Raw genomic sequence first — 57671 nt, 5'->3', positions numbered from 1 at the left:
TGAGCCCGGTGACGACCTCGGCGACGACGCCGGGTCGCTCATCGCCGAGGTTCGTACGCGCGCAACCCGCGCCGAGAACGCCCTCGACCGCGCCAGGGGTGCCGTCGCGATGAACTCCGAGGATTACGCGACGGCCCGCGTGATCGCCGAAAAGCGCTGTGCTCGTGATCCTCTGGATGAGACCGCAGCACTGGAACTCATGCGTGCGCTTGCGGGTGAGGGCCGGGTCGCCGACGCGCTCGCCGTGTACGCCGCACTGCGGCGTCGGCTCTCGACTGAGCTCGGCGTCGACCCCGGCGCGACGATCAGCGAGGTGCACGCCGCTCTGCTCGCCGAGGGGGACCTAGATGTTCGACGGACCGCCCCGAACGCGCGACGGTCGACCATCCAGGTGGGCCTGTCGGTGGAGACGAGCGACCTCATCGGACGCGACGGTGACGTCGCGTCCATCATCGATCAACTGCGGACACATCGACTCGTCACCATCCAGGGACCCGGCGGCGTCGGCAAGACGCGGGTGGCCAACCGCGTAGGACACCGCCTGGTCGACGAGGGGGCGTCGGTCTACTACGTCCCGCTCGCGCCGATCCGCAACGACGACGACGTGGTGCCGGCCATCGCCGCAACTCTCGGCGTCGGCGAGTCTGATCTCGGCACCAACGCACGCCCACGCATCGCGGCGACCGGCGACCTGCAGGATCGGCTCGTCGATGCGCTGCGCGGCCGGGATGCGCTGTTGATCCTGGACAACTGCGAGCAGGTCATCGAGCGATGTGCGCGGCTCGTTGCAGACCTGCTGGCTGCGGACTCGTCGTTGAAGATCCTCGTCACCAGCCGTGCACCGCTGATGCTGCCCGCCGAGCAGATCTTTCTGCTGCCGACACTCGACGTGACAGACGACGGTGCGGCTGTGGAGTTGTTCACCACCCGAGCCAGCGCAGTGCGGCCCGACGCTGATCTGGCGCGCGACTCCGTCGCGCAGCTGTGCAGACATCTCGACGGCCTGCCGTTGGCGATCGAGCTCGCCGCGGCGCGAATTCGTACGATGACGGTCGAGGAGATCGCCGACAGGTTGGCGGAACGATTCGCGCTGCTGCGCGGATCGGACCGCAGTGCACCCGACCGGCACCGCACGCTGCGGGCGGTGATCGACTGGAGTTGGGACCTCCTCGACGACGACGCACGAGACGCGTTGCGGCGGCTGTGCAGGTTCCCGGCGGGGTTCACGGCCGAGGCCGCGAGAATCCTGTTGGGTCATGGAGGTTTTCGCCTCGACGACACGCTGGCATCGCTGGTCAACCAGTCGTTGCTGACCGTGATCGAGGCCGACGGTCGGGTGCGCTACCGGATGTTGGAGATGGTGCGTGAGTTCGGCGAGGAGAAACTCGCCGCAGAACCCGGGCTGTCGTCGGCGGTCAACTCGGCGATGCGTGAGTGGGGTAAGACCGTTGCGGGCGAGATGGTTGCGAGCTACGACAGCGGTGTCGACGCCTCATTGATGAGCCGCGTGGCCGCGGATGTCGACAATCTCGTCTGGGTGCTCCGCCATTGCTCGGAGGTGATAGTGCACGGTGAGGACGGCTCGCCCGAGGTGGCGGACGCCGTTGACTGCGCGGTGCGCATCTTCCCGGTTCTGGCTGGATTCTGGATGGCCCGAGGTCTGCACGCGGAGGTCATGAACTGGGGTTCGCGGTTGCTCGAGGTGTTGCCGTCACCGCCATTCGAACTCTCCGATGAGCGCCGACGTGATTGGGAGGCAACCGTTCTCGCGTCGATGACACATCAAATGCTGCGGCAGGACCTCCGCGCACTCGCTCGTGCCCGATACTATCTGCGACGGCTGCACGATCCGGATCGGATCTACGTCGAGCCGACCGAGCTGATGACTGCCTGCGTGCTGAGTCGGAGTACGACCGAAGCGATCCGCTACGTGGTGCGTGGCACGATGAGTTCCGATGAGCGCGTGGCGACCACAGCACTCGGTGGACGCATGAATCTCGCCGAGAATCTGGGACGTCTCGACAAGGCCGAACGCGACGGCGAGACGTTGCGTCGGCGATCACGGCTGGGACGCGATCACTGGATGTCGGCGATGGCGAAGATCAGTCTCGGTGGCATACACAGCCAGCAGGCGAACTGGGCGCGGGCTGTCGGCTTCTATCGTGGTGGAATCGACGACCTCGTCCGGCTCGGCTCCTTCGAGGACGAAATGCAGGCGCGGGGCTACCTCGCGGTCACGCTGATCAATCTCGGGCAACTCGACGCCGCCGAGGACGAGCTCGCGCGGGTCGCCGACGGGTGGACCCCGGACGATCCCGATCCGCGCGGGTTTCCCGAGGTCTTCGCCGGAATGATGTTGGCGCTCGGTGAATTGCATTTCGCGCGCGGATATCACGCCGACGCCGCGGCGATGTTCGCCAGGGCAGCCGACCTACTGATGCGTGAGCATCCGATGGCCGCGCGAGACCCGGGCGCGTCGATGCTGATCGGCGTCGCCGCCATCGGTTTGATGCGTACCGGGCAGGCCGTCCGTGCCCGCGACCTGCTGCCGATTCTCGCGAGCAGCCTGACCGAGACCCTGTCGCCGAGTGGCTGGAACGATATTCCACAGGCCGCCAACATGGCGGTGGCGACCGGTTATGTGTTGTGCGACAACAGCGTTACCCGACGCGAAGGTGCCCGGCTGATGATGCTCGGGAAGCGACTGAACGCTCGCGTCGACTATCCGGGCTACTACGCCGTCCTGAGCGACCCGGTGTCCGCGTCGAGGCTGACCGGACGCGAGTGGGACGAAGCCACCGGCGACATCCCCGCCATGCCTCGGCGCCGGGCGATCGACGAGCTCGTCAGCACGCTGGCGTCGAGGACGTCGAGCTGACGCCCGAACTGCTCACACAGACGCGGCGCGGGGGATCCCGGTCGCAGGGGTCCCGCCGCGCCGCGTCGAATCGTCAGGCGTTGCGCATGTACGCCCGCACGGCGAGCGGTGCGAAGACGGCGGTGATCACGGCGGCTCCGACAAGTGCCCACACCACGTGCATTCCGGCGTGGCCGTTCACGGTCAGTTCGCGTACCGCCGATACGAGGTGGCTGACCGGATTGACCTTGACGAATGCCTGTAACCAGCCCGGCATGGTGTCGACAGGGACGAACGCGTTGGACATGAACGTGAGCGGGAAGACGATCAGCATCGAAACACCCTGCACCGCAGATGCTTTGCTCATCAGGCAGCCCATGAGCGCGAAGACCCACGACACCGCGAAGCTGCAGACCATCACCAGCAGGACCGATGCGATGACGCCCCAGGCGTTCGGGCGCCATCCCATGATGAGCCCCATCCCGACGGTGATGACGCTGGCGACCAGATAGCGGATCACATCGGCGAGCAGTGCCCCCGCCAACGGACTGATCCGCGCGATCGGCAGCGACCGGAATCGGTCGAAGACGCCCTTGTCCATGTCCTCACGCAACTGCGTTCCGGTCACGATGGAGCTCATCACGACCGTCTGCACGAGGATGCCCGGGATGATGACCGGCAGATAGGATTTGACGTCGCCACTGATCGCGCCGCCGAAGATGTAGGTGAACATCACGGTGAAGATGATCGGCATGACAGTGACGTCGAAGAGCTGCTCAGGGTTGTGCCGTAGCTTGAGCACCCCGCGGTAGGCCATGGTGATCGATTGCCGCACCGTTTCCGCGAGCGACACCGACTGCTTCGCGCGAGCGCGGATGGCTCCTGTCGTGATGGATCGCGCCGCGGGCACCTGGGAAAGTGTCGTGGTCATCAGTTGTTCTCCTCGCGGGTGCTGTCTGCGTCGGTGTTCGGGCCGCCGGCCTCGGCGGCACCATCGTCGGTCTCTGCCGGTTTGCCGGTCAGGGTGAGGAACACCTCGTCGAGACTCGGCTTCTGGACGTTGATCTCGTCGACCGTGATGCCCTCGGCCCGCATGGCGATCAATACGTCGGGCACCAGATCGGGACGGTGGAGGGGAGCCGAGATCCGCCCGGCCTCGGCCGAGAGGGTCGCGGGTTCGTCGAGGACACGCTCCACGATCTCGGCGACTCTTGGGGCGTCGGCCCGTTCGAGCGGGGCGAGCTGGAGCGTCGCCGCCCCCACCGAGCTCTTCAGGGCGTCGGCGGTGTCGTCGGCGATGACACGTCCACGGTCGATCACCGCGATGCGATCGGCGAGTTGATCGGCTTCGTCGAGGTACTGGGTCGTCAACAGGACAGTGGCGCCGTCGGCGACGAGTCGGCGAATGGTCTCCCACATCTGGGCGCGTGTCCGGGGATCGAGACCGGTGGTCGGCTCGTCGAGAAAGAGCAGCGGCGGCGTGTCGATGAGGCTCGCGGCGAGGTCGAGGCGCCGACGCATGCCTCCGGAGAAGTCCTTGAGTGGCCGGTCGGCCGCCTCGGTCAGAGAGAACTCGTCGAGCAACTCGTCGGCGCGGGTCTTCGCCGCCTTGCGGGAGAACCCGAGCAGGAGTGCGAAGACGACGAGATTCTGCCTCGCCGTGAGGTCTTCGTCGACCGACGCGTACTGGCCGGTGACGCCGACCAGTGAGCGCACCGCGGTCGAGTCGTGGACGACGTCGTAGCCGAAGACCTTCGCCGAACCCGAGTCCGGTCGCAGCAGCGTGGCCAGCATGCTGACGGTGGTGGTCTTGCCCGCACCGTTGGGTCCGAGGACGCCGTACACCGAGCCGGTCGGTACTGCCAGATCCACGCCGTCGACGGCGCGATTCGAGCCGAATTGCTTGACCAGTCCGCGCGCGTCGATGGCGAGGTCGGACCCCAGAGGGCTCGCCACGCCTGACATCGAACTGGTGGTGGTTGTCGTAGTCATGTCGTTGAGCCTGCACGAGGTCGCTGTCGTGCGGCTTACGTCATCTGTCGTGCGGTCACGTCACCGTTCGTCGCGTCACGCGGCCGCTGTCAGCGGGATACGCGACAGGTCGGCGGTCATTGATGCGCGCGATGTATGCCAGGCCGAACAGCAGCAGGATCGGCGGGAGTATGTATCCGAACCGTCCGACGGGGGCGAGCAGGAAGAAGCAGGTGAATCCGCAGCCTGCGATCGTCGCGGCGGCCGCGAATGTGGCTGGGCGATCTGGTGTGGACTGATGATCGTGCTCTACGCGCGCAACGTCTGGGTTCGCACACTGGGGGCGATCTATCCCTCGATGATCGCGTTCGTCGTGATCGGCACCGCCAACCACTACGTGCTCGACGTTGTCGCGATCGCCGCGGTCATCGCGGTGGCGATGTTGATCGTGCACCTTCCGTGGTCGCGGGTATGGCATCGCGCCGCTGACAGATCGCCGAGCACGGTGGCCCGGTGCGTGGACGACCAGGTTGGTACCGGTGTCACGCCGCAGTTGCGGGGTGACTCGACTCTTTTCGATGAGGAGCGGTCGCCAGATCGCTTTCATACCGGATGACCGATCCGACGTGGCCGAGTCGACGTTCGACGACAGTGATCGCCTCCGCCAGCTGGGTGATGTCGTCGACGTCGGCGACCAGCGCGACGGTGTGCCCGTTGTTGCGCAACATGAAAGGCACCACGTCGTAGTAGTTGCTGCCGACGATCGCCACCGGGGTGCCCTCGTCGAACAGCGTCTGCGCGTATTGCGCGACGCGCGCTTCGTCGTCGAGGACGACGAGCGGGATGTCGGGGCTGGGCTTGTGCATTCTCATGGGTCCGTCCTCCTTCGGATCGTTGTAGCTCTGACTACACGATGAACGCGCAGGTTAGCGACGGTCTGGGGCCAAGCTGTGGATAACCTGTGGCCCCGTGTACTCGATGCCGAGGCCTGTGGATGGACTCGGTGACTCGCCACCGGGATGCGTTTAGCGTGCAGCGCATGGGGAGACGAAATCACAAGTCGCCGAAGCCAACTGTCGGCCGACACACGCGCAACAACACAACGGGAAGCGGGCGGCAGTATCACGCCGCAACGCGCCGACGACTCAATCGGATTCCATGGGCGCCGACCGGCGTACCCGACCTTCAGGCCGCACTCATCGACGCCTTCCGCGGACTCGCGGAGGAGTGGGCGGGTTACATTCTGCCCGTCGGCGCGCGGATGCTGGATGCGATCGAAAGGGCTGACCGCCACAGACACGGACTCCTCGACCTCACCGATGAGGAGTACGTCGACCTCGCCGAGGAGTACTGCGACGTCGTCGACCTCTACACAATGCTGCGCGGCATGCTCGGCCGCGCCGATACGTCCGCAGAGGTTCTCGCGCGGGTGTCGCCGATCTGGGTGCCGGCGACGGTGACGGGTTCGACGATCGCCGCGGTCGAGTCGGCCGGTGGGGAAGTCGGCAGGGTAGATGTTCGCGTACTCCCCACGCTTGGTGCCGCGGGTCTGCTGATCTTCGAGAAGCCGCTGACACGAATGACCGAAGGGCCTCTACCCAACGGGATCGTCACACCGACCGTCGACGTCGACGCCGTGCTGTGGTGGTCGCACGCAGAGTTCGCCGACATCGGAGTAGGTGGTGCGTGCAAGCAGGACGACACAACGGAATGCACGTCGATCGAGGTTCAACCGCTGACCCGAAGTCGGGACCTACAACCGCTGCGCGGCGAGGCGTGGCGGCTGTCGGTGCTGACCGAGGTGACCAACTACAGCGTCGACCCCACAGACGACATGTCGATGGCTGGATCGGGCAGGTCGCTCTTCGAGATGCTCGGCGCGTTGGGGGTTGCGTTGGAGCGCAGCGACCTTCGCGTCACCGAGGAGTCGGGCACGCTCACGATGGGAGTCGACGACGCGGCATGAGCGACCCCTCGGTCGCCAGCAGGCGGACCCACATCTTGTCGAGTGGTCGCGGCTCTCAGTGTGCGAGAGCGAGCGTCCGGCTGACGATGCCCGCCATCTCGCGTTCGCCAAGAGTGTTGGGGTGCACCGGGACCGGCTGAACGGTGCCGAAGATCGGCTCCACCCAGCGGACACCGACCGGTTGGCAACCGTCATGGCCGATCGACGGCGTGGTCGCGTCGACGTAGGTCACGCCGGTCGCATCGGCTGCGCGCTTGACGGCGTCGTTGAGCGTGGTCTGGATACCGTGAGCGTAGGGCAGGTCGCCCGCGGCGACAGGCAGGTTGGTGCAGGTCTGCGCCTTCGCGGGCATGATCAGCGGATAGCTCACGATCGCCACCCTCGCCCGCGGAGCCTTCGTGCGAATTGCCTTGAGCGCGTTCACGACCTTGGGGTAGGTCGCGGTGCGGACCTCCTTCTCGATCGATGCGCCGTACTGGTCCTTGCACGGAGTCCCGCGGAATCCCGCAGCGACTCCGGCAGCGATGCACTTCGCGACCGTGCCGGCGAACACATTGCCGTCGTTACCGCCGATCATGAGTGTGACCAACTGAGTGTCGGCACTCAGAGCGTGCAATTGCGGTGCTACGTCTGGATATTGGCGGGTGAAGAAGTCTTTTGTCTGTGCCCCACCGCAACTGACGTCCCGCAGTGAGAAGCCGTTGCGTCTCGCGATGACGTGCGCGAAGTTGTTGCTGGACTGCGAGCAACTGCCAGGCTTGTCGGGTGCGGTGGGGGATACGCCCGAGCCGGCAGCGTAGCTGTCTCCGAGATTGACGTACCTCAGGGTGCCGGATGCCGGTGCGGCGTCGGCGAGGGCAGGTGTCAAGACCGAGGCCAGAAGTCCAAGTGCCGCAACAGCGGTGATGACCCCGACCCGGCGCGGTGAGAAGCGCGGTTTCATACCATGGTCTTAGCACTGCGAAGCATCGCTGGGAGACGTTTTGGACAAAGTCGTCTCAGATGGTGAACGCTCCACGTGACTCACGGGACGCCGTGGATGTGATTATTCGGCGGTGAAGGTCCGCCTCGACTGGTGACCCTGCACTGGGGAGTGTCCCTACACCACGAGGTGCGACGCCGGCCCGGACGCACAACCCTGGAATCTGTAGCGCAAAAGGTTGCTGTGGAGTGCGGAAACCGCACCCCACAGCAACCTTTCGATGCGCTGTGGTCCGGAGAGGGATCAGCCGTGGTACGGCTCGGCCTTGACGAGCGTCACCTTGACCACCGAACCGTTGGGAACGGTGTACTCGCGGGTGTCGCCGACCTTCGCGTCGATGAGTGCGGAACCGAGCGGCGAGCTCGGTGAGTAGGTTTCGAGCTTTCCGGCCTGTGCCTCTTCGCGCGTGGCGATGAGGAAGGTCTCTTCATCGCTCTTGTCGCCGTCGTAGTAGACGGTGACGACGGAACCGGGAAGGGCGACGCCGGACTGGGTCGGCGCCTCGCCGACCTTCGCGTTGTTGAGCAGCTCCTGAAGCTGCCGGATGCGTGCTTCCTGCTGACCCTGTTCCTCGCGTGCGGCGTGGTAGCCGCCGTTCTCCTTGAGATCGCCTTCCTCGCGACGCTCATTGATCTCGGCAGCAATGACCGGACGATTGGCGATGAGGGAGTCGAGTTCGCTCTTGAGGCGGTCGTGCGACTCCTGGGTCAGCCAGGTCACCTGGGTGTCGGTCATCGGTCACTCCTTTGTGTTGTCCGCTCCCCGGCAGTGTCTGAACCGGGGCACTGTCCCAGAGCGGGACATTGTTCCGATCCGGGGCAGTACCCATACCTGGACATCGCCTCGAACCGGAACCTGTGGACTGCTCTAAATGCAGCAACACGACCCCTCACGGAGCCGTGTATTAGGTCAGGATACCAAATCCGGACCGATGTGGCACATCACACGTCAGCCGTGTTGACCTCGGTCAGCGCCTGCTGATAGCTCGGTTCGGCCTTTTTCAGCCATGCGACCACCGCGTAGGTGATCGGCATGACGAGGATTTCGACAAGTGTCTTCCAGATGAATCCGACGGCGGTGTAATTGACGAAGTCGCCCCAGGTCGAAATCCCGAGTGCGGACGCGGCAATCGAACAGAAGACGAGTGTGTCGGCGAATTCTCCGACGACCGTCGATCCGAGTAGTCGCGCCCAGAGCCGCTTTTCGCCTGCGCGTTGTTTCATTTTCACGAGCACGAACGAGTTCAGGAACTCACCCGCGAGGTAGCCGGCCAGCCCGGCGAGCAGGAACTGCGGTACCACACCGGCGACGCGTTCGAAGGCGTCCTGACCGTCGTAGAAGTCGGCGGCGGGCAGATGGATCGTCGCCCAGAAGCAGAGCGACGCCAGCAGCAGAACGGCGAAGCCCGCGAGGATGGTGCGACGCATCGCCTTGAAGCCGTAGACCTCGCTGATCACGTCACCGAGCACATAGGCGAGGGGAAACAGGTAGAAGGCTCCGTCGGTGACGAGTCCGTTGAGGTGGATCGGACCGACGTCGAGGTGCAGCCAGCTGTCGAACAGCACGACACCCTTGGTGCCGGTGATGTTGCTGATCAGCATGACGCCGATGAACAACGCCACGAGTGCGGGGAAATACGGGCTGCTCAGCGACGCGAAGACAGCCTTGCCACGTTTGTCCGTCGTTGTCACGAGAAGTGGTCCGTCACGAGGTCGTCGTCAGATATTCGGGGACGTCGGTACTGCAGCCGAACACCTCGCCGATCACCGGTGGTCCGGACGTCCTCACGACGGTGCGCAGACCCTCCTGCTGGGTGCCGGGGGGTACGAGGACCTCGCGACGACCTGCCTCTGAACCGTCCTTCACACGGGCGCGGACGACGCAGGACACGGGTTGGGTCGGATCTTTCCTGGTCACCGTGTACAGGACCGCTACAGACGAGTTGTCGATGATCTCGTAGCCGGTGGCTTGTCCGCTGACGTCGGGATCGGCGAACTTGTTGTATCCGATAGCGGCGAGGATCACACCGATGACCACAACGGCAACGGCCGATGCGATGAACCACAGACGCCGGCTGCGGGCCGACTGCGCGACGGGATAGGTGGCACGGGGTCCGCTTTGCGGCTGTTTGTGCAGGTCGGGTTCCTGCGGCGTGCCCCCGTCTGAACTGTTCACGGGTCAATACCTACCATGAGAGGAGTACGTATCCGAAGGCGAGGAACCGTGACCGAATCGCGCACGCAGGGCGGCTACCGTCTCATGGCAGTGCATGCCCATCCCGACGACGAGTCGAGCAAGGGTGCGGCCACATCGGCCAAGTACGCTGCCGAGGGCAACGAGGTCCTCATCGTGACCCTCACCGGTGGCGAGCGCGGTGACATTCTCAATCCTGCGATGGATCGTCCAGGGATCAAAGAGCGGATGAGCGAGGTCCGTAAAGAGGAGATGGCGAAGGCGGCAGCAGCGCTCGGCGTCGAGCAGACGTGGCTCGGGTACGTCGACTCGGGCCTGCCCGAGGGCGATCCGCTACCCCCGCTGCCAGAGGGATCCTTCGCGACGCTGCCGGTCGAGGTCCCCACCGAGAAACTCGTCGCGTTGGTCCGTGAGTTCCGACCACACGTGATGATCACCTACGACGAGCACGGCGGCTATCCGCATCCCGACCACATCATGTGTCACAAGGTCTCGGTCGCCGCCTTCGAGGCAGCGGGTGACCCGGCAGCGTTCCCCGACGCGGGTGAACCGTGGACGGTGTCGAAGCTCTATTACACGCACGGTTTCATCCGCGACCGCATGGTGCTGTTCTCCGAGGAGTTCGAGAAGAACGGTCAGGAGAGTCCCTTCGCCGAATGGCTGTCGAAGTGGGACCCGAGCCGTGGCGACCTGATGGGACGCGTGACCACGCAGGTCGAATGCGCTGAGTATTTCCCGCAACGCGACGATGCGCTGCGTGCCCATGCCACGCAGATCGATCCCAACGGCATGTTCTTCGCGGTTCCGCTCGAGTGGCAGCAGCGACTCTGGCCGACCGAGGAGTACGAGCTGGCGCAGACGCGGGTGACCACCGCGATTCCGGAAACCGACCTGTTCACAGGTGTATTGCTCGACGACGACGAGTCGGTCGAGGTGGGGGAGCAGGCGACAAGATGACGTTCTCGACGATCGCGGTACTCGCCGCGCAGCAACCACAGGGCCCCGAGTTCGGCAAGGCCTCGCCGATCGGTCTCCTGGTGATCGTGGTGTTGCTCATCGGCACCGCGCTGCTCATCCGATCGATGAACAAACAGCTCCGCAGGCTGCCGAAGTCGTTCGACGCCAATCATCCCGAGGCCGATCAGGCCTTCGACGAAGGCACCGACGCCGCAGGTGCAGGCGTCACGGAGAGCTCGACACCCGAGGACGGAGTGTCGGTCACGGCGGATACGAACGCCGACCGCGACAGCCGACGGGACTCCGACCACCCCTGACCCGCTCGGCAGCACCACCCAACGACTCGCGCGACGGAGTGAACCGCAGATGCCGAATCAACTGAGCGAATCGTCGAGTCCCTATCTGCGGCAGCACGCCGACAATCCCGTCGATTGGCGCGAGTGGAGCGACGCAGCCCTCGAGGAAGCGGTCCGTCGTGACGTGCCGATCCTGCTCTCGGTTGGCTACGCGGCCTGTCACTGGTGCCACGTGATGGCTCACGAGTCGTTCGAGGACGTCGACACCGCGACTCAGATGAACCGCGACTTCGTGTGCATCAAGGTCGACCGCGAGGAACGACCCGACATCGACGCGATCTACATGAATGCGACGGTCGCGATGACGCGGCAGGGAGGCTGGCCGATGACCTGCTTCCTGACCCCGGCCGGCGACCCCTTCTACTGCGGCACCTACTTTCCCGACACCCCCCGCGGCGGTATGCCCTCGTTTCGACAGATCCTGGCCGCAGTCACCGAGGCATGGACCACTCGGCGAAGTGAGATCGTATCGATGGGTTCACGTGTCCGCGAGGCGTTGTCCGACGCCGCGTCGGCGCTTCCGAGCGGCGGAGTTGTCGTCGACGAACGTCTGCTCGACTACGCCGTCGCCAGCGCGCTCGGCGAGGAAGACCAGGCCGCGGGTGGATTCGGAGGTGCGCCGAAGTTCCCACCGTCCGCACTGCTCGAAGGGCTGCTACGCCACTACGAACGCACGAGCGACTCCGCGCCGTTGCAGTCGGTCATGCGCACCGCCGACGCGATGGCGCGGGGTGGCATCTATGACCAGCTCGGCGGCGGCTTCGCGCGATACGCGGTCGACAACGACTGGGTGGTCCCGCATTTCGAGAAGATGCTCTACGACAACGCGCAATTACTCCGCGCTTATGGACACCTGGCGCGGATCGTCCACGATCCGCTGGCAGGTCGCGTCGCCGAGGAGATCGTAGAGTTCCTGCGCCGGGATCTGCGCGTCGTCGGCGGCTTCGCTTCGTCGCTCGATGCCGACGCGGCGGGCGTCGAGGGCTCCACGTATGTGTGGACTCCAGAACAATTGCGTGACGTACTCGGCGACGACGACGGGAACTGGGCCGCAGCGGTTTTCGGTGTGATAGATGCCGGCACCTTCGAGCACGGCACGTCGACGCTGCAGTTGCGCCAGGACCCGGACGATTCGGCACGGTACGCGGATATCCGACGTCGACTCCTCGACGCACGCTCCGCACGTCCGCAGCCGGCGCGTGACGACAAGGTCGTCACCGCCTGGAATGCCATGGCGGTGACCGCACTCGCCGAGGCGGGCGCGGCGTCGGGACATCCCGACTGGGTCGAACTGGCCGTCGAGGTGCTCACCGAGCTGCTCGACAACCACCTCGTCGACGGCGTGCTCCGCAGGTCGTCCCTCGGTGGCGTGGTCGGAACACCGGTCGCCGCGCTCGACGATCACGCCGCGCTGATCACCGCGATGCTGACCGTGTACCAGATCACCGGGGAGCAGCGGTGGTGCGAGCAGGGTCTGGCGCTGCTCGACACCACGATCGACACTTTCGCCGACCCCGACGAGCAGGGCGCCTGGTTCGACGCCGCGTCGGACTCGCTGATCGCTCGTCCCCGGGACCCTGCCGACGGTGCGACGCCGGCAGGGGCGTCGTTGATCGCCGAGGCCGCACTGATCGCGTCGGCGATCGCACGGATGGGGCCGGCGACGCGCTACGCGAGCATCGTCGATGCGACGTTGGCGCGCGGCGCCGTGTTGTTGGCGAAGGTTCCGCGCTCGGCGGGCCACTGGTTGGCGGTTGCCGAGGCGCGGCAAGGCGGCCCGCTCCAGATCGTGGTGGCCGAGGACTCGCGCACCGATGGGGAGTTGGCAAGGGCTGCACGACGACTCGCACCCGGCGGGGCGATCATCGTATCCGGGGGTCGTGATGAGCAACCACTGCTCGACGGTAGGGGACCGGTAGGCGGGCGCGATGCCGTCTACGTCTGCCGCGGAACCGTGTGCGACCTACCCACCACCTCAGCCGCCGAGCTGGCGTCGAAGCTGGGGTGAGGGGGCTACCCGTTCAGCAAGGAGGCCGGGACAGGTCGACGTAGGTGCCGACGGCAGCGTCGATCACGGACATACACAGCTGATGGTTCTCGGCGCGCGTGATCCGGCCATCGACGATGCTGCCGACCGAACTCGCGCGGACGAACGCGGTCCAACCGGAGAAAGCGACGATCCCCAGCTCTCGCGCATGTCCGTGTGCCCCCGCAGCGTCGAGAAAGGCGTTGCACAGGCTGTGCATGTCGCGCTCGATCGGGCCGCGAACCGCCGGATCGGCAGAAATCGAACTGCGATTGGCGATCATGACGAGCGCCAGATGCTCGTCGTAGAAGTCGAGGTAGGCGTCCAGTGCCGCACTGATACGGTCACGCACGGTCGGCGCCGTGAGCGTCGATACCTTGTGGCGTAGATCCGAGTGTGCCGCCTCCCAGATCGCGCCGAAAAACTCTGCCTTGGTGGGGAAGTAGTGATACATCAGCCGACGGGTGACGCCTGCCTGTGCTGCGATCTCGGCCATCGAGAGAGCCTCGAAGTCGGAGGTCGAGCTGAACGCGCGCATCCCGACGTCGAGTAGATCAGCTCGCCGAGCTTCGGGGGTCATGCGTTGTCGCGACGACATGGGTTGATCGTAGATGGTTGACCGGATCACATCCGAGGCTTAGCCTTTGGTTATTACACATGAGTGAAATAGGGGTCACCGTGGTGAAGGCATTCCAGGTCTGGTTGGTCATCTTCGGGCTCGTCGTGGCAGCGATCGCGGTAGCTCACCTTCTCGGTGGGCAGGCCACCTACATCGGCGGGGGGTCGGTCAATGCGACGATGGATTCTGACCTTCGCTTCTACAACGTCTTGTTCTTGGCGTACGGATGCGTGTTCATCTGGACGGCACGCGATCCTCGGACGTATGCCACAATGATCAATCTGCTGGGGCTGCTGTTCTTTCTCGGCGGTGTAGCGCGGCTTCTCGCCTGGATGGCGAGTGGAGCTCCCAGCGTCTTCTACCAGGTGATGATTCCCGTCGAATTGGTGATTCCCGTTGTCCACTGGGCAATCTTGCGAAGTTTTCGACAGACGGATCAGTCGAACGCCGACGTGGCCGCAACTCCGTCGTCGTAGCCGAGAGTCGCTGCGAGACAGCGGATATCGGGGTCGAAAGGGGTGTCACCCGAGAGCGGCAACCACACTCCCGGACTCCTCCAGAGCGGCGAGGACGCCCGTCATCCAGCCGATTCCGAGCAATCCGCCGCCCCCGAGCACCAGCGTGCTCGAGGCGGTCACAACGACGTGCGGCGTGGCCGGGCACCCTCGGGGCCGCGCAGTTCGACCAGACGTCGATCGCCCGCGTGGTCGCTGAGCAGTGCGCTGCCGGCGGGACGCAGGTCGATGTTGGCGCCCTGACTGATGGGCCACCCGAGGAACCTGCAGATGAACGACCGCGAAAAATGGCCATGCGAGACGACGATGACGTCGGACTTCGCGAAGCGCTCTTCGACATGGTCGACGGCGGAGTCGACACGCGTGGTCATCTGCGACACCGATTCGCCGTTGCGACCGCCGCCGGTCCAGATTGTCCAGTCCGGGTCGTACTGCTCGTGAATCTGTGCCCGCGTGAGCCCCTCGTAGTCGCCGTAGTCCCACTCGGCGAACAGTTCGCTCGTCTCGTCGACATGCAGCCCGGCCAGTTCTGCCGTCCGCTGGGCACGTTTGCGCGGAGACGCCATGACCCAGGGATTGGTCAGGCCCGCACGTTTCTCTATGCCCTTCAACGCTCGCGCATCCTCCTCGCCCTTGGGTGTCAGATCGATGTCGGTGCGACCGGTGTGCCGGTCGGTCAGCGACCACTCGGTCTGACCGTGGCGGATCAGGAGCACGTGGTGGGTGGCGTCGTCGCGCGGAGAGTCGCTCATCGCTCCGATGCTAGTGGCGTCTGCGGTGTCGCCGCACGGATTCTGTGCGGTCTCGCCCGCATCGCGGCAGCGTGCGGGACGGCGGGACGGACTCAATCACGCAGTGCAAGTGCGAATCTGTCGATCAGCCAATCGATCTCGTCGTGTGTCACGACGAGGGGTGGAGCGAGGCGGATCGTCGAACCGTGGGTGTCTTTGGCGAGTACGCCACGCGCTGCGAGGCGGAGGCAGAACTGCTTGCCGGTTCCCAGGTCGGGGTCGATGTCGATACCCGCCCACAGCCCCTTACCGCGGACCGCGACGACGCCGTGTCCGACGAACTCACGGAGACGCGTGTGTAGGTGTGCGCCGAGTTCGGCAGCACGTGCCTGCCAGGTGCCCTCGGCGAGCATCCGTACCACCGTGTGTCCGACTGCCGCCGCAAGCGGGTTCCCGCCGAACGTCGAACCGTGTTGTCCGGGATGCAGCACGCCGAGGACATCGTGGTCGGCCACCACGGCCGACACCGGAAGTACACCGCCGCCGAGCGCCTTTCCGAGTGTGTACACGTCGGGCACCACGTTCCAGTGCTCGCACGCGAATGTCGTACCGGTGCGGCCCAACCCGGACTGGATCTCGTCAGCGATCATCAGCACGTTGCTGTCGGTGCATAGGCGCCGAACCGCGGGCAGATAGTCGTCGGGTGGGACGATGATCCCGGCCTCGCCCTGGATGGGTTCGATGAGGACGGCCACGGTGTTGTCGTCGATCGCCTCGGCGAGTGCGGCGGCGTCTCCGAAGGGGACGCGCGTGAACCCCGGTGTGAACGGACCGAAGCCGCCTCGGGCGTCCTCGTCGTCGCTGAAGCTCACGATGCTGATCGTGCGCCCGTGGAAGTTGCCTCCCGCGACGATGATGTTCGCTTTGCCCGGCGCCACGCCCTTGACGTCGTAGCCCCATTTGCGCGCGACCTTGAGCGCGGATTCGACCGCCTCGGCACCGGTGTTCATCGGTAGCACCATGTCTTTGCCGCACAGCGCCGCAAGTGCCGCGCAGAAGGGCTCGAGCGTATCCGAACCGAACGCGCGGCTCGTGAGCGTGACCCGATCGAGCTGCGCCTTCGCCGCGGCGACGATCTCCGGATTGCGGTGGCCGAAGTTCACCGCGGAGTAGGCGCCGAGTGCGTCGAGATACCGTCGACCGTCGACGTCGGTGATCCATGCGCCGTCGGCGGTGGCTGCGGTGACCGGCAGTGGTGAGTAGTTGTGCGCCACATGGGGTTCGGAGAGTGGATGCGTGGTCTTGCGGTCAATGCCGGTCGTCGTGCCCTCGCCTGCTGTGGGCATTCGCAATTCGAGGGTGCAGCATTTGATGCCGCCGCCGCCCTTGAGGAGCTCGGAGAGGTCGACGGTGATCGGGACGTAGCCGGCCTCGTGCAGTCGTGCTGCCAAGTCCGGAGCAGCGTCGGTCATCACCACGTGACGACCGTCGGAGACGAGGTTGAGCCCGAGGACCTCCGCGTCGCGTTCGGTCGCGATGATCGCGTCGGGATAGAGGTCGGCGAGTAGAGCACGCGATGCCGCGGAGAAGGCCATCGGGTAGTACGCGATCGTGTCGTCGTCGAGCACGCCGAGCGCGGTGTCGAGGTGGTAGAAGCGCGGGTCCACCAATTCGAGGGTGATGACCGGCAGTCCGGTGATGGAGGCGACCTCGACGTGCGTGTCCGGATGCGTTCGGAACCCGGTGCCGGCGAGGATTCGACGACCGACCAGCAGGAAGTCGCCCTCGCCCTCCTGCACGCCGACGGTCTCATGCACAGCGTCGACGCCGCAGGTGTGGAACCATGCCGTGTAGTGCTCGCCTTCCGGTGCGCGCTCGGGGTGCAGGAAGCGCGCAGCCACGGCTTTTCCGTCGACGACGAATCCGCCGTTGGCCGCGTAGACCATGTCGGGAAGATCCGGCTGAGCGTCGACGAGTGTCACGGAGTGGCCGAGGGATTCGTAGATCGCCCGCAGCGACTCCCACTGGGCCATGGCCCGCGCGGTGTCCACGGGGATCGATGGATCCATCCAGGGGTTGATGGTGTAGCTGACGGTGTAGTGGGAAGGAGGGGTCATCGCATAGGTGCGGGTGCGGGGGGTGCGCTCGGTGCGCGCGGCAAACCGTGGACTCGTCAACGTCATATTTCGACGGTATCGTCGGCGTGTGGCGCAAGCAATCGCCGTAAATTGCGCATTTGCTTAAGTAATCCCTAAACAAGGGTGGCAGAGGGTGGAAAAGTTGCGTCAGATCGACGAACTCGACGAGAAGGTGCTCGAATGCCTGGCACGTGACGCACGGGCCACGTATGCACAGATCGGCGACGAAGTCGGTCTGTCGGCTCCCGCGGTCAAGCGTCGAGTCGATCGACTCGTCGACGAGGGTGTGATCAAGGGTTTCACGACGGTCATCGATTCGACTGCGATGCAGTGGACCACCGAGGCATACGTGCAGGTCTTCTGTCGGGGCAACATCTCGCCGGAGGAACTCGCCGCCGCGTGGGAGCCGATTCACGAGGTGGTCAGCGCTGCCACGATCACGGGCCAGGCCGACGCCATCCTGCGCGTGATGGCCCGCGACGTCCACCACCTCGAGCATGCGCTCGAACGCATCAGACAAGCGGGACCGGTCGATCGCAGTGAGTCGATCATCGTACTGAGCCAATTGATCGACAGGGGGCACCCATGACCTCGACGGGCCGTCGACTTGTCGGGCATCCGTGAAGCCGTGCTAACCTGTCCGATGTGACCAGCAACGTGCGCGCCTATTGGCGTTTCTTTATCGAGGCTCCGGGTGAGCCTGCGATGAAGCGCTGAATCTGCGTCGCACAGAAAACCCGGAGCCCGAGCAGTGACCAAGAGGTCGCTGCTTTTCTCATGTCAGGGGCCTCCGGCGTCAATAACAGCGGGTGTCCCCAGTCGCAGAGACCAGGCCACCACCCGCGAAAGGCAACACGACGTGACCACCCTGCCCGACCTGACCGCCACATCGCTGCATGGAACCGACTCCGCCTCGGAGTCGACATCGGATCGTCGCATCAGGTCATTCCGGTCCATCCCCTCGCCGGACACCATCCGCACCGAGCTCCCGCTGACCGCGCGCCGCGCGCTCCGGGTGCAGGCCGACCGCGACGAGATCGCCGCGATTCTCGCCGGTCGTGACGACCGTCTGCTCGTGGTGGTCGGCCCCTGCTCGGTGCACGACCCCATCGCTGCACTCGACTACGCACGCCGCCTGGCCCCGCTGGCCGACGACTACGCCGACCGGCTCAAGATCGTGATGCGCGTGTACTTCGAGAAGCCGCGCACCACGGTCGGCTGGAAGGGCCTCATCAACGACCCGGGCATGGACGGGACCTTCGACGTCGAGCGCGGACTTCGGACGGCGCGATCGCTTCTGCTCGACATCATCGATCTCGGGCTCCCCGTCGGATGTGAGTTCCTCGAACCGACCAGCCCGCAGTACATCGCCGACGCCGTCGCGTGGGGCGCCATCGGTGCACGAACCACGGAGTCGCAGGTCCACCGTCAGCTCGCCTCCGGGCTGTCGATGCCGATCGGATTCAAGAACGGCACCGACGGCAACGTCCAGGTCGCCATCGACGGAGTGAATGCTGCTGCAGCGCAACACGTGTTCTTCGGTGTCGACGATTTCGGCCACGGCGCACTCGTCGAGTCCGCGGGCAACGAGGACTGCCACATCATCCTGCGTGGCGGGACGCACGGCCCCAACTTCGACGACGAGTCGGTCGCGTCGGCGATCGCGGCACTCGACAAGGCGGACCTGCCGCCACGCGTGATGATCGACTGCAGCCACGCCAACTCCGGCAAGGACCACGTCCGGCAGGCGCAGGTCGCCGCCGAGATCGCGGCGACGATTCGGACACGCCGCGCCGCGGGTCACCCACCGCTCATCAGCGGCGTGATGCTCGAGAGTTTCCTCGAAGCCGGCGCCCAGTCGCTTGATACCGAGTCGCCCGACCCCCAGCCGCTCGTGTACGGCAAGTCGGTGACCGACAAGTGCATGGACTGGGAAACCAGCGCACGAGTCCTCGCCGACCTCGCGCGCAGCTGAGGCGCCTGTCTGCTCACAGCAGAAGGGCCGACGGCTGACGGTATCGGTGACCTACGCTCGAACGCATGGCACCGACGAACGATCCTCACACGCCCGACGCGCCTGAACCGCTCTGGCGTGAGATCACAGGTCGCGTGCTGCGCCGACACCGCCACGAGCGCGGCGAGCGACTCATCGAGACCGCGCAGCGCGCGGGGGTGTCGAGTCAGTACCTCTCCGAGATCGAACGTGGCCGTAAAGACGCCTCGTCCGAGTTGCTCGCGGCGGTCGCCGGTGCCGTGGATCTGAGCCTGCTCGATCTCACCCGCGAGGTCGCCGACGAACTCGCCCGCCTCGAGAGCGTGGGAGTCAGGCGCGGATCTGCAGTCAGTGGACCGGTTGCGTTGCATTCGCTCTCGCCCGGCGTGCAACCGATTCGGCCGCGCGCTGCGTTTCGCGCCGGACTGCGTGGACCGGTCGCGCTGGCGGCGTGACCGACCTGATCTGATCGCTCGCGACCCCGACGCTCAGCGCATCGGCCGTCCCCTGGTGTCGATGACCTGATCGGCGAGACCGTACTCGACGATCTCTGCTGCCCGCAGCACTCGATCGCGGTCGGTGTCGTGCCGCAACGTCTCGATGTCACGACCGGTGTGTCGGCTCAGTGCCTCCTCGATTTCTGCGCGAATGCGCAGGATCTCCTCGGCGGCAAGGATCAGATCGGGAATCGTGCCACGTCCCTGGCCCGACGGTTGATGGAGCAGGACACGCGCATGGGGGAGGACCGAACGCCTGCCCGGTGTACCCGCGGCCAATAACAGCGCCGTCGATGAGAGTGCCTGTCCCACACAGGTGGTGGCGATCGGTGCGTGGCAGTACTGCATGGTGTCGTAGAGCGCGAAGGTCGCTGTCACCGAGGCTCCGGGTGAGTTGATGTAGATCTCGATGGGTGCGTCGGGGTTGTCGGAGTCCAGATGCAGGATCTGCGCGATGAGCGCGTTCGCGACGCCGTCGTCGAGTTCGGTGCCCAGGTAGAGGATCCGGTCGTCGAGAAGTCTGCTGTAGACGTCCATCACGCGTTCGCCCTGCGGTGTGCGGGTGATGACGTTGGGAATCGTGTAGGTGCTCATGCGTTACTCACCTCGAAACCCGCTGCGGCGGCGCTCCTCGGGCGGATCTGTGCGATGTCGGTGACGATGTGGTCGACGAATCCGTACTCGACGGATTCGGTTGCGGTGAACACGTGGTCGCGGAGTGAGTCGTCGAAGATTCTCTCGCACGTCTGTCCGGTCTGCTCGGCGATGATGGTCAGGACGGTGTCGCGGACGTGGCGGAGATCGTCGGCTTGCAGTTCGATGTCGGGCGCGTATCCGCCGATGCCTGCCGAACCCTGATGCAGCAGTACCTTCGCGTGCGGTGCGATGAAGCGTTTACCCCTAGTCCCGTTGCACAGGATGAATTGACCTGCGCTGTATGCCATACCGAGGTTCACGGTGATCACGTCGTTCGGGATCAGCGCCATGACGTCGGTGATCGCGAGCATCGCGGGCACCGAACCACCCGGCGAGTTGATCCAGAGCGCGATGTCGGCGGCGGGATCGTCGTCGGAGAGCATGACGAGCTGCGAGCACAATTGTGTGCCGATGTCGTCGTCGAGTGCCGAGTCCAGTGTCAGGATGCGTTGTCCGAAAAGGGTTTCTGCGGTGCGCTTCCGTAGCGGTAGGTGGTGCTGTTCTTCTGTCATGAGTCGATCGTCGGTGGCGAAGGGGGCAGACGTCATGCCGATTCCGCCTCGGGCGGCGCGGATCTGCCCTGGGCAGCAGTACGCAGCTCGTAGCGGAACGTCTGCCACTCAGCTGACGTCGATCACCGGGCGTCCGGTCGGGATGGTGATCCGGGCCCTACGGTGCAGCGGGATATCCGGCGCCGCAATCGAATCGCTCACACGGTAGTCGGCCTCCCAGTTGTCTGCGGTCAGTCTGTTGAGGACGTAGCCACGCTGGGCGTTACCGAAGTGGATGTGGGGTGAGGCGGCCTTGAGTTGCCGGTCGCTGGCGTCACTGTCTTCGCCGTCCGCGCCGGACGCGATGGACGTGCCGGCGAGTTCGACGCCGACGGTCAGGGAGGGCCGCGAATACGTCGAGCGCAGTTCGGACACCACGTTGCGGTGGATGTCACCGACGATCGACACCAGGTTGCCGACGCCGCGCTCGCGCGCGCCGTCGAGAATCCTTGCGCGCGAGGCCTCATAGCCACTCCAACCGTCCATGCTGACCGCCCGTGTACCGTTCTTGCGGCGGGCGAGATCGGCGATGGTCGTCTGATGCGCGAGAACGTTCCACCGTGACCGGCTCGCGGCGAGTCCGTCGAGCAGCCACTTCTCCTGGGCGGTGCCGGTGATGGTACGTCGGGGGTCGGCGGTGGCTGCGTTCTGGGCGGTGTCGTTGTCGCCGTTGGCCTGATCGCTGCGGAATGTCCGGGTGTCGAGGACGCTGAACTCGACGAGGTCGCCGTAACCGAACCGGCGGTAGGCGCGCAGGTCGTAGAGATCAGTTGTCGTGGTCGGCCGTGGACGTTGGGCGACACGGACCGGAGTGTTCTCCCACCATGCGCGCATAGCCTGGGCTCTGCGGGCGAGGAAGTCGGGGATGGGCTGATCATCCTCGGGAATGCGTGCAGCCCAGTTGTTGTCGACCTCGTGGTCGTCGAAGATCGTGATGAACGGGCTGGCCAGGTGTGCGGCCTGTAGGTTCGGGTCGAGCTTGTACAGGGCGTATCGATCGCGGTAATCGTCGAGTGTTGCGCACTCGCGGTGTGCTGAGGCAGGCGTAGCCCGTGTCCGTCGTCGGCCGCCATCTGTGGGAATGGGCTTTTCGTAGATGTAGTCGCCGAGATGGAACACGACGTCGGGTGCGTGTGCAGCCATATCGGCGTACGCGGGGTAGTGTCCGTCGGCCCAGGACTGGCAGGATGCGATCGCGAAAGTCAGCGCACCGAGGCGACTTCCGTGAGGTGCAGCGGTACGGGTACGGCCCGTCGGCGAGATCGAGGTACCCGCGCGGAACCGGTAGAAGTAGTCGGCCGATGGACGCAGACCACGGACGTCAGCGTGCACGCTGTGTCCGTTCTCGGGTGTGGCCAGTTCGACGCCGCGTGCCACGACCTGCCGCATCGCGTGGTCGGTGGCGATCTCCCATTCGACGGGTACCGGCACCCGGCCCATCCCTCCGCCGCGTGCGAGCGGGTCGGCCGCCAGGCGCGTCCAGAGGACAATGCCGTCGGGCAGCGGATCTCCCGACGCCACACCGAGAGTGAACAGTTCGCTTCCGCGACGGGGCGGCGGCGCCGACGCGGCGTCGGTGGTGAACATCCACGGAACGGTCGCGATGCCCGCGGCGACCCCTGCCCAGGTGAGGAAACGACGACGGGTGGTGCCGAGGTGGATGGTCTTGTCGCGGTCCAGACGAAGCTCGCCGAGAACGGGTGGGCGGCATGACATGTTCGGCATGCCGCCACCCGATCATCGGCGGTTATCGAGTGTTCGACGGTGGCCGGACGGTCCGGTGAGCACGGGATGAAGACCAAGTGGCTCGGCGTCGATCGCAACCGGAACTCAGCTGAGCACGACGAGCCACACCGCGATGTAGTGCAGCAGTGCCGCGACGGCTGTGCAGGCGTGAAAGACCTCGTGGTGGCCGAACACCCCGGGCCACGGATTCGGCCATCGGGCAGCGTAGAGCACGCCGCCCACGCTGTAGAAGACCCCACCGACGGCGAGCAGTATCAGCACGAGCCACCCGACATGCGCGACGAGCGCCGGAGCGACAGCCACGATCACCCAGCCGAGCACCAGATACAACACGACGCCCAGCCAGCGCGGCGCCGCCGGCCACGCGATCTTCAGCACGACACCAGCCAGTGCGCCCACCCAGACGATGCCGAGCACCCACCAGCTCGTCGGGGCGGACAGGCCCATGGCGCAGAACGGTGTGTAGGTGCCCGCGATGAACAGGAAGATCATCGAGTGGTCTGCCCGCTTCATGTGGATCTGGGCGCGCAACGACTTCCACGCGACGCGGTGATACGACGCCGAGACCGCGAACAAGCCGACGACGGTGACCGCGTACACGGCACAGGCGACCGCGGCGCCGGGGCCGCGTACACATGCTGCACCGATGACCAGGGCGAGGCCTGCGGCGAGCGCGATGAACGCCGACCACTGATGAATGACACCTCGGAGTCGAGGTCTGTCGGCGACAGCAGTCACCAGGAGGGGGTTCACCAAAGCTACGGTACCGTAACTTCATGTGCGCAGGCTGTTAAGCGAGTGCGTCGATCACGGCTGCGAGCTGCTCGGCGTCGATGGGTGTCGGCTGATAGACACACACCTCGTCGACCCTGACGTCGAGGTCGCGCACGGCGTCGAACGCGTCGATGCGCGTCAGGATGCCGCGAGCCACGTCCTCGGCGCTGCCGCAGGCGGCGATGGTGTGCAACAGGTCATCGTCGATCAGCTCGGGCATCTCGCTCCAGCGCCCCTGCTTGGAGAGCGCATTCAGTTCGGGCTGCAGATGCGCTGCACCGTGCGCGGCCAGAACCGGGCGATAGGCCGGTGTGGATCCGTAGAACGCGAGTAGACGTCGTGCTGCGGTGTGGTCGTTTCCCACGGACACGATCACCTCAGGTATCACGGTGAAGCCGCGAGGGGAGAGGTGTGCTCGGCGGGCGAGGCCGCGTCGGATGCTGGGGATCGTCGTCGAGGTGAGGAAGTCCGGGGTACTGAACGGCATCACGAGTACACCGTCGGCGTAGGTCGCCGCGGCGCGTGTCATCAGCGGTCCCAGTGCGCCGACGAACACCGGTGGCCTCCCGAAGGGATTGGGGCCGGGGTTGAACGTCGGTGTCATCAGGGTGTGGCGGTGATAGGTGCCCTCGTAGCGCAGTGGGGCACCGGTCTCCCAGGCGTCGAAGATCGCGTTGATTGCGCCGACCTTGTCGGCCATTCGCCCGACGGGATCGTCGAACTCGGCGCCGAACCGCTTCTCGATCTGTGGACGGATCTGGGTACCGAGGCCGAGGCGGAAGCGTCCACCGGACAGGAGTTGGAGGTCGTTGGCGGCATGCGCGAGATGAATCGGGTTGCGTGGGAACGCGATGGCGACATTGGTCAGCAGGCTCAGGTCGGGTACCGACGCGGCTACGACCAGCGGTGTGAACACGTCGTGCGGTCCCTCGAAGGTGAAGACGCCCGACGCTCCTGCGTCAGCCAGCGTCGCGGCGCGCTGCGCTGCACCGACGGGGCCGAACAGTGCCGTCGTCACCGCGACCCGACCCATCAGGCCATCCCTGTCATTCGGAATCGGCGTTGTTGTAGCGATGCAGCAGAGTGGCGAACAGATCGAGGTCCTCGGGGGTCCACGACTCGAGCCTGGCCGCGATGGCCTCTCCACTGCGCTGCCGGATCTCCCCGAGGATGTCGAGCGCCTCCGGTGTCGGCTCGAGGGACTGCGACCTCGACGACGTCGACTCGGGCGAACGGCGCAGCAGTCCGCGGCGTCGGAGTTCTGCGAGTTGGCGGCTCGCCGTCGACTTGTCGATGCTCGCTGCTTTCGCGAGCGCGGCGGCATTGATCCCGGGACTGTCGGAGATGAGTGCCAGCAGTGAGTACTCCACGAAGGTCAGCCCTCCCTCCGCGTAGATCTCGCGGGCGCCGTTGCGCAACCTGCGCGACAGCGTGACAAGTTCTTGACCGACCACTTCTGCAGCGTCGGGTTGCCCGGGTGACACCATAGTTGTATATTACAACCTATCCGTGTTGCATTTTGCAACCAAGTAAGTTGCTCTCCCCTCAGCCCCAGAAGGTAATCGATGTCCGCTGCTCCCAACCACGCGTTGTCGATCAAGACGATCGCGTCGCATGTCGCCGTTCCCCTCGTCATCGGTGCCGTCATGGCACTGGCCTACCTCGGCGGGTTCCACAAGCCCGATCCTCACGACCTGCGCGTGGATGTCGTCGGTACCGGCGCGTCGACGCAGGTGATCGCGCAGACGCTGCAACAGGATCTCGGTGACCACGTGTCGATTCGCACCATCGCGACCGCCGACCAGGCCAGGGATGCGATCGAACACCGGGAGATTGCGGCGGCCTTCGAGCCGAAGGCCGACACCCCGGTGCTGTACGTCTCCACAGCGGCGTCGGATCCCAGCGCGGTGACGATCGAACGCATCTTCAACGGCATCACGATCGCGGAGAACCAGCCCCTGAAGATCGTCGACGTCGTGCAGGCCGATCCGCAGCGCGATCCGTCGGGCCAGAGCATCTTCTTCTTCCTGGTGGCGCTCACCGTCGGCTCGTACGGATGCGGGATCGCGATCGCCGTCGCCGCAGGTGGACGCAGGATTCGGGTGCGTCTGGGCTTCGCCGCGGTCTGCTCGGTCATCTCGGCAGCGGTGACCACGGCAATCGCCGTATGGGTATTCGACGCCCTGCCGGGCGCGCAATGGCAGATCTTCGGCCTCTCGATCCTGTATGCCCTCGCGACCATGCTGTTCGCGATCGGACTGCATCCGTTCATCGGCCGGTTCACCACGCTGGCCATGGTCACGATCTTCGTCGGATTGAACTTCACCACCAGCGGCGGTGTCTTCGCGCCGGCCCTGCAGCCGAAGTTCTTCGCGGTGCTGCACGATTTCTGGATCGGTGCGGGCCTGAACGAGGCGTCACGCAACCTCGCGTACTTCCCGGACGTGTCCAACGGGGGTGAGATCGCGAAGATCGTCGGTTGGCTCATCGTCGGAGCAGCGCTTGTCGGGGTCGTCGCCCTGCGTGAGCGTAGGAACGCCGTCGAGCAGACACCTGCTCCCACTTCCGGACGTCACGAGCGCGACCAGCTCACCGATGAGGAGTCCGAGGAACTCGCCGAGGACGTTGTGGCCTGACTCAGAGCGCCCTCACCCGTGAGGTCTAATCTGGTTCGCGATGAAACTCCTACCCGATCGTCTGCGTCGGCCGATGCTCTCCGTGTACGAGCGTCGGTTGATCCAGTTGACGGACGAGACACGGCTTCCTCGGCATGTGGCGATCATCTGCGACGGCAATCGACGGTGGGCGCGCGAGGCGGGCTTCGAGGACGTCAGCCACGGACACCGGGTCGGTGCGCAGCGCATCGCGGAGATGCTCGAGTGGTGTGCCGAACTCGGCATCGAGACCGTCACCATCTATCTACTGTCGACGGAGAACCTGCAGCGGGCATCCGACGAACTCGACGCCCTGATGGAGATCGTGCCCGACATCGTCGACGAGATCGCCACTCCCGACGGGCACTGGCGGGTGCGGATAGTCGGCACGCTTGATCAGCTTCCCGAGGCCGCCGCTGCCCGCCTTCGACGCGCAGCTGAACGGACACTCACCAGGTCGGGCATGAACGTCAATGTGGCCGTCGGTTACGGCGGCAGGCAGGAGATCGCTGACGCGGTGCGTGCGCTACTGGTCGAGAAGGCCGACGAGGGTGCGACCGTTCAGGAGTTGGTCGACGCGGTCACCGTGGAGGCGATCGACGAGAACCTCTACACCAAGGGACAGCCCGATCCGGACCTGGTCATCAGGACGTCGGGCGAGCAGCGACTGTCGGGTTTCCTGCTCTGGCAGAGTGCGTATTCGGAGATCTGGTTCACCGACGCCTACTGGCCGGAGTTCCGTCGCGTCGATTTCCTGCGTGCGCTGCGCGATTACTCCGCGCGTAGTCGACGCTTCGGCAAATAGTCGTCGAGTAGGTCGATCAGCGCGGTCACGTCCGCGTCGAATTCGAGACCGACGGTGTGCCGAACCCGACGAGATTCCCCCGGTCGGCTCGCCGTCGATGCCGCGGAGTCGTGGCGCATCGCGACGGCGCAACACGTCGAGTCCGCCGCGGGCGAAGGACCATCGATTGGCTCTAGCGTTGACGGTGTCGCCCACTTGCGGCGGTCGACGCGGCAGCGATGATCGCCGACGCCGCGCTCGCCTCCGAACCCACGGACATGCAGCCTTCGACGCGTGGCTCGACGCGACAACACGCACAAGACACGGCTGAGGTGTGTCAGGTCTGCGGGTGCGACGGCATGTCCGCCAGCACCCGTAGGGCGTCGAGGACCTCCGCGAGTACGTCGTCGCCCATCGCGTCGGCCAGGGCGTCGGCTTCGGCCGCCGCTGCCGCCGTTGCCAGTCGTGTGACGGTGCGCCCACGCTCGGTGAGTTCGATCAGACGGGCACGCCGATCGTCGGGATCTGTTCTGCGCGTCACGTACCCGTCGCTTTCCAGTGCGTCGACGATGGCCGCTGCGGATTGCTTGGTGACGCCGATGAAGGCTGCGATGTCGTTGATCGAGGCGCCCGCCTGCGAGATTCGGGTGAACACGAGTCCGTGAATCGGGCGAAGCGTCGGATGGCCCCGGCGTGAGATCCGGTCGTTGATGCGTTCGCTCACTGCGGACTGTGCGCGCATCAGCAGGAACGGCAACTGTGCGCGGGGAGGGGTGAGGCTTGACATATAGACAGTTTAGCTGTCTATATATATAGACAGCCAGACTGTCTATATCAAGGAGCTGTCATGCCACTCGTCACTCGGTCGACCACATACGACATGCACGGGGCGTCGTTCGAATCATTCGTATCGCCGCGCACAGGAAGCCGTGATCTCTGCGCCTGGCGGACGACGCTGTGTCCCGGTCAGTCGGGGACCGAGCACACCGTCGATTCCGAGGAGGTGATGCTCGTGCTCTCCGGTGCGCCGCGGCTTGCGCTCGACGGCGTGCAAGTCGACGCCGAGCCGGGCGCGGTGGTCTTCGTGCCTGCGGGAAGCTCTGTGCTACTGGACAATCCAGGAGACGCAGAGTCCGAAGTGTGGGTGACCTCGGTGCCCGGCCTGACCGCCACGACGGGGGATGGCGGTCGGATCAGCCCGCCGTGGGTGCAGTGATCGCCGCGGGCGCAGTGATCAGGTTGGGTCGGCATGACCGCGACTTCACAACTTGCGCAGTCGGACCCGGTTGATGGAGTGGTCGGCGTCCTTGCGGAGCACCAGGGTGGCGCGTGGCCTCGTGGGCAGGATGTTCTCCCGGAGGTTCGGTAGGTTGATCGACGTCCAGATGTCGCGTGCAGCTGCTTTGGCCTGGTCGTCGGTCAACGACGAGTAGTGGTGGAAATGCGAGTTGGGATCGGCGAACGACGTCGAGCGCATCTGTAGGAACCGGGAGATGTACCAGTTCTCGATGTCGGCTGTCTTGGCGTCGACGTAGATCGAGAAGTCGAACAGGTCCGAGATCATGAGCGTCGCGCCGGTCTGTAGGACGTTGAGGCCCTCGAGGATCAGGATGTCGGGCTGGTGCACGTAGTGCATCACGTCGGGGACGATGTCGTAGGTGAGGTGCGAGTACACCGGGGCGGTGACCTCGCGCGCACCCGACTTGACCTCCGTGACGAATCGCAGCAGCGCCCTGCGGTCGTAGGATTCGGGAAATCCCTTGCGGTGCATGATGCCCCGGCGTTCGAGTTCGCGGGTGGGGAGCAGGAATCCGTCGGTGGTGACGAGGTCGACCTTCGGGTGCGACTCCCAGCGGGCGAGCAGGGCTGCCAGGATGCGCGCGGTGGTCGATTTGCCGACGGCCACGCTTCCCGCGATCCCGATCACGAACGGCACCTGTTTGGTGGTCTGTCGATCGCCGAGGAAGGTCGACGTCGCCGCGAAGAGGCGTTGTCGGGCTGCGACCTGCAGATGGATCAGACGCGAGAGGGGAAGGTAGACCTCGGCGACCTCTCGAAGGTCGACGTTCTCGCCCATGCCGACGAGTTGGTCGAGTTCGTTCTCGTTGAGCACCATCGGCATGGATTCACGCAGGTCACGCCATTGCTTGCGATCGAGTTCCAGATACAGACTGGGATCGCGGCCGGTGGTGTCGCGCGCCATCAGCCAACTCGTCCCGTTGGCGGATGCGCGTCGCGCCTCATCGTCATGGCCTACAGCTTAGAAGGGCGCGCCGATGCCGCTGTCGGTAGCCTTCCACCATGGCAACGGCGAGCAGGGGATCGGCAACCCCGGAGACGGATCTGATCACCGACTATCTACGACTCGGCCTCGCGTTCGACCGGCTCGAAGAGGGCTTCGTCGACGCGTACACCGGTGATCCGACGTTGCGTTCCGAGGTCGCCAACGGGCCGGCTCCGGACCCGTCGCGACTCGCCGACCGGGCGCGTGGCCTGCGTGGCGAACTACCCGCTGGGCTGCCGACCGATCGCGCGGCGTTCGTCGATGCGCATCTGCGTGCACTCGAGTGTTCCGCGCGCAAGTTCGCGGGCGACGACATCGGGTTCGTCGACGAGGTGCGCGCCTACTTCGACGTCGACATCGCGCCCGCCGACACCGATGACTATCGAAAGGCGCACGGCGAGTTGGGTTCTGCGCTCGGCGTACCCGACGCGAGTGGACCGGTGCTCAGCGATGCCTATGCGGCGTACCGTCGTTCCGACGAGATCCCGCCGGAACGCGTCGACGAATGTGTGCGTGCGTTCAGCGGTGCGCTGCGTGAGCGGGTCAGAGACGAGTTTCCGTTGTCCGACAACGAGATCGTCGAGTTCGAGGTCGTGACCGACAAGCCGTGGTCCGGCTTCAACTACTACCTCGGCAACTATCGGTCGCGGGTCGCGATCAACGCCGACCTCACGCAGTACATGTCGTCGCTGCCGCATCTCATCGCCCACGAGGCCTATCCGGGGCACCACACCGAGCACTGCCGGAAGGAGCAGATCCTCGTCGGCGGTGGGCAGGCCGAGCAGACCATCTTCCTGGTCAACACACCGCAGTGTCTGATGGCGGAGGGGCTCGCCGACCACGCGCTGCATGCAGCCATCGGAGACGACTGGGGGTTGTGGGCGCAGGAGATCTACGCCGACCTCGGGCTGCGATTCGACGGTGAGCGCGCGCAGCGAGTCGGCAGGGCGTCGTCGGGCCTGCTGACCGTGCGGCAGGACGCCGCCCTGATGTTGCACGACCAACACGCCGACGTCGACATCGTCGCGGGCTTCCTCGAACGCTGGCTGCTCGCACCGCCCGAGCGGGCGCGCCAGATGTTGCGATTCCTCACCTCGCCGCTGTGGCGGGCCTACATCTCGACCTACGTCGAGGGATACCGACTATTGGAGGAGTGGCTCGAGGCGGTGCCCGAACCGGAGCGACTGGCGCGCTTCGGACGACTCCTCGACGAGCCACTGACCCCAGCGCTGCTCCGAGCCGAACTGGGCCAATAGACTGTTCGCCATGACCGAGAACCCCATCTCAGCGAACACCGCGAGCCTGAACTCGATGTCCCTGGCCGAGCTCGACCCCGACGTGGCCGCCGCGATGAACGGCGAGCTGAGTCGCCAGCGCGACACGCTCGAGATGATCGCCTCGGAGAACTTCGTGCCCCGCGCGGTGCTGCAGGCGCAGGGCAGTGTCCTGACCAACAAGTACGCCGAGGGGTACCCGGGACGTCGCTACTACGGCGGCTGCGAGTACGTCGACGTCGTCGAGGACATCGCACGCAACCGCGCCAAGGAACTCTTCGGGGCCGACTTCGCCAACGTGCAGCCACATTCAGGAGCTCAGGCCAACGCGGCGGTGCTGATGGCGTTGATGAACCCGGGGGAGAAGCTCCTCGGCCTCGACCTCGCGCACGGCGGTCACCTGACGCACGGTATGCGGCTCAACTTCTCGGGCAAGCTCTACGAGAACCACTTCTACGGTGTCAGCAAAGAGGATTTTCGGATCGACATGGACGAGGTGCGCAAGATCGCCCTCGACGTGCAGCCCAAGGTGATCGTCGCGGGCTGGTCGGCATACCCGCGCACGCTCGACTTCGACGCCTTCCGGTCGATCGCCGACGAGGTCGGCGCCTACCTGTGGACCGACATGGCCCACTTCGCGGGTCTCGTCGCCGCGGGGCTGCACCCCAACCCGGTCCCGGCGTCCGACGTCGTCTCCTCGACCGTGCACAAGACCCTCGGCGGTCCCCGTTCGGGCATCATCCTCGCCAAGCAGGAGTGGGCCAAGAAGCTCAACTCGTCGGTGTTCCCGGGGCAGCAGGGCGGACCGCTCATGCACGCCATCGCGGGCAAGGCCGTCGCGCTCAAGATCGCGGGCACCGAGGAGTTCGCCGACCGCCAGCGTCGCACGCTCTCAGGCGCCAAGATCCTCGCCGAGAGGCTGACCGGCGCCGACGTCGATAAGGCCGGTGTCTCGGTTCTCACCGGTGGTACCGACGTCCACCTGGTGCTCGTCGACCTGCGCAACAGCCCGCTCGACGGTCAGCAGGCCGAAGACCTGCTCCATGAGGTGGGCATCACGGTCAACCGCAACGCGGTGCCGTTCGATCCGCGACCGCCGATGGTCACCTCCGGTCTGCGGATCGGCACCCCGGCCCTGGCCACCCGTGGCTTCGGCGACGAGGAGTTCACCGAGGTGGCCGACATCATCGCCACCGCGCTCGCGGCCGGGGCCGACGCCGACGTGTCCGCGTTGCGCGGGCGGGTATCGCGCCTGGCACTCGACCACCCGCTCTACGACGGACTCGAGGAGTGGGGGCTGATGAGCCGGGTCTGACCTGGACATCCGACCACCGTCGAGAGGGCCCGGGGCGGTTTGAAATCGCCGCCTACGGATCCGTATCCTTGCTGCGATGAACGTACTGAGCGAAGACGAACTGATCATCGCGCTGGAGAAGGCCCTCCCGGAGGTCGCCGAGGATCACCAGCTCGCTTCCGCTGTGTGGAATCCGCACGAGTACGTGCCGTGGGACGACGGCCGTAACTTCGCCTTCATGGGAGGCGACGACTGGGACCCCTCGCAACAGACGCTGTCCGACGAGACCGCAGCGGCGCTGCTGGCGTTGCTCCTCACCAAGGACAACCTGCCGTCGTATCACCGGATTCTCGCGAAGTACTTCCCGGCGTTCTCCGACTGGCGTCAGCTCGTCGGTGTGTGGACGGCAGAGGACAACCGCCACGCGGTGGTCCTGCGCGACTACCTCGTCGTCCGCCGCGCGATCGACCCGGTCGATGCCGAGGAGCGTCGTCGAGTTCACGTCACCGCGGGCTACCGACAGAACGAGGCGCAGGTCGACGAGCTCAAGCCGCTCGACGTGCTGGCGCTCATGGCCGTACACGAGGCCCAGAGCGTGAAGTTCATCGAGAAGATGCAGGCATCGGTGACCGACGACATCCTGGCGCAGATCCTGCACAAGGTCGCCGGAGACGACGAGACGTCGTCGCGCACCTTCGTCAACCTGCTCGGTGCCGGACTCGTGGCCGACCAGGACACCGCCGTCATCGCACTCGACAAGGCGCTCGCGCGCGGACTCGACGAGCCGATCGGCTTCGACGTCGTCGACTTCGACGAGCAGCGCGCATTGATCGCCGACTATCAGGACGAAGCCACCATCGACGCGATCGCGGCGTCGATCGTCGACCAACTCAAACTAGAAAGTGTCGAGGGTCTGAACGACGAGGCAGCAGCCGCCAAGGCTCGTATCCTCGCTCGCGCCGGTCGCTGATCTCCGCGTTCTCCCTGCTGACGGACGTATCGCCACCACGGCAGCGCATCTGCGCGTCGTGGTTCGACGATACGTCCGTTTACGCATATTTCACGTAGACACACCCGTTTACGTCGCGCCGGAACGTCGGCATCCGCGTACGTTGACCAGTGACGGGCCGCGGGGAAGCGGTTCGTCCGGGAGGTTCACATCGTGGGTTGCACCAGCAGCGCGAGGGGGCCGGCCCCGGTCCTCGTCCATCTCGGCTGACGCCGAGGAACGGACAAGAACCAGCCGGTCATCGAAGAACTGGTTTGTGCGGGTGCCGCACAAACGTAGGAGCCCACGTGACCACACGCACCTACGTCCTCGACACCTCTGTGCTGCTCTCCGATCCCTGGGCAGTCACACGCTTCGCTGAACACCACGTCATCCTGCCGTTGGTCGTCATCAGCGAACTCGAGGGCAAACGCCACCACCACGAGCTCGGTTGGTTTGCACGTGAGGCATTACGACTGCTCGACGATCTGCGTCTCGAACACGGACGACTCGACGTCCCGCTGCCGATCGGCGAGGAGGGTGGCACCCTTCAGGTCGAGCTCAACCACACCGATCCGGCCGTGCTGCCCGCAGGCTTCCGCACCGACACCAACGACTCTCGTATCCTCGCGTGCGCGCTGAACCTGCGCGCCGAGGGCAAGGACGTCACGCTGGTGTCCAAGGACACGCCGCTGCGCGTCAAGGCCGGCGCGGTGGGACTCGACGCCGACGAATACCACGCACAGGACGTCGTGGTCTCCGGGTGGTCGGGCATGGCGGAGCTCACCGTCGAACAGCCCGTCATCGACACACTGTTCGCCGACGGGATCGTCGATCTCGACGCAGCACGAGAACTGCCGTGCCACACGGGGGTTCGACTCCTCGGCCACGGCTCCGCGAGTGCACTGGGCCGGGTCAACGAGGCCAAGCAGGTGCAATTGGTGCGGGGAGACCGTGAGGCATTCGGACTGCACGGTCGCTCGGCTGAGCAGCGGGTCGCGCTCGATCTACTCCTCGACGACAGCGTCGGGATCGTGTCGCTCGGCGGCAAGGCGGGCACCGGAAAGTCGGCTCTCGCGCTGTGTGCCGGCCTCGAGGCCGTGTTGGAGCGTCGCACCCAGCGCAAGGTGGTCGTGTTCCGGCCACTGTATGCCGTTGGCGGACAACAGCTCGGCTATCTCCCCGGCGGTGAGGCCGAGAAGATGGGTCCGTGGGCGCAGGCGGTGTTCGACACCCTCGAAGGTCTTGCCTCGCAGGAGGTCATCGAGGAGGTCCTCAGCCGCGGCATGCTGGAAGTGTTGCCGCTCACGCACATTCGCGGACGGTCGCTCCACGACTCGTTCGTCATCGTCGACGAGGCCCAGTCACTGGAACGAAACGTACTGCTGACGGTCCTGTCGCGGCTGGGTACGGGGTCGCGGGTGGTGCTCACGCACGACGTCGCGCAGCGCGACAACCTGCGCGTCGGGCGTCACGACGGCGTCGCGGCGGTCATCGAGAAACTCAAGGGCCACCCACTGTTCGCGCATGTGACCCTGACCCGCAGCGAGCGATCCCCGATCGCCGCACTGGTCACCGAGATGCTCGAGGAGTTCGCGCCGGGCGCGACCTACTGACAGCTGCTCACCAGCCCTTCAACACAACGACTTCCGCCCGCGCATCCCATCCGGTGCGCGGGCGGTGGTCTGCGCCCGCGGGCGGGGACAGATGTGTGTCGTACCGGAGGAATCGGTCACTGCAGCACGTACGTCTCAGGAATCGGCACACGGTCACCCCGCCCGACCCGAGATGCGGTCCGCGACACGGGCGATCACATCCGAACTCGACGACTCCGACGCCAGTTCGCGGCGGTCGGCGGCGCGGTACGCCCCGTACATGGTCGCAACCCCCAACCAGCGCAACGGCTCCGGCTCCCACTTCCTCGCGTGATGCGCGACCCACGGCAGGTCGGTGAGGTCTGTCCGGTCGCCGACGACGAGGTCGCGCAGGGTGCGTGCCGCAACGTTGGTCGTCGTGAGGCCTGAGCCGACATACCCCGACGCCGAACCGATCCCGGTGGTCTGGTCGAAGTCGATCGAGGCGGACCAGTCGCGACTCACCCCGAGTACGCCGCACCACGCGTGGGCGATCTCGACGTCCGCGGTTGCCGGGAACATCTCGTGCAGGGCCCTGATCAGTGACAGCGCCGTTCGCTCCTGGGTCGTCCCGTTGTCGTCGATTCGCGAACCGAACCGGTAGGGTACTCCGCGCCCGCCCAGCGCGATGCGGCCGTCCGCGGTGCGCTGAGAATAGGTGTAGGCGTGCGCGGTCTCGCCGAGCAGTTCCGCTCCGGCCCAACCGATCTCGTCCCAGGTCGACGTCGACAGCGGTTCGGTGACGATCATCGAGGAGTTCAAGGGCAGCAGTGCGCGGTGTTGTCCGGGAATGGTTGCGGTGAACCCCTCGAGGCAGACCAGAATGGTCTCGGCGCTCACTGTTCCCCGTGTCGTGCGGAGCATGCGCGGGCTGATCTCGGTGACCGTGGTGTCCTCGTAGATCGTCACTCCGGTGCGGGACACGGCGTCGGCGATGCCGCGCGTGAGTTTCATCGGATTGACCCGAGCGCACTGCGGCGAGTACATCGCCGCCTGGGCGCCCGGAATCGTCAGTCGGTCGTCGAGCGTGTCAGCGTCGAGCAGTTCCCAGTCGTCGGCGCCGACATGCCGCTCGAAGTCGAGCTCGCCACGCAGGCGGGACTCCTGCGCGGCGCACCGCGCGATGTGCAGCACACCGGACTTCACCGCGTCGCAGTCGATGCCCTCGGCGTCGATACGGGACAGGACCTCGTCGACGCCTGCGCGCATGGTGGCGGTGAGCCGACGATTCGCGTCGAGACCGTCACGGCCACGTTGCTCGGCGATGTCGGCGTAGTGCGACCGATTGCCCGGGACCTCAGCCGACAACCAGCCGCCGTTTCGACCCGACGCGCCGAAGCCGCAGAACTCCTTCTCGAGCACCACGATGCGTGCGTCGGGCAGTGCTTTGGTCAGGTAGTACGCCGACCAGAGGCCGGTGAGTCCTCCGCCGACGATGGCGATGTCGGTGTCGATATCGCGATCGAGCCCAGCACGCCGTCGGACGGGATCGATCGTCGAGAACCAGTATGAGACGTCTCCGTTGCGCATGGAAGAGACGGTAGGCCACTCAATGTTGCGAGCAGATTAAGAAGCGGTTGTTCAGATGGATAATTGCTGCGGAATCAGTGACGATTCTCCGCAAGAACATCGAATTTCGGCAGTCGAGCCACTGCTCGGGGGAGCTTGTCGCAGTGGTGACCCAGCGGGTCGTCGGCTCGACCTGCCGGCACGGAAGGACCGCAACGCACGTGGCTGTACCGCTTCCGGACACCGTCTTTCACTCGGGTCCGGTCTTCGACGGGTATCGACTCCACGACGACCTGGCGGTCGGTGTGCGTTCCGGGCGGGTCGTCGCGATCGGCCCGACCGACCGCGTCGTGTCGCTCGTGGCCGGCGCGCAGCGTATCGACCTGGCGGGACGGCTACTCCATCCGGGATTCACCGACGCCCATGTCCATGCGCTGTCGGCGGGCGTTGACCGCAATGCGTGCGACCTGACCGATGCCGACGACGCCTACGCAACCCTCGACGCTATCGCCGCCTATGCCGCAGCGACCGATCGTGACTGGATCGTCGGCTCCGGGTGGACCATGAGCCATTTCGAGCGGGGCTGCCCGACCGCTGCCGCACTCGACGCCGTCGTCGACGACCGTCCGGTGTTCCTGCTCAATCGCGACCATCACGACGCGTGGGTCAACTCGCGAGCGCTCGAGCTCGCCGGCATCGATGCTGCGACCCCCGACCCGTCGGACGGGCGCATCGAGCGGGCCGCTGACGGCTCGCCAACGGGAACCCTGCATGAGGGTGCGATGGACCTCGTCTCCCGGCACGTACCGCAGCCGGGCGCCGCCGAACAGTACTCGGGACTGCTCTGCGCGCAGGAGTACCTGCATTCGCTCGGTGTCACGGGCTGGCAGGAGGCAATCGTCGGGGAGTACCCCGGTATGGCCGATCTGGACTCGGTGTACACGGCAGCCGAGGAGGCGGGCGATCTCACCGCGCGGGTCGTCGGCGCGTCATGGCTGCCGCGCGATCTCGATCGCTGGGCGGTCGACGACATCGTCGCGGGTTTCGCGGCGCGGCGGGCGAACACCGCGGGCCGACGGTGGAGCGTGCACTCGGTGAAGATCATGGTCGACGGGGTGGTGGAGAATCGCACCGCGGCCATGTCGGAGCCGTACTGTCAGGATGATGCGAGCAGGCGCGGATGTGCGTGCGCGCCTGCCGACACCGGATTGGCGTACTTCGACCAGAAAGTGCTCACCGAAGCGGCGATCGCCTGCGACGCCGCGGGACTCGACGTCCACTTCCATGCCATCGGCGATGCTGCCGTGACCTCCGCGCTCGACGCGATGGAGGCGGCCCGCATCGCGAACGGGCTGACGGAAGGCCGACATCACATCGCACATGTGCAGCTGATCCGACCGGAGGACATCGGTCGTTTCACGCAGCTCGGTGTGACCGTCAACATGCAGGCGCTGTGGGCGTGCAACGACGACTCGATGGTGAGCCTGGTGCGTGAGGCGATCGGCGAGCAGCGATATCAGTGGCACTACCCGTTCGGGTCGCTGGCCCGATCGGGGGCCGCGCTTGCCATGGGTAGTGACTGGGCGGTGAGCACCCCCGATCCGTGGGCCGCGATCTCCGTCGCCGTGAACCGCACCCCGCCCGGCGAGTCGGTCGAGCCGCTCCTCCCCGACGAAGCGCTCGACCTGACCACCGCGCTCGCCGCATACACCCGCGGGTCGGCACATGTGAACAGGCGCGACCAGGTCGGGGTCATCCGGCCGGGAGCACGTGCCGATCTGGTCATCGCAGACCGCAATCCTTTTGCCGAGCAACCGGACTCGCTCTGGCAAACCCGAGCCGACCTGACCGTCGCCGACGGTGAGATCGTTTACGAGAGGACCCACTCATGACCGCAGTCGAAGCCGCCAAGCCGACGGAGGTGAGGACCGCGCAGCGCGGTGCCATCTCACTGCACGGTGTGACCAAGGTGTACGACAACGGCCACGTCGCGGTGACGAACATCGATCTCGACGTCGCCGCAGGAGAATTCGTCTCGCTACTGGGGCCGTCGGGATGCGGCAAGACGACGCTCCTGCGCATGCTCGCCGGGTTCGAGCGGCCCACAGAAGGCGACATCACGCTCGACGGCACGTCGATCATCGACGTCCCGCCGGAGCGTCGACCCGTGAACACGGTGTTCCAGTCCTACGCGTTGTTCCCGCACATGTCCGTGGCGCAGAACGTCGGGTTCGGTCTGCGCCAGCGCAAGGTCGCCAAGAAGGAGATCGGGCAGCGCGTCGCCGAGGCGCTCGAGCTCGTGCAGATGACCCGCTTCGCCGATCGTAAGCCGGCCATGCTGTCGGGTGGGCAGCAGCAGCGCGTGGCACTCGCTCGCGCGCTCGCCAACCGCCCGGACGTACTGCTGCTCGACGAGCCGATGAGCGCGCTCGATCGCAAGCTGCGCGAGGAGATGCAGATCGAACTCAAACTGCTCCAGAAGGATCTGGGCACCACCTTCGTGTTCGTGACACACGATCAGGAGGAGGCGCTCTCGATGAGCGATCGCATCGTCGTGATGAGTGAGGGCCGTGTCGCGCAGGTCGGCGACGGCAAGGACATCTACGCCAAACCAGTGAACCGGTTTGTCGCCGACTTCGTCGGAAAGCAGACGTTCTTCGACGTGACCGCAGGCATGTCGGACGGTCGTCTCCCGACCACCGACGGCCCCTTCGTGGTCGCGGACGACCCGGACAGCCTCTCGGGCGACCTCGTCGTCGCCATCCGGCCGGAGGCGATCTGGTTCGCCGAGACGCAGGCCGACATCGACGGCGCCGACAACGTCATTTCCGGCACCACCGCCGGTGTCTCGTTCCTCGGCGACCTCACGCAGGTCGTGGTCACGACCGACGCGGGCACCGAGGTGTTGGTGCGCGGTGCGACACGCAACTTCCCGGAACTGCGCGAGGGTCAGCACGTCACGTGCACGTTCGCCGGTGCCGACACGCGGGTGTTCGTCAAATGAGCCGGCAGCCACGGGCAGACGACGATCCGACGGCGGTGCGCGCCCTCGTCCCGCGCGCGGCCGTGTCCCGGATCACCCGCCGCAGCTTCCTCGCCGGAATAGGCGTCACCGTCGCAGGTCTCGCCGTGACGGCATGCGGGGGAGACAAGACCATCGCCCCGTCGAAACCGGTGTCCGATGACATGGAGAGCCAGCTCAACTACTACAGCTGGGGAGACTACGAGGACCCGGGTGACCTCGATGCGTATCGCAACAAGTTCGGTGTGCGGCTGCAGGTCGACTCGTTCGGTTCGAACGAGGAGATGATCGCGAAGCTCGCCGCGGCCCGCGGCACCTCCGGCTACGACGTCGTCGTCCCGACAGGTGTGTACATCCCGCAGATGGTCGAGCACGGCCTCCTCGACGAACTCGACCACTCCCGGATACCCAACCTGAAGAACCTGGAGGAGCGGTTCTTCAATCCGCCGTGGAATCCGAACTCGCGCCACGCAGCCTGCAAGAACTGGGGAACGACGGGGTACATGTACCAGAAGTCGCTCACCGACAAGACCCCGACGTCGTGGAGGGATTTCATCGATCTCGCCCGTGGGCCCGCGAAGGGCAAGGTGAGCGTCGTCGAGGATCCGTGGGAGGTCGTGTCGATAGCGATGGGATCGATGAACATCGACCCGAACACGACGAACGCCAAAGACCTTGCCGCAGCTCGAAACATCCTCGTCAATCAGCTCGCTCCGACAATCCAGGGCTACAACTCGTCGATCACGTCGATCGTCTCGGGAGGTGCCTACACGCTGTTGCAGGCATGGAACGGCGACGCCCGCCTGACCCTGATGAACGAGAGTGAGCCCGACAAGTGGGGTTTCGTGTACCCGTTGCCCACAGCGAACCTCTTCACCGACAACTTCGCGATAGTCCGTGGTACCCAACACCCCGCTGCCGCATACGCATTCATCAATCACATGCTCGATCCGGAGGTCTCGTTCACCGAACTCCAGTACATCGGCTACCAGACCGGGATCAAGGGCATGGTCGAGAAGGCGAAAGCCGCTGACCTCCCGTTCCCCGAACTGCTCTTCCCGTCCGACGAGATCGTCGATCGCCTCGTCGTCGCCACCGTCGACTCGGCAACCCAGGAACGCACCGAGATCCTCAATCAGATGCAGGCGAGGAGCGCCCGATGACCACGACAGACACGCTCGCGCCGACACCGCAGCATTCCGAGCCGGACGACAAGCCGATTCGTACCCCCAAACCCCCACTCCGACAACGTCTCTTCGGTGCGGGCGGTCTTACCTTCCCGGCATGGGCCTACATCGTCTTCTTCTTCGTCATCCCCCTCGCGCTGGTGATCTGGTACAGCTTCGGGTACAAGCCCGACCAGTTCACGACGTACGCCACCGATCGCCTGTCGTTCGACAACTATGGCGAGGCATTCGGCTCTGACTACCGATCCACCTTCTCCAACACGCTCCAGATCGCCGTCATCGGTGTCCTGCTCACGTTGCTGATCGGCATCCCGTTCGCGTATTGGCTTGCGGTCAAGAGCAATCCACGGCGACGTCCGCTGTACCTCGCGCTGATCATCGTCCCGTTCTTCACCAACTTCCTCGTGCGGACCATCGGTTGGCAGATCACGCTGGCGCCCTCGGGTTGGTTGTCGAGTGCGATGCAGAGCATGGGGCTCGGCGAACTCGGCATCCTGTACACACGTGCGGCGGTACAGATCGGCGTCGTCTACAACTACCTACCGCTGATGATCTTCCCGCTCTACGTCGCGATGGATCGCGCCGGTCTGTCGTTACGCGAGGCGAGCCGGGATCTCGGGGCGAACCGGTGGACCACGTTCTTCCGGATCACCCTCCCGCTCGCCTCGCCGGGCATCGCGTCGGGTGTCCTGCTCGTGTTCATTCCCCTGATGGGCGACTACGTGACGCCGTCGGTGCTCGGCGGCGCCAAGGGGACGATGGCGGGACAGATGATCGCGGCACAGTTCGAGACCGCTCAGAACTGGGCGCTGGGGTCGGCGATGACGGTGTCGCTGATGCTGGTCGTGCTGTTGTGCGTGGTTCTCGCCGGGCTGGTCATCCGTGCGATCGCCACCTACCTGGACAAGCGGGTGTTCGATGTCCGACTTCCCGACGCCACCGGCCAGAAATCCGGTCCGTTGCCGCCCCTGACCATGAAACCGCTACGCACACAGTTCGATTGGTACACATTCGCGATCAAGGCGTGGGCTGTCATCGTGTTCCTGTTCTTGTTCCTGCCGATCGTGGTCATCGTCGTGTACTCGTTCAACACCGGTCGGCTCCTACAGCAGTTCGATTCGTTCGGGTTCACCGCCTATTCCGATGCGCTCACCAACGACACGATCGTCAGGTCGGTGGAGGTGTCGCTCGAGGTAGGCGTGCTGTCCGCTCTGCTGGCCACGGTGCTCGGCGGGTTCGCGGGCATCGGAATCGGCATCTCACGCAGGCCACGATGGTGGTCCGTCGGGCTAATGGGGCTGCTCACCGTCACACTGGTCACCCCCGACATCGCCGACGCGGTGGCCTTCCTCCCGTGGTACGTCACCCTTGGCGTGGACGGCGGGCTCACCCCGTTCAACAACGGCCTGTTCCGTCTGGTCATCTCGCACGCCGTGGTGTCGATGGTGGTCGTCACGTTCATCGTGCGAGCCCGCGTTGCCTCGCTCGACCCTGCGCTCGAAGAAGCCGCAGCCGATCTCTACGCGTCGCCGGTGGCGCGGTTGCGGCACGTAATCCTGCCCGCGGCCATGCCGGGAATCATCGCCGGCATGCTGCTGGCTTTCACCTTCAGCCTCGACGACGTCGTGATCTCGACTTTCGTGCAGCAGCCGGGGTACACACCGTGGCCGGTCTACGTGTTCTCCAACGTGCGCGTCGCGTTGCGTCCGGAGGTCGCGGCGATGTCGACGCTCATGTTGGCTCTCACCCTGGTGGTGCTGGCGGTGTCCGCGGCGATCCTGCGTCGTAGCGGTGAGGACTCGAACTCGATGGTCAAGATGCTCGGCTGAGGAGGGGACAGCCGCAGAAAAGACGACGCCGTGCTTGAACCTGAAATTGGGTTCAAGTACGGTTTCGTCTATGAACGTCGACGGAAGTGTTGCGATCGTCACAGGTGCTGCCGGGGGAATCGGGTCGGCGCTCGCGCGCGGTCTCATCGCAGGCGGTGCGCGCGTTGTCGCCACTGACCTCGACGAACAGGCGCTGACCCGCGCGGCAGCCGAGGTCGACCCGACCGGCGACAACGTCGCCACGCTGGCAGGCGATGCGGGGTCGTCCGACCACATCGATGCCACGATCGCCCTGGCGCAGTCGCGGTTCGGTCCCGTCGACATGTATGTCGCGAACGCAGGCATCGGTGGTCGTCCAGGGCTCTCGGCCACCGATGCCGACTGGGACGTCGCGCTCAACGTCAATGTGCTCGCACATGTCCGGGCGGCCCGTCGACTCGTGCCCGAGTGGGTAGAACGTGGTGGCGGCTACTTCGTGTCCACGGCGTCGGCCGCGGGGTTGCTGACGCAAATCGGTTCGGCCATCTATTCGACGACCAAGCACGCAGCGGTGGCCTTCTCGGAATGGCTGAGCGTGACCTACGGAGACGCGGGTGTGAAGGTGAGTTGCCTGTGCCCGATGGGCGTCGACACCGCACTGCTGCGACCGACGACCGAGCCCGACGACCCGGACGCGCTGCTGATGCAGCGTGCGGTGGAAACCGCCGGACGGGTGCTCACCCCCGATGAATGTGCAGAAGTCGTCCTCGCCGCCATCGCCGACGAGCACTTCTTGATCCTGCCGCACCCCGAGGTCCTCGAGATGTATCGCAACAAGGGCGCCGACTACGACCGCTGGCTGCGCGGGATGCGCCGATACCAGCACACGCTGCGCGGTCAACTCGCTGACGCCTGACGACCCCGTTCGCCCACAGCCTTCCACCGTAAGGAGAACCCGATGAGCCTCTTCGAGATGTCGCCGCGCGCAGCGGAATACCGCCAGCGCGTGCTGGACTTCATGGATCAGTACATCTACCCCAACGAGGCGGTGTACGAGCAGCAGATGCGCGAGCTCGACAACCCGCACGCCAACCCGCCGATCCTCGATCAGCTCAAGGAGAAGGCGCGCGCCGAGGGGCTGTGGAACCTCTGGTTCGCCGGGAGCGGAGCGAGCGGGAACGATCGTGGCAGCCATCCACACAAGGAGTGGGGGCCGGGGCTGAGCAACCTCGAGTACGCGCCGCTCGCCGAGATCATGGGGCGCGTTGTCTGGGCGTCGGAGGTGTTCAACTGCAACGCACCGGACACCGGGAACATGGAGGTGCTCACGCTCTTCGGCACCGACGAACACAAGGAGCGCTACCTCAAGCCGCTGCTCGCCGGCGAGATCTCCTCGGCTTTCGCGATGACCGAACCGGCGGTGGCGAGCTCGGATGCCACCAATATCGAGATGTCCATGGTCCGCGACGGCGACGAGTACGTACTCAACGGACGAAAGTGGTTCGCGTCGAACGCGGTTCGGCCTGACTGCAAGGTGCTCATCGTGATGGGCAAGACCGATCCCACTGCGCCGACGCACAAGCAGCAGTCGATGATGGTCGTCCCGACCGACGCGCCTGGACTGACCATCGTGCGCAACCTCCCGGTGTTCGGCTACGTCGACCGGGAGAGCCACGGAGAGCTTCTCTTCGAGAACGTGCGCGTCCCCGTGGCCGACGTCCTCAAGGGCGAGGGGGAAGGCTTTGCGATCGCGCAGGCGCGACTCGGACCGGGACGAATCCATCACTGCATGCGGACGATCGGGATGGCCGAGCGCGCACTCGAATTGATGTGCGCCCGCGCCACCCAGCGCGTCACCTACGGAGAGCCATTGGCCGACCGCGCGAACATCCAGGACTGGATCGCCGAGTCGCGCATCGACATCGAGATGGTGCGTCTGCTGACCCTCAAGGCCGCCGACATGATGGACACCGTCGGCAACAAGGCCGCAGCCACCGAGATCGCGGCCATCAAGGTCGCGGCGCCCAACGTCGCGCTGAAGATCATCGACCGCGCGATCCAGGTGTACGGCGGCGCGGGGGTCACCGACGACTTCCCCCTCGCGATGGCCTACGCGCACATCAGAACGCTGCGTCTGGCGGACGGCCCCGACGAGGTGCACAAGCGGGCGATCGCGCGTCGCGAACTCCGGCCGTATCGCACCGGTCCTGCACCGGAAACCGTTGCGGGTGTGTCTGATCAGGCGCTGGCGGCACGGTGGTGAGTTCATCGGTGGCCGGCCTGTCCATTCCCGAGGTCGACCCGGATGGGCTGAGTACCTGGTTCTCGGCCAACGGGATCGAGCTCGACGGTGACGTGCGGACGACGAGAATCGGTGGCGGACAGTCGAACCTCACGTACCTGCTTTCCGATGACTCCGGCCGACGATACGTCCTGCGCCGCCCGCCCGTGGGCCACCTGCTCGCGTCGGCCCACGACGTCGCCCGTGAGGCGCGCATCCTGTCGGCACTGGCACCGACCGACGTCCCGGTTCCTGCCGTGTACGGTGTCTGCGCCGACGAGGCGGTGGCCCCGGTACCGCTCGTGATCATGGAGTTCGTCGACGGCATCTCCCTGGAGAAGCGCGAGAGCGCCGAGAAGATGCCGATGGCGGCGCGGCGCAACGTCGGGACGTCGATGATGCAGACCCTGGCCCACATCCATGCCGTCGACCTCGACGCGACGGGTCTGACCGATCTCGCAAGCCACAAGCCCTACGCGCAGCGCCAGCTCAAGCGGTGGACGGCGCAATGGAATCATTCCAAGACCCGCGAGCTTCCAGCGCTCGACGCCCTGACGCGGCGGCTCACCGACAACGTCCCGGAGCAGCGTGAGATGTCGTTGGTTCACGGCGACTTCCACATTCGCAACGTCATGGTCGATCAGGAGACCGGCGACGTGCGGGCCGCACTGGACTGGGAGCTCTCGACGCTCGGAGATCCGCTCGCCGACATCGGCAGCACGCTCGCGTACTGGCCCGAGGTGGGAGAGGAGATCCCGGGGCGATTCAGCGCGGAAACGATGGAGGGATTCCCAACACCCGCCGACGTGGCAGCAGACTATCTGCGGATCACCGGGCGCGACCCGCAAGCGCTGAAGTTCTGGCGGGCGCTCGGCTTGTGGAAGGTCGCGATCATCGCCGAGGGCGTCGTGCGGCGGGTCCAGGACGATCCGGCCAATCGCGCCGCGACGGGAGTGCCGACCGCGGCCGTGGTCGACCGCTTCGTCGACAAGGCGACAGCGATGGCCGATGAGGCTGGATTGTCGTGAGCCGATACCGTTGAGCGGTTCCGATCATTCGGTAGGCCACGAGGTGGCCGGTGACAGGAGAGCCAGATGAGCGTCCGCCCCGACGAGACCGCCGCGCACGACGACGCGCTGCAGGTGCCGTCGGTGGCGGCTGCCTCGAGCGTGCGAAAGCCACTGACCGCCCGGGGCGAGAGGACACGGGCAGCCTTGGTCTCCGCGGCGCGCACGGTATTCGAACGTGATGGGTTCGCCGATTCACGACTCACCGACATCACCGCCGAGGCGCAGTGCTCGATCGGATCGTTCTACACCTACTTCGACAGCAAGGAAGAAGTTCTCGACGCCGTGCTCGCCGAGGCCCACCAGGACATGCTGCATCCGGGCTTTCCGCATGTGGAACCCGGCTCCGAGGACGATCCGACCGAGATCCTCGCCGCGGCCAACCGGGCCTATTTCGAGGCGTATCGGCGAAACGCGGGTTTGCGTCTGGTACTCGAGCAGGTCTCGTCGACGATGGCGCAGTTCCGTGAGAAGCGGCGCCAACGCAGTCTGGTGTTCGTCGAGCGAAACGCGCGCCACATCAGAGAACTGCAGGAGCGTGGCATCGCAGATCCCGAACTCGACCCCACCGCCGCAGCCGCGGCACTGTCGGGCATGGTGTCGCGCATGGCATATCAGACGTTCGTGGTCGGCGGCGAGCCCATCGACATCGACATGATGGTCGACACCGCCACGCGACTGTGGGTCAACGCAATCGGAGTTCGACGCCCCGACCGCGCATAGCGCGGACCCGGCACACGGTCGCCGCACCACTGCACCGATCCCGACGGCAACCTATCGAGAACGCGGTGTACCCGAGCTACTCGAGGTGAGCTCGCGCAGCGAGTCGCGGTCGATCGCGCGCTTGAGGATCTTGCCGGTCGCGCCTTTCGGAAGTGCGTCGACGACGTGGACGATGCGCGGCACCTTGTAGGCGCTGAGACGTTCCTTCGCCCATTCGCGTAGCGCAGCTGTGTCGACCACTGCGCCAGGGCCGACCGCGATCACTGCGGCGATCTCCTCGCCGTAGTGGGTGTCGGGGACACCGACCACGGCCACCTCCACGATATCGGGATGGCCGTAGAGCACCTCCTCGACTTCGCGTGGATACACGTTGTAGCCGCCACGAATGATGAGATCTTTTGCGCGGTCGATGATCCGGACGTCGCCGTCGGCGTCCATCGAGCCGATGTCCCCGGTGCGCAGCCATCCGTCGACGAGTTCGGACGCCGTGGCGTCGGGCCGGTTCCAGTATCCGGTCATCACCGTCGGTCCCTTGATGAAGATCTCACCGACCTCGTCGGCGCACAGCGGTGCGCCGTCCGGGTCGCGTACCTCGATCGTGAAGCCGGGCAACGCCGGACCGACGGTCCCGACCTTCGGCGCACCGTCGAGGTTGCGGAACGTCGCGGTGCCTGCGGTCTCGGTGAGGCCGTAGCCCTCGAGGATCGCGCACCCGAATGTATCGGCGAACGCACGGATCACCTCGCCCGGCATCGACGCCCCACCCGAGCACGCCAACCGGAGGTCGGCGAAGTCGTCGGCGGTGTAACCGGATGCGTTCTGCAGCATTGCATTCCACATCGTCGGCACACCACAGGCGATCGTGGCACGTTCGTCGCGCAGGCGGTTCATGAACTCGACGGGCGCAAACGGCGAGAGCAGTGACAGGCTGCCACCCCATGTCAGGGCGTTGTGCATGACGACCACCTGCCCGAAGCAATGGAAGAGTGGAAGTGCGGTGGCCCAACGTTCATCGTCGGCGAGGCGCAGTGCCGACCGGAATGCGACCGGGGCTGCGTTGACGTTCGCGATGCTCAACTGCGCACCTTTGGGCTTCCCGGTCGTACCGGAGGTGTACAGGATGACCGCGGTGTCGTCCTCCTCGCGTTCGAAGAATGCGTCGACGGACGGCCCACCCGCATTCGCATTCTCCTCGAATGCTCGGAGTTCGACGAACGGGATCCCGCGGTCGGTCGCGACGAGATCGGCCGCCGCTGCGGATTCGTGCCATGCGACGATCAGTGACGTCCCGGAATCCTCGACCACGTAGTCGATCTCATGCCTGGTCGACATCGTGTTGACCGTGATGACGGTCGCGCCGATCGTGTGGAGTCCGTAGTACGCGATGACGAACTCGGGAATCGACGGTGCAACCAGCAGGACGCGGTCGCCGGGCGCCACGTCGTGACCTGCGAAGTACGCTGCGCTGCGGGTGATTCGGTCGCGTAGTTCGCCGTAACGCAGGATGCGGTCGCCGCTGCGCACGGCGATCCGGTCGGGGTGGGTGTCTGCGCCCTTCCACAGGGCGGCAACGGGATTGGCCATGGTAGGTCTCTCGGGGCAGTGGATCGGTGGGGCGTGGTGGTCACTCGAAGTAGCGGCGCGGGACGTCGACCAGCATGGTGTCGATGTCGGCATCGCTCACCCCGCGCTCGCGCAGTGCGGGCAGGACGTCCTCACTGATGTGTCGGTAGTTCCAGTTGGGTACGGCCTGCTTCTTGGCCACCGGGTCGAACCAGTCGATGAAGCACGACGCGTCGTGTGCCAGCCCCATCCGATCGGCGTAGCCGCGCTTGGTCAGTTCGACGATCGTGTTGATGCGATCGTCGAACGGCAGCAGGACGTCGAGTCCGAACCGGTCCATCCCGAGAATCGATCCCTCGTCGGCGATCTTCATGAGGTAGTCGAGGTCGGTGGAGTCGCCGGAGTGCCCGATCACGACCTTCGTCAGATCGACTCCCTCCTCGGCCAACACCCGTTGGGCGACAAGACCCGAACCGGTGTGCGGATTGGTGTGCACGGTGATCGGCGCACCGGTCTGTACGTGTGCCTGGCCGACGGCCCGCATCACCCGTTCCACGCCCGGGGTCAGGCCGGGTTCCTCGATGGCGCACTTGAGGAACGACGCCTGAACCCCGGTGTCGGCGATTCCCTTGGTGAGGTCGCGGACGAACAGGCCCACCAGCGGCTCGTCGACGTCGAACAGCAGTCCCGGACCGGTGTAGTGGAACTGGAAAGGAATGTCGTTGTAGGTGTAGAGCCCGGTCGCGACCACGATGTTGAGGTCGACCTGGTCGGCGATGCTCTTGATGCGCGGAATGTAGCGTCCGAGCCCGAGGACCGTCGGATCGAAGATGGTGTCGATGCCGAGACTCTTGAGCTCGGTGAGGTCGCGAACCGCGTCGGCGATCTTCTGGTCTTCATCCCAGTCGTCCTGGTAGTTCTCCCGGTGTTCCTCGCCGACGACGAAGATGTGCTCGTGGATGAGGGTCCTACCCAGGTCGGTCGAGCTCACGGGGCCGGTAACGGTGTTGACAGTGCTCATCAGATTCCCTTCGCGATGCGTGAGCAGCCGCGGACCACGTGGTGTGTGCTGCGTCACCACTGGACAGTAGATGAGACTGAGTTCATGTTCAAGTGCTTGTCCGAGGGGTCGGTGTCATCCGATCAGTGCAGCACCGTGATCCCCCTGAGACTCAAGACGTCTTGCCATTTGTCACACTGGTGTGGTGCAGAAGTTACTGATGAGGCGAATGAGACTGTTGGGACTTGTGGTGATTGCGGTGATGGCCGCAATCGTTGCCGGTGCCGGCCAGGCATTGGCCGCGCCGGGAACCTCGACAACCCCCACAAGTCCGACAACCCCGACCACTCCGAGGACGTCGGGCACGTCACCGATTCCGTCGATAGGAATTCCCGCGGTTGACGGACTCCTCGACAAGCTCGCGGGGAATGGATCGACGACGCCGGGGACCACGGCGTCGGACACCAGCCAGATGATCGTGGTGACCGCGCCGAAGGCCACCGACACCACTGCGACACTCACCGCTTTCGAAAAGGGCGCCGACAAGTCGTGGAAGCCCGCATTCGGACCGACCAAGGCATTCCTGGGATCGCAGGGGATGGGCGAACCGAAGGACAACGTGCCCCGCACGCCCGAGGGCACTTTCGCGCTCGACCAGGCATTCGGCAGGGAAGCGAATCCGGGCACGAAGATGCCCTACTTCCAGGCCACGCGCCAGGACTGGTGGGACTCGAACATGAAGTCGCCGACCTACAACACACACGTCCGGTCGGCCAAGAGCCCCGGTGGCGACAGCGAGAACCTCTACGACTCCGGTCCGGTCTACGACTACGCCGTCAACATCGCCCACAATCCGCAACGTGTGCCGGGCAAGGCGTCGGCGATGTTCCTCCACGTCACCAACGGTGAGCCGACGCAGGGCTGTGTGGCAATCGACCGTGAGCTGATGAAGAAGATCCTCGTCTGGCTCGACCCGGCCAAGCACCCGAAGATCACCATCGGGGTCAACGCCGCCGCGCCGACGGGTGACGCCCCGAGCACCACCGCGCCGTCGGGAACCACTCCCACGACGCCGACCACTCCCACGACACCGAGTCTTCCGGGGGTGTCGGACATCCTGGGCGACAAGGGATTGAGCGATCTGCTGACCCAGCTGGTCAACCTCATCCCGACGCTGCTGGGAACGAAGTAGCCCTAGACCGACCGTGGGTCGAATCCGAAGATGTGGGTGCTAGAGCACCGCTTCTCGGATTCGACCCACGTTTGTCGATGGAGGTCAGTGTGACGCGACGTTCTCCCGCTTGAGCTCGAAGCACGCCGCGTGGCGACCGCCGAAGTCGTCGCGCGGCGCGGTCATCGCCTCGACCTGTGCGCGGGCCTGCTCGACGACGGGTGTGGCCGGGTCGAGTACCCCCAGATACACCTCGTGTGCGGCAAGGGATTTCACCGCAACATCGACCTGGTCGGTGACATCGACCGCATGGGTCGGGTGCGGGCCGTTCTCGAACAACCATCGGGGGGCGTCCTCGGCGAGAGAGTCGTAGGCGTCGAGGACTGCGGCGGAGAACTCCATGTGGTCGCGCTGATTGGGCTTACCCGGAGCCCACTCCGCGCCGCCGTAGAGGGAGAGCACCACTTGGGGATCGACACGCCTGATGGTGTCTGCGACCGCCGCACGCAGTTCCGGCGTGTTGCGAATGTTGCTGTCCGGAAAGCCCCAGAACTCGACCTCGCCGACGCCGACAATCGCGGCCGACGCTCGCTGCTCACCCTCGCGCAGCGGGCCTGCCTGCGCAGCGTCCATCCCCTCGATGCCGACTTCACCGCTCGACGCGAGGGCGTACACCACGCGTTTACCCTCGCCGGTCCACTTCGCAACCGCCGCCGCCATCCCGTATTCGGGATCGTCGGGATGTGCGACGAGTGCCAGCGCGGTGTGCCAGTCGGTCGGATAGGGTGTCAGATCGGACATGGCCTGACTCTATCGACGGCTCAACGCTTGTGGTCGAGGTTGGCCATCTTCAACACGTCGAGGCGCTTGTCGAGTTCCTCCTCGCTGAGCTTGTCGGGCACGAGACCGCGGTCGATGACGGTCTGTCGAATCGTCTTGTGCTCCTTGAGTGCCTGCTTTGCCACCGCCGCGGCCTCCTCGTAGCCGATGGCGGAGTTCAGCGGCGTGACGATCGACGGCGAGCTCTCCGCGAGAGTCCGCAAGCGCTCCTCGTCGGCTCGCAGTCCGGAGATGCACCGGTCGGCGAACAGCCGCGAGACGTTGGCGAGCAGCTTCAACGATTCGAGCACGTTGCGGGCCATCATCGGGATGTAGACGTTGAGTTCGAACGCGCCGTTGCCACCGCCCCACGTGACCGCGGCGTCGTTGCCGATGACCTGGGCGGCGACCTGCGTGACCGCCTCGGGCAGAACGGGATTCACCTTGCCCGGCATGATCGAGCTGCCCGGCTGGAGGTCGGGGAGGTGGATCTCGGCGAGTCCGGTCAGCGGGCCGGAGCCCATCCAGCGGACGTCGTTGGCGATCTTGGTCAGCGAGACCGCGATCGTCTTGAGCTGACCCGACAGTTCGACGAGGCCGTCGCGCGCCGCCTGGGCCTCGAAGTTGTTCTTGGCCAACGTGATCGCGTCGACGTCGGTCAGCTTGACGAGTTCGGCGACGACCTTCGTGCCGAAATGGTCGGGGGCGTTGAGTCCTGTACCGACTGCTGTGCCACCGATCGGTACCTCGCCGACGCGCGGGAGTGTAGCGGTCAGGCGTTCGATTCCGGCCTCGACCTGTCGCGTGTATCCGCTGAACTCCTGGCCGAGCGTGACCGGAACCGCGTCCATCAGGTGGGTGCGCCCGCTCTTGACCACCTCACGCCACTCCTCGGCCTTGGCCAACAGCGCGAGCCTGAGATGATCGAGCGCGGGGATGAGGTCGGTGACGACAGCCTCGGTGGCCGCGACATGTGTCGCCGTCGGGAACGTGTCATTCGACGACTGCGACATGTTCACGTCATCGTTCGGGTGGACGTCGACACCGTTGCCCTTGGCAATCGAGGCGATGACCTCATTGGCATTCATGTTCGAGCTGGTACCCGAGCCGGTCTGGAAGACGTCGATCGGGAACTGGTCGTCGTGCTTGCCGTCGGCGATCTCCTTGGCCGCGGAGATGATGGCGTCGGCCTTGGTGGCGTCGAGCAGACCGAGGTCTTTGTTGACCTGTGCGCAGGCTGCCTTCAGTAGTCCCATTGCCCGGATCTGCGTGCGCTCGAGTGGGCGGTGGCTGATCGGGAAGTTCTCCACTGCGCGCTGCGTCTGCGCGCGCCACAGCGCGTCGACGGGGACCTTGACCTCTCCCATGGTGTCGTGCTCGATGCGGTACTGCTGCTGCGCCATCTGTCTCTCGTCCTCCGGTTCTCGACGGTGGGTTAGGACTACCTCAAACAACGCTACTCGCAGCGGGTTGTGGGGCCGCGTCTGCCGTACACAGGTGCCAGGATCTGGCACCTGTGTACGGCAGAGGCACTGGGGATCATGATCGACGCCGCGGTGCGGTGTCCGTGCCCGGAAGAGCACGAGCCGCGAGACCGCTCGCTCAGCGCTCCTTCGACCGAATCCGCACGCCGCCCAGCGGCACGGTGACCGAGCCGGACGGGTCGGTGAAGAAGTCGTTGCCCTTGTCGTCGACGACTATGAACGCGGGGAAGTCCTCGACCTCGATCTTCCACACCGCCTCCATGCCGAGCTCGGGGTATTCGACGACCTCCTGGCTCTTGATGCAGTCGAGGGCGAGGCGGGCCGCGGGACCGCCGATCGAACCGAGGTAGAAGCCCCCGTGGGCGTCGCACGCCCTGGTGACCTGGGCGGAGCGATTTCCCTTGGCCAGCATGACCATCGACCCACCTGCGGCCTGGAACTGCTCGACGTAGGAATCCATCCGACCCGCGGTCGTCGGACCGAACGAACCGGACGCCATGCCCTCGGGCGTCTTGGCGGGGCCCGCGTAGTACACGGGGTGGTCGCGCAGGTACTGCGGCATCGGCTCGCCCGCGTCGAGGCGTTCCTTGATTTTGGCGTGTGCGATGTCGCGGGCCACGACGAGTGGGCCGGTCAGTGACAGTCGCGTCTTGACCGGGTACTTCGACAGTTCGGCGAGGATCTCGGGCATCGGGCGGTTCAGGTCGATCTGGACGACCTCGCCGCCCTCGATGTCCTCGGCGACGCCGGCGTCGGGCATGTATTGTGCCGGATCCGTTTCGAGCTGCTCGAGAAAGACGCCGTCGGCGGTGATCTTGCCGAGAGCCTGGCGATCGGCCGAGCAGGAGACCGCGATGGCCACCGGGCACGAGGCGCCGTGACGTGGCAGACGCACGACGCGGACGTCATGGCAGAAGTACTTGCCGCCGAACTGTGCTCCGATGCCGAAGGACTGGGTCAGCTCGAACACCTTCTCCTCGAGTTCGAGATCACGGAACCCGTGCGCCGACATCGACCCTTCCGTCGGGAGCGTGTCGAGGTAGTGCGCCGACGCGTACTTGGCCGTCTTCAAAGCGAATTCCGCCGACGTTCCGCCGATGACCACCGCGAGGTGATACGGCGGGCAGGCCGCAGTGCCGAGCGAGCGAATCTTTTCGTCGAGGAAGGAGAGCAGCCGGTCGGGGTTGAGGATCGCCTTGGTCTCCTGGAACAGGAACGACTTGTTGGCGCTCCCGCCGCCCTTGGCCATGAACAGAAACTTGTACTCCGGACCCTTCGGTCCCTGCTGCGTCGAGTAGATCTCCACCTGCGCAGGAAGATTGGTGCCCGTGTTCTTCTCGTCGTACGTGGTCAGTGGTGCGAGCTGCGAGTAGCGAAGGTTGAGCTTGGTGTAGGCGTCGTAGACACCGCGTGAGATCCACTCGCCGTCGTCGACACCGGTCAGCACGCCCTCGGACTTCTTTCCCATGACGATCGCGGTGCCGGTGTCCTGACACATCGGCAGCACGCCGCCAGCCGAGATGTTGACGTTCTTGAGCAGATCGAGCGCGACGAACCGATCGTTGCCCGAAGCCTCCGGATCGTCGATGATCCTGCGCAACTGGCGCAGATGGGCCGGCCGGAGGTAGTGACTGATGTCGTGCATCGCCTCGGACGTCAGTCGTTCGAGTGCCTCCGGCGCAACCTTGAGGAAGGTCTGACCGTCGACGTCGAATGTGGACACCCCCTCTCTGGTGATCAGACGGTAGGGCGTGTCGTCGGCGCCGGAGGGCAGCAAATCGGCATAGCGGAACTCCGGAGCAAGGGCTGGTTTGCTCACGCGCAAACTCTATCGCGGCCGGTCAGCGCCCTCGTGGGTGCCGTCGAGAGCTGTGGCACAGGCCACCGTGCGGCGATGTCGACGAATCGGCCCCCGCGCGGGCCGAACACAATGCGGGTATTACTGTGTGGTGGATCACAGATTCAGTTCACTGTGTCCGATTCACTGAGATCAACACGGGAGGGGAACGCATTGGCTGCGATCGTGCTGGCAGAGGTACGCACATCCTGCGAACGCGAGGCCGTGGCCGAATGGGCGTCGAACCGACATCCGGAGGCTCCCGTTCGCACGCTCGACGAGATCGACACGGACGCGCTCGACCCCGACACGACGCTGATCCCCGCGCGCGTCGTCTGGCTGCCGCCCATTCGCAAAGGCGAACGGCGGGTGTCGGTGGCAGACGTCCTCGTGCTCTCCAATCCCCGTCGCCCACCGGCTTTCCGGCAGCGGGCCATCAAGAAGCGCTCGCCCGACCGTGCCCGTGTGGTTGCCGGGGAAGCGGCAACGGTCGAGGAGCTGCGGCTCCGACACGAGCAGGCATCGGCCGAGGGAGAGGACTTCGCGGACTTCGTTGCATTGGCGGCCGCACTGTCGGCAGAGCGCGCCGAACGCCAGCTCATCGGTGACCGGTACAAGGTGCCCAAACTCGTGGCGCAACAGATAGGTTCGTCGGCGCGTTTCCAGGCCAACGCTGCGAAGCTCGCAGCAGATCTCGGTCGGCCGGTGGCAGCGATCATCTCCGACGCGATCGACAAGATGTCGACGTTCGTGGCGACGCAGAGCCCGCTGATGGATGACGTCTTCTCGACGACGTTCGGCAAACTTTACGAACGTACCTGGACGGTGTCGGTCGATCTGGACACCCTGAGCGAGCTGCGGAACCTCAACAAGTCACACGGCCTGGTCTTCCTGCCGTCACACCGGTCGTATGTCGACACGCTGGTGCTGGCGGATGCGCTGCGCCGCCACGACTTTCCACCGAACCTGGTGCTCGGCGGCAACAATCTTGCGCTGTGGCCGCTCGCGCCCATCGCGCGGCGCGCGGGTGTGATCTTCATCCGGCGCAAGTTCGGCAACGATCCCATCTACAAGTTCGCGATGCGCGCCTACCTCTCGTTCATCGTCGAGAAGCGCTTCAACCTCGAGTGGTACATCGAGGGCGGACGCAGCCGTACCGGCAAGTTGCGTCCACCGATGATGGGACTGCTCGCCTACGTCGTCGACGCCATCGAGCAACTCGACACCGCCGACGTGATGGTCGTGCCCACCTCCATCGTCTACGACCAACTGCACGAGATCTCGGCGATCGCCCGCGAGGCGGCAGGTGGCACGAAGAAGCCGGAGGACATGACCTGGCTGCTCAAATACGCCAAGGCGCAGCGGTCGTATCTCGGTGAGGCTCGCGTACGTTTCGGGGAGCCGTTCTCGTTGCGGGAGTCGATCGCCGAGCACGACCAGGACGACCCCGCGCGGCTGGAGAAGATCGCGTTCAAGGTGATGGACGAGATCAATGCCGCCACACCGATTTCGGCGACCTCGCTGGCCGGCTTCGCCTTGCTCGGGGCCGGTGACAGGGCATACACCGCAACAGAGATCGAGCACATCCTGCGGCCGTTGCTCGCCTACATCGAGCGTCGCGGGTTGCCCGGCCCGGACCCGGCGATGTGTCGGGGGCTGGGACTGAAGTCGACTCTCAAGGAACTGACCGACGCAGGCGTGCTCACTCATTTCAGTGGTGGCATCGACGACGTGTGGTCGATCGCGGGTGAGAACCATGCGGTCGCGGCGTACTACCGTAACGGCGCGATCCACCACTTCGTCGATCGCGCGATCGTCGAGGTGGCGCTGTTCGCGGCCGATCACAACGAGGTCGACGAGGACCGCGACACACGGCTGGCCGCCGCGCAGGCGGAGGCTCTGCGGATCAGGGATCTGCTCAAGTTCGAGTTCTTCTTCCCGAAGAAGAAGGAGTTCCTGCATCGGCTCGGCGCCGAGATGGACCTGATCGCACCGGAGTGGCGCCACGTCAGGCCAACGCCCGCCTGGTTGCACGACACCTTCGCGGCCATGTCGGGAGAGCTGTTCGCGCGACGCACCCTGCAACCGTTCTTCGACGCCCAGCTGGTGATGGCTCGACGACTCGTCGATCTGAACACCGAACCACGCGAGAAAGAGGAGATCATCACCGACTGCCTCGGACTCGGTAAACAGCTGGCTCTGCAGGGAGTGGTGAAGAGCAGGGACTCGGTGTCGACCGAGCTCTACGACGCCGCGTACAAGCTGGCCGACAACCGTGGACTCATCGACCCGGCCGACGGCGTCGACGTGGTCGAGGCACGCCTGCAGTGGCTCGACGAGGTGGAGGACATGCGGGACCGGTTGGCGCGGATCGCAGAGATCGAGGCCCAGCAGACGGGAGTGACGTCGGTATGAGTGCGTTGGGCGACCGTCTGGCGCAGATCCGCTCGGCGCCGCGCGGCAAACACATCGGTGCCTTCTTCGACTACGACGGCACCCTCATCGACGGGTTCTCCGCGACAGCCATTTTCGGTGCCCGGATACGCAGTATGGAATTCGGGCTCGGCGAGGTTGCCGACTTCGCGCTCATCGGTCTGCGCGGCGTCGAATCCGAACAGGACTATGCAGAGGTGCTCGAGGCCACCAAGCCGACGTTCGCAGGGAAGACCTATGAGGAGCTCCTCGCCATGGGGGACAGTCTCTTTCGGCACGAGACCGCTGCCAAGCTCCGACCCCAGATGTGGCAGATCCTCAGCGCGCACCGTGAGATGGGGCATCGGATCGTCATCGCGTCGTCGGCGACCCGATTCCAGATCGAACCCATCGCCCGGGAGATAGACGCCGACCACGCCCTGGCCACCGACGTCGAGGTGATCGACGGGATCGTCACCGGAGAGGTGCTCGGCCGGCCGCTGTGGGGTCCGGGCAAGGCGGCAGCCGTGCGCGCGCTGGCACGCGAACACGACATGGATCTCGACGCGTCGTTCGCCTACAGCGACGGCAACGAGGACATCCCCTACCTCGAGAGCGTCGGACATCCGGCCGCGGTGTCGCCGCGACGCACGCTGCGGGCCGAGGCGCAGGCCAGAGGGTGGCCGATCCTCGATCTGCGCAATCCGTCGCACAACCGCTTCGGCATGGCATTGCGTACCGGGGCGATGTACGGCTCGTTTCTCGCAGGCGCTGCGGCTGGACTCGTGGGCGGGGTTGTGCAGCGCGGGCGATTCGAGACGATCGTCCAGTCGGGTATCGCCAGCGGGAACGACGTCGGATTGTCGTTGGCCGGTGTGCATGTCGAGGTGATCGAGGGTTCCGAACACCTGACGTCGGATCGGCCGTGCGTCTTTGCCTTCAACCACCAGTCGAAGCTCGACCTGCCCGTCATGATCCATCTCGTGCAGCGCGAGGCGACCGGCGTCGCGAAGAAGGAGATTCGTTCACTACCCGTGTTCGGCCAGATACTCGATGCCGCCGGGCTGGTGTTCATCGACCGCGCGGACGCGGGCAAAGCGATCGATCAGCTCGAGCCGGCGGTCCGCAAGCTGCGCGAGGACGGCTACTCGCTCGTGGTGGCACCGGAGGGCACACGCTCACCGACGCCCCGGATCGGGAGGTTCAAGAAGGGTCCGTTCCACATCGCCATGCAGGCGGGCGTTCCGGTGGTGCCGGTGGTGCTACGTAATGTCGGCGAATTGATGTGGCGTGGTGCGCAACTCGTCG

Annotated in this window: 52 protein-coding genes (2 of these 52 cut by a window edge); 28 read left to right on the top strand and 24 right to left on the bottom strand. The window is 65.5% G+C overall.

Annotated features, from left to right (window positions below; all coding sequences use genetic code 11):
* Positions 1 to 2878 carry the 3' portion of a BTAD domain-containing putative transcriptional regulator gene (locus tag LK459_RS02550; protein WP_227921588.1) on the top strand. Its footprint begins 398 nt before the window's first position, so the window shows 2878 of its 3276 coding nt (coding positions 399-3276); the start codon falls outside the window, past its left edge; it ends in the stop codon at positions 2876 to 2878.
* 73 nt (positions 2879 to 2951) lie between these two features.
* On the opposite strand, the gene LK459_RS02545 is transcribed toward LK459_RS02550, so the two are convergent.
* Positions 2952 to 3788: an ABC transporter permease gene (locus LK459_RS02545; RefSeq protein WP_007237299.1), complete on the bottom strand. Its 837-nt coding sequence runs from the start codon at positions 3786 to 3788 to the stop codon at positions 2952 to 2954.
* A complete protein-coding gene (locus tag LK459_RS02540; RefSeq protein WP_227921586.1) occupies positions 3788 to 4849 on the bottom strand; it encodes an ATP-binding cassette domain-containing protein in 1062 nt (353 codons plus the stop codon). Before LK459_RS02540 ends, LK459_RS02545 begins: the two co-directional genes overlap by 1 nt.
* Between LK459_RS02540 and LK459_RS02535 the strand changes: the two genes are divergently transcribed.
* Entirely contained in the window at positions 4848 to 5444 is a 597-nt protein-coding gene (locus tag LK459_RS02535; protein ID WP_227921584.1) for a phosphatase PAP2 family protein, read from the top strand. The two genes, LK459_RS02540 and LK459_RS02535, sit on opposite strands and share 2 nt — an antisense overlap.
* On the opposite strand, the gene LK459_RS02530 is transcribed toward LK459_RS02535, so the two are convergent.
* On the bottom strand, positions 5371 to 5700 hold the full coding sequence (locus tag LK459_RS02530; RefSeq protein ID WP_227921582.1) for a hypothetical protein: 330 nt from the start codon (positions 5698 to 5700) through the stop codon (positions 5371 to 5373). The genes LK459_RS02535 and LK459_RS02530 overlap by 74 nt on opposite strands.
* Positions 5701 to 5867: 167 nt before the next feature.
* Here LK459_RS02530 and LK459_RS02525 point away from each other — a divergent pair, with 167 nt between their 5' ends.
* On the top strand, positions 5868 to 6794 hold the full coding sequence (locus LK459_RS02525) for a hypothetical protein (protein WP_227921580.1): 927 nt from the start codon (positions 5868 to 5870) through the stop codon (positions 6792 to 6794).
* A 55-nt stretch (positions 6795 to 6849) separates the two neighbouring features.
* Here LK459_RS02525 and LK459_RS02520 read toward each other — a convergent pair whose 3' ends face one another.
* The 4 genes from LK459_RS02520 to LK459_RS02505 form a co-directional block, all read right to left on the bottom strand.
* Complete coding sequence (locus LK459_RS02520; RefSeq protein WP_227921579.1) at positions 6850 to 7737, bottom strand: SGNH/GDSL hydrolase family protein; 888 nt, start codon at positions 7735 to 7737, stop codon at positions 6850 to 6852.
* A 282-nt stretch (positions 7738 to 8019) separates the two neighbouring features.
* Entirely contained in the window at positions 8020 to 8511 is a 492-nt protein-coding gene (gene greA, locus LK459_RS02515) for a transcription elongation factor GreA (RefSeq protein ID WP_005174949.1), read from the bottom strand.
* Positions 8512 to 8717: 206 nt separating this feature from the next.
* On the bottom strand, positions 8718 to 9467 hold the full coding sequence (locus tag LK459_RS02510) for a queuosine precursor transporter (RefSeq protein WP_007237304.1): 750 nt from the start codon (positions 9465 to 9467) through the stop codon (positions 8718 to 8720).
* A gap of 13 nt (positions 9468 to 9480) precedes the next feature.
* Complete coding sequence (locus LK459_RS02505) at positions 9481 to 9951, bottom strand: DUF4307 domain-containing protein (protein ID WP_227921577.1); 471 nt, start codon at positions 9949 to 9951, stop codon at positions 9481 to 9483.
* Between the two features lie 84 nt (positions 9952 to 10035).
* Here LK459_RS02505 and mca point away from each other — a divergent pair, with 84 nt between their 5' ends.
* From mca to LK459_RS02490, 3 genes are read left to right on the top strand one after another with little or no spacing between them, the layout of a single operon-like run.
* Complete coding sequence (gene mca / locus LK459_RS02500) at positions 10036 to 10926, top strand: mycothiol conjugate amidase Mca (RefSeq protein ID WP_227923547.1); 891 nt, start codon at positions 10036 to 10038, stop codon at positions 10924 to 10926.
* A complete protein-coding gene (locus LK459_RS02495; RefSeq protein ID WP_227921575.1) occupies positions 10923 to 11243 on the top strand; it encodes a hypothetical protein in 321 nt (106 codons plus the stop codon). Before mca ends, LK459_RS02495 begins: the two co-directional genes overlap by 4 nt.
* Positions 11244 to 11292: 49 nt before the next feature.
* Positions 11293 to 13290 (top strand): thioredoxin domain-containing protein, encoded by a 1998-nt coding sequence (locus LK459_RS02490; RefSeq protein WP_227921574.1) that lies wholly within the window; start codon positions 11293 to 11295, stop codon positions 13288 to 13290.
* Between the two features lie 13 nt (positions 13291 to 13303).
* Here LK459_RS02490 and LK459_RS02485 read toward each other — a convergent pair whose 3' ends face one another.
* Positions 13304 to 13906: a TetR/AcrR family transcriptional regulator gene (locus LK459_RS02485; RefSeq protein WP_227921572.1), complete on the bottom strand. Its 603-nt coding sequence runs from the start codon at positions 13904 to 13906 to the stop codon at positions 13304 to 13306.
* A 59-nt stretch (positions 13907 to 13965) separates the two neighbouring features.
* On the opposite strand from LK459_RS02485, the gene LK459_RS02480 reads away from it, so the two are divergent.
* Positions 13966 to 14403, top strand: coding sequence for a DUF4345 domain-containing protein (locus LK459_RS02480; RefSeq protein ID WP_227921570.1), 438 nt, complete (start codon positions 13966 to 13968; stop codon positions 14401 to 14403).
* 158 nt (positions 14404 to 14561) lie between these two features.
* Here the strand turns inward: LK459_RS02480 and LK459_RS02475 are convergent, their stop codons facing one another.
* Entirely contained in the window at positions 14562 to 15194 is a 633-nt protein-coding gene (locus tag LK459_RS02475; RefSeq protein WP_227921569.1) for a histidine phosphatase family protein, read from the bottom strand.
* Between the two features lie 92 nt (positions 15195 to 15286).
* Positions 15287 to 17356 carry an ornithine--oxo-acid transaminase gene (gene rocD / locus LK459_RS23195; protein ID WP_322590806.1) on the bottom strand — a complete coding sequence of 690 codons (2070 nt, stop codon included), beginning with the start codon at positions 17354 to 17356 and terminating at the stop codon, positions 15287 to 15289.
* Positions 17357 to 17453: 97 nt separating this feature from the next.
* Between rocD and LK459_RS02460 the strand changes: the two genes are divergently transcribed.
* The 3 genes from LK459_RS02460 to LK459_RS02450 all read left to right on the top strand — a co-directional run bounded on the left by LK459_RS02460 (position 17454) and on the right by LK459_RS02450 (position 19759).
* Positions 17454 to 17900 carry an Lrp/AsnC family transcriptional regulator gene (locus tag LK459_RS02460; protein ID WP_039993353.1) on the top strand — a complete coding sequence of 149 codons (447 nt, stop codon included), beginning with the start codon at positions 17454 to 17456 and terminating at the stop codon, positions 17898 to 17900.
* Positions 17901 to 18170: 270 nt separating this feature from the next.
* Positions 18171 to 19286: a 3-deoxy-7-phosphoheptulonate synthase gene (locus tag LK459_RS02455; protein WP_227921567.1), complete on the top strand. Its 1116-nt coding sequence runs from the start codon at positions 18171 to 18173 to the stop codon at positions 19284 to 19286.
* A 65-nt stretch (positions 19287 to 19351) separates the two neighbouring features.
* Positions 19352 to 19759, top strand: a complete 408-nt coding sequence (locus tag LK459_RS02450) for a helix-turn-helix domain-containing protein (protein WP_227921565.1) — start codon at positions 19352 to 19354, stop codon at positions 19757 to 19759.
* Between the two features lie 33 nt (positions 19760 to 19792).
* Here the strand turns inward: LK459_RS02450 and LK459_RS02445 are convergent, their stop codons facing one another.
* The 6 genes from LK459_RS02445 to LK459_RS02420 all read right to left on the bottom strand — a co-directional run bounded on the left by LK459_RS02445 (position 19793) and on the right by LK459_RS02420 (position 25055).
* Positions 19793 to 20395 carry a ClpP family protease gene (locus tag LK459_RS02445; protein ID WP_227921563.1) on the bottom strand — a complete coding sequence of 201 codons (603 nt, stop codon included), beginning with the start codon at positions 20393 to 20395 and terminating at the stop codon, positions 19793 to 19795.
* Positions 20392 to 21009: a ClpP family protease gene (locus LK459_RS02440; RefSeq protein ID WP_039993354.1), complete on the bottom strand. Its 618-nt coding sequence runs from the start codon at positions 21007 to 21009 to the stop codon at positions 20392 to 20394. Before LK459_RS02440 ends, LK459_RS02445 begins: the two co-directional genes overlap by 4 nt.
* 108 nt (positions 21010 to 21117) lie before the next feature.
* Positions 21118 to 22773, bottom strand: coding sequence for an alkaline phosphatase D family protein (locus tag LK459_RS02435; protein ID WP_227921561.1), 1656 nt, complete (start codon positions 22771 to 22773; stop codon positions 21118 to 21120).
* A 105-nt stretch (positions 22774 to 22878) separates the two neighbouring features.
* The gene (trhA, locus tag LK459_RS02430; protein WP_227921559.1) at positions 22879 to 23547 is read right to left on the bottom strand and encodes a PAQR family membrane homeostasis protein TrhA; all 669 of its coding nucleotides are present in this window, start codon (positions 23545 to 23547) and stop codon (positions 22879 to 22881) included.
* Positions 23548 to 23584: 37 nt separating this feature from the next.
* A complete protein-coding gene (locus tag LK459_RS02425; protein WP_227921557.1) occupies positions 23585 to 24601 on the bottom strand; it encodes a TIGR03617 family F420-dependent LLM class oxidoreductase in 1017 nt (338 codons plus the stop codon).
* 13 nt (positions 24602 to 24614) lie between these two features.
* Positions 24615 to 25055 (bottom strand): MarR family winged helix-turn-helix transcriptional regulator, encoded by a 441-nt coding sequence (locus tag LK459_RS02420; protein WP_007237321.1) that lies wholly within the window; start codon positions 25053 to 25055, stop codon positions 24615 to 24617.
* Between the two features lie 78 nt (positions 25056 to 25133).
* Here LK459_RS02420 and LK459_RS02415 point away from each other — a divergent pair, with 78 nt between their 5' ends.
* Both LK459_RS02415 and LK459_RS02410 read left to right on the top strand, forming a co-directional pair.
* Positions 25134 to 26204: an ABC-2 transporter permease gene (locus tag LK459_RS02415; RefSeq protein WP_227921555.1), complete on the top strand. Its 1071-nt coding sequence runs from the start codon at positions 25134 to 25136 to the stop codon at positions 26202 to 26204.
* Between the two features lie 40 nt (positions 26205 to 26244).
* Positions 26245 to 27027, top strand: coding sequence for an isoprenyl transferase (locus LK459_RS02410; RefSeq protein WP_007239701.1), 783 nt, complete (start codon positions 26245 to 26247; stop codon positions 27025 to 27027).
* A gap of 316 nt (positions 27028 to 27343) precedes the next feature.
* Here the strand turns inward: LK459_RS02410 and LK459_RS02405 are convergent, their stop codons facing one another.
* Positions 27344 to 27793 carry a MarR family winged helix-turn-helix transcriptional regulator gene (locus tag LK459_RS02405; RefSeq protein ID WP_227921553.1) on the bottom strand — a complete coding sequence of 150 codons (450 nt, stop codon included), beginning with the start codon at positions 27791 to 27793 and terminating at the stop codon, positions 27344 to 27346.
* A gap of 60 nt (positions 27794 to 27853) precedes the next feature.
* On the opposite strand from LK459_RS02405, the gene LK459_RS02400 reads away from it, so the two are divergent.
* The gene (locus LK459_RS02400; RefSeq protein WP_227921551.1) at positions 27854 to 28222 is read left to right on the top strand and encodes a cupin domain-containing protein; all 369 of its coding nucleotides are present in this window, start codon (positions 27854 to 27856) and stop codon (positions 28220 to 28222) included.
* A 45-nt stretch (positions 28223 to 28267) separates the two neighbouring features.
* On the opposite strand, the gene coaA is transcribed toward LK459_RS02400, so the two are convergent.
* Positions 28268 to 29209: a type I pantothenate kinase gene (gene coaA / locus LK459_RS02395; RefSeq protein ID WP_007239697.1), complete on the bottom strand. Its 942-nt coding sequence runs from the start codon at positions 29207 to 29209 to the stop codon at positions 28268 to 28270.
* Between the two features lie 98 nt (positions 29210 to 29307).
* Here coaA and LK459_RS02390 point away from each other — a divergent pair, with 98 nt between their 5' ends.
* From LK459_RS02390 to LK459_RS02375, 4 genes are all read left to right on the top strand, one after another.
* Entirely contained in the window at positions 29308 to 30546 is a 1239-nt protein-coding gene (locus tag LK459_RS02390) for a DUF885 domain-containing protein (RefSeq protein WP_227921549.1), read from the top strand.
* A 55-nt stretch (positions 30547 to 30601) separates the two neighbouring features.
* Positions 30602 to 31879 (top strand): serine hydroxymethyltransferase, encoded by a 1278-nt coding sequence (gene glyA, locus LK459_RS02385; protein WP_227923542.1) that lies wholly within the window; start codon positions 30602 to 30604, stop codon positions 31877 to 31879.
* Positions 31880 to 31955: 76 nt separating this feature from the next.
* Positions 31956 to 32828, top strand: a complete 873-nt coding sequence (locus LK459_RS02380) for an acyl-ACP desaturase (protein WP_007239694.1) — start codon at positions 31956 to 31958, stop codon at positions 32826 to 32828.
* Positions 32829 to 33154: 326 nt separating this feature from the next.
* Positions 33155 to 34462 (top strand): PhoH family protein, encoded by a 1308-nt coding sequence (locus tag LK459_RS02375; protein ID WP_227921547.1) that lies wholly within the window; start codon positions 33155 to 33157, stop codon positions 34460 to 34462.
* A 153-nt stretch (positions 34463 to 34615) separates the two neighbouring features.
* Here LK459_RS02375 and LK459_RS02370 read toward each other — a convergent pair whose 3' ends face one another.
* The gene (locus LK459_RS02370; protein ID WP_227921545.1) at positions 34616 to 36010 is read right to left on the bottom strand and encodes an NAD(P)/FAD-dependent oxidoreductase; all 1395 of its coding nucleotides are present in this window, start codon (positions 36008 to 36010) and stop codon (positions 34616 to 34618) included.
* A gap of 200 nt (positions 36011 to 36210) precedes the next feature.
* Here LK459_RS02370 and LK459_RS02365 point away from each other — a divergent pair, with 200 nt between their 5' ends.
* The 8 genes from LK459_RS02365 to LK459_RS02330 all read left to right on the top strand — a co-directional run bounded on the left by LK459_RS02365 (position 36211) and on the right by LK459_RS02330 (position 46077).
* Positions 36211 to 37881 (top strand): amidohydrolase, encoded by a 1671-nt coding sequence (locus tag LK459_RS02365; protein WP_227921543.1) that lies wholly within the window; start codon positions 36211 to 36213, stop codon positions 37879 to 37881.
* Positions 37878 to 38993: an ABC transporter ATP-binding protein gene (locus LK459_RS02360; protein WP_227921541.1), complete on the top strand. Its 1116-nt coding sequence runs from the start codon at positions 37878 to 37880 to the stop codon at positions 38991 to 38993. The genes LK459_RS02365 and LK459_RS02360 overlap by 4 nt, the downstream gene beginning before the upstream one ends.
* Complete coding sequence (locus LK459_RS02355) at positions 38990 to 40174, top strand: polyamine ABC transporter substrate-binding protein (RefSeq protein ID WP_227921539.1); 1185 nt, start codon at positions 38990 to 38992, stop codon at positions 40172 to 40174. Before LK459_RS02360 ends, LK459_RS02355 begins: the two co-directional genes overlap by 4 nt.
* On the top strand, positions 40171 to 42027 hold the full coding sequence (locus tag LK459_RS02350; protein WP_227921537.1) for an ABC transporter permease subunit: 1857 nt from the start codon (positions 40171 to 40173) through the stop codon (positions 42025 to 42027). The genes LK459_RS02355 and LK459_RS02350 overlap by 4 nt, the downstream gene beginning before the upstream one ends.
* A gap of 70 nt (positions 42028 to 42097) precedes the next feature.
* A complete protein-coding gene (locus tag LK459_RS02345) occupies positions 42098 to 42922 on the top strand; it encodes an SDR family oxidoreductase (protein ID WP_227921535.1) in 825 nt (274 codons plus the stop codon).
* A 42-nt stretch (positions 42923 to 42964) separates the two neighbouring features.
* Complete coding sequence (locus LK459_RS02340; RefSeq protein WP_227921534.1) at positions 42965 to 44269, top strand: acyl-CoA dehydrogenase family protein; 1305 nt, start codon at positions 42965 to 42967, stop codon at positions 44267 to 44269.
* Between the two features lie 8 nt (positions 44270 to 44277).
* Positions 44278 to 45315 carry a phosphotransferase family protein gene (locus tag LK459_RS02335; protein ID WP_407648704.1) on the top strand — a complete coding sequence of 346 codons (1038 nt, stop codon included), beginning with the start codon at positions 44278 to 44280 and terminating at the stop codon, positions 45313 to 45315.
* A gap of 66 nt (positions 45316 to 45381) precedes the next feature.
* Positions 45382 to 46077 (top strand): TetR/AcrR family transcriptional regulator, encoded by a 696-nt coding sequence (locus LK459_RS02330; RefSeq protein WP_007239485.1) that lies wholly within the window; start codon positions 45382 to 45384, stop codon positions 46075 to 46077.
* 51 nt (positions 46078 to 46128) lie between these two features.
* Here the strand turns inward: LK459_RS02330 and LK459_RS02325 are convergent, their stop codons facing one another.
* Both LK459_RS02325 and LK459_RS02320 read right to left on the bottom strand, forming a co-directional pair.
* Entirely contained in the window at positions 46129 to 47661 is a 1533-nt protein-coding gene (locus LK459_RS02325) for an AMP-binding protein (RefSeq protein ID WP_227921533.1), read from the bottom strand.
* A 40-nt stretch (positions 47662 to 47701) separates the two neighbouring features.
* Positions 47702 to 48661, bottom strand: a complete 960-nt coding sequence (locus LK459_RS02320) for a phosphotriesterase family protein (RefSeq protein WP_227921531.1) — start codon at positions 48659 to 48661, stop codon at positions 47702 to 47704.
* A 208-nt stretch (positions 48662 to 48869) separates the two neighbouring features.
* On the opposite strand from LK459_RS02320, the gene LK459_RS02315 reads away from it, so the two are divergent.
* Positions 48870 to 49832 carry a L,D-transpeptidase family protein gene (locus LK459_RS02315; RefSeq protein ID WP_227921529.1) on the top strand — a complete coding sequence of 321 codons (963 nt, stop codon included), beginning with the start codon at positions 48870 to 48872 and terminating at the stop codon, positions 49830 to 49832.
* 84 nt (positions 49833 to 49916) lie between these two features.
* Here LK459_RS02315 and LK459_RS02310 read toward each other — a convergent pair whose 3' ends face one another.
* The 3 genes from LK459_RS02310 to LK459_RS02300 all read right to left on the bottom strand — a co-directional run bounded on the left by LK459_RS02310 (position 49917) and on the right by LK459_RS02300 (position 53933).
* Positions 49917 to 50612: a PIG-L deacetylase family protein gene (locus tag LK459_RS02310; RefSeq protein ID WP_227921527.1), complete on the bottom strand. Its 696-nt coding sequence runs from the start codon at positions 50610 to 50612 to the stop codon at positions 49917 to 49919.
* A 20-nt stretch (positions 50613 to 50632) separates the two neighbouring features.
* Positions 50633 to 52033, bottom strand: coding sequence for a class II fumarate hydratase (locus LK459_RS02305; protein WP_007239491.1), 1401 nt, complete (start codon positions 52031 to 52033; stop codon positions 50633 to 50635).
* A gap of 199 nt (positions 52034 to 52232) precedes the next feature.
* Positions 52233 to 53933: a fumarate hydratase gene (locus LK459_RS02300; protein WP_227921525.1), complete on the bottom strand. Its 1701-nt coding sequence runs from the start codon at positions 53931 to 53933 to the stop codon at positions 52233 to 52235.
* A gap of 192 nt (positions 53934 to 54125) precedes the next feature.
* Here LK459_RS02300 and LK459_RS02295 point away from each other — a divergent pair, with 192 nt between their 5' ends.
* Complete coding sequence (locus LK459_RS02295; RefSeq protein ID WP_227921524.1) at positions 54126 to 56366, top strand: glycerol-3-phosphate 1-O-acyltransferase; 2241 nt, start codon at positions 54126 to 54128, stop codon at positions 56364 to 56366.
* A protein-coding gene (locus LK459_RS02290; RefSeq protein ID WP_227921523.1) for an HAD-IB family hydrolase crosses the window boundary here: on the top strand, positions 56363 to 57671 show its 5' portion. It continues 221 nt past the right edge of the window; 1309 of the gene's 1530 nt are visible here — the first part of the coding sequence; it begins with the start codon at positions 56363 to 56365; the stop codon falls past the right edge of the window. The genes LK459_RS02295 and LK459_RS02290 overlap by 4 nt, the downstream gene beginning before the upstream one ends.

The sequence above is a fragment of the Gordonia otitidis genome (assembly GCF_020735545.1).
GTDB classification, from domain to species: Bacteria; Actinomycetota; Actinomycetes; order Mycobacteriales; family Mycobacteriaceae; genus Gordonia; species Gordonia otitidis.
Note: the sequence above shows the minus strand (reverse complement) of the source record. Positions and strands in the feature narration are given on the sequence as shown.

Bases quoted from the DNA above. Each gene is read 5' to 3' on its own strand.
- LK459_RS02545 (WP_007237299.1), bottom strand. From the start codon at position 3,788: ATGACCACGACACTTTCCCAGGTGCCCGCGGCGCGATCCATCACGACA.
- LK459_RS02535 (WP_227921584.1), top strand. From the start codon at position 4,848: ATGTCGTTGAGCCTGCACGAGGTCGCTGTCGTGCGGCTTACGTCATCT.
- LK459_RS02540 (WP_227921586.1), bottom strand. From the start codon at position 4,849: ATGACTACGACAACCACCACCAGTTCGATGTCAGGCGTGGCGAGCCCT.
- LK459_RS02530 (WP_227921582.1), bottom strand. From the start codon at position 5,700: ATGAGAATGCACAAGCCCAGCCCCGACATCCCGCTCGTCGTCCTCGAC.
- LK459_RS02525 (WP_227921580.1), top strand. From the start codon at position 5,868: ATGGGGAGACGAAATCACAAGTCGCCGAAGCCAACTGTCGGCCGACAC.
- LK459_RS02520 (WP_227921579.1), bottom strand. From the start codon at position 7,737: ATGAAACCGCGCTTCTCACCGCGCCGGGTCGGGGTCATCACCGCTGTT.
- greA (WP_005174949.1), bottom strand. From the start codon at position 8,511: ATGACCGACACCCAGGTGACCTGGCTGACCCAGGAGTCGCACGACCGC.
- mca (WP_227923547.1), top strand. From the start codon at position 10,036: ATGGCAGTGCATGCCCATCCCGACGACGAGTCGAGCAAGGGTGCGGCC.
- LK459_RS02495 (WP_227921575.1), top strand. From the start codon at position 10,923: ATGACGTTCTCGACGATCGCGGTACTCGCCGCGCAGCAACCACAGGGC.
- LK459_RS02490 (WP_227921574.1), top strand. From the start codon at position 11,293: ATGCCGAATCAACTGAGCGAATCGTCGAGTCCCTATCTGCGGCAGCAC.
- LK459_RS02485 (WP_227921572.1), bottom strand. From the start codon at position 13,906: ATGTCGTCGCGACAACGCATGACCCCCGAAGCTCGGCGAGCTGATCTA.
- LK459_RS02480 (WP_227921570.1), top strand. From the start codon at position 13,966: ATGAGTGAAATAGGGGTCACCGTGGTGAAGGCATTCCAGGTCTGGTTG.
- LK459_RS02475 (WP_227921569.1), bottom strand. From the start codon at position 15,194: ATGAGCGACTCTCCGCGCGACGACGCCACCCACCACGTGCTCCTGATC.
- rocD (WP_322590806.1), bottom strand. From the start codon at position 17,356: ATGACGTTGACGAGTCCACGGTTTGCCGCGCGCACCGAGCGCACCCCC.
- LK459_RS02450 (WP_227921565.1), top strand. From the start codon at position 19,352: ATGGCACCGACGAACGATCCTCACACGCCCGACGCGCCTGAACCGCTC.
- LK459_RS02445 (WP_227921563.1), bottom strand. From the start codon at position 20,395: ATGAGCACCTACACGATTCCCAACGTCATCACCCGCACACCGCAGGGC.
- LK459_RS02440 (WP_039993354.1), bottom strand. From the start codon at position 21,009: ATGACAGAAGAACAGCACCACCTACCGCTACGGAAGCGCACCGCAGAA.
- LK459_RS02435 (WP_227921561.1), bottom strand. From the start codon at position 22,773: ATGCCGAACATGTCATGCCGCCCACCCGTTCTCGGCGAGCTTCGTCTG.
- LK459_RS02425 (WP_227921557.1), bottom strand. From the start codon at position 24,601: ATGGGTCGGGTCGCGGTGACGACGGCACTGTTCGGCCCCGTCGGTGCA.
- LK459_RS02420 (WP_007237321.1), bottom strand. From the start codon at position 25,055: ATGGTGTCACCCGGGCAACCCGACGCTGCAGAAGTGGTCGGTCAAGAA.
- LK459_RS02415 (WP_227921555.1), top strand. From the start codon at position 25,134: ATGTCCGCTGCTCCCAACCACGCGTTGTCGATCAAGACGATCGCGTCG.
- LK459_RS02410 (WP_007239701.1), top strand. From the start codon at position 26,245: ATGAAACTCCTACCCGATCGTCTGCGTCGGCCGATGCTCTCCGTGTAC.
- LK459_RS02405 (WP_227921553.1), bottom strand. From the start codon at position 27,793: ATGTCAAGCCTCACCCCTCCCCGCGCACAGTTGCCGTTCCTGCTGATG.
- LK459_RS02400 (WP_227921551.1), top strand. From the start codon at position 27,854: ATGCCACTCGTCACTCGGTCGACCACATACGACATGCACGGGGCGTCG.
- coaA (WP_007239697.1), bottom strand. From the start codon at position 29,209: ATGGCGCGCGACACCACCGGCCGCGATCCCAGTCTGTATCTGGAACTC.
- LK459_RS02390 (WP_227921549.1), top strand. From the start codon at position 29,308: ATGGCAACGGCGAGCAGGGGATCGGCAACCCCGGAGACGGATCTGATC.
- glyA (WP_227923542.1), top strand. From the start codon at position 30,602: ATGTCCCTGGCCGAGCTCGACCCCGACGTGGCCGCCGCGATGAACGGC.
- LK459_RS02380 (WP_007239694.1), top strand. From the start codon at position 31,956: ATGAACGTACTGAGCGAAGACGAACTGATCATCGCGCTGGAGAAGGCC.
- LK459_RS02370 (WP_227921545.1), bottom strand. From the start codon at position 36,010: ATGCGCAACGGAGACGTCTCATACTGGTTCTCGACGATCGATCCCGTC.
- LK459_RS02360 (WP_227921541.1), top strand. From the start codon at position 37,878: ATGACCGCAGTCGAAGCCGCCAAGCCGACGGAGGTGAGGACCGCGCAG.
- LK459_RS02355 (WP_227921539.1), top strand. From the start codon at position 38,990: ATGAGCCGGCAGCCACGGGCAGACGACGATCCGACGGCGGTGCGCGCC.
- LK459_RS02350 (WP_227921537.1), top strand. From the start codon at position 40,171: ATGACCACGACAGACACGCTCGCGCCGACACCGCAGCATTCCGAGCCG.
- LK459_RS02345 (WP_227921535.1), top strand. From the start codon at position 42,098: ATGAACGTCGACGGAAGTGTTGCGATCGTCACAGGTGCTGCCGGGGGA.
- LK459_RS02340 (WP_227921534.1), top strand. From the start codon at position 42,965: ATGAGCCTCTTCGAGATGTCGCCGCGCGCAGCGGAATACCGCCAGCGC.
- LK459_RS02330 (WP_007239485.1), top strand. From the start codon at position 45,382: ATGAGCGTCCGCCCCGACGAGACCGCCGCGCACGACGACGCGCTGCAG.
- LK459_RS02325 (WP_227921533.1), bottom strand. From the start codon at position 47,661: ATGGCCAATCCCGTTGCCGCCCTGTGGAAGGGCGCAGACACCCACCCC.
- LK459_RS02320 (WP_227921531.1), bottom strand. From the start codon at position 48,661: ATGAGCACTGTCAACACCGTTACCGGCCCCGTGAGCTCGACCGACCTG.
- LK459_RS02315 (WP_227921529.1), top strand. From the start codon at position 48,870: ATGAGACTGTTGGGACTTGTGGTGATTGCGGTGATGGCCGCAATCGTT.
- LK459_RS02310 (WP_227921527.1), bottom strand. From the start codon at position 50,612: ATGTCCGATCTGACACCCTATCCGACCGACTGGCACACCGCGCTGGCA.
- LK459_RS02305 (WP_007239491.1), bottom strand. From the start codon at position 52,033: ATGGCGCAGCAGCAGTACCGCATCGAGCACGACACCATGGGAGAGGTC.